Genomic DNA, 57671 nt, shown 5'->3' with positions numbered 1-57671 from the left:
CTCTTCGAGATAGGTTCACTAAAAGAGAAAAACGATGAAGGTAAGTTCGAGGCAGTAAATGAAACAAAGTGGAATAAAACATTAGGTTTAGACAAAGATGGTGCTAAAGGGGTTAACACTTATTTAGGCTCACTTATTGTTGAACAAGTTGCTTCTCAACAACAGACAGTATAGCCAAGTGAAATAAAAGAGGTAGATTAAGTCTGCCTCTTTGTTTTTTTTGATTTTTAGTGTTACGCGCATAACTGCATGGATGTTGCGATTCTCAAGGCAACGTATCTGTTTAGATGCATGGCTAATGCTGAAACAAAAATTCCAGTGTTCCCTTTCTTGTCATCCCAGTGCTTGACACATATAGCCTTTCTTATAATAGTCCGAATGCGATAAGATATGTGTTTATGGCTATAGCAGGCCAGTAGCATATTACGGTCTGTTCGGATTATTGTAAAAAGAGCTATAACTGTACAAACATTCATTTTTGAAGGTAAATTGCACAACAGATAATGTCATTCCAGTGCTCCCTTTCTTGTCATCCAAGTAGCTGACACTGGGATGGCTTTGTTGCATCACACTTTATGAGATGGTGATTTATGGTAAATTCATGTAACTATCTCAAATTTAGCCATACCAATATCAGTGAATTTATTAAGCAAATAGCATTTAGTTCTTTTTCTCGATTTATCTCAGATTTATTCCTAAAACTATAGCTCTTTTTACAATAATCCGAACAGACCGTAATATGCTACTGGCCTGCTATAGCCATAAACACATATCTTATCGCATTCGGACTATTATAAGAAAGGCTATAAGAGGTTGTCCGGAAACAAGTAAAAGGCTATAATATCTGAAATTTTAGTACGTGGTAAAGATGAGAAAAAAGTATCCAACAGATCTAAGCGAAAGGGAATGGGCAAGAATAGAAAAACACTTCAGAGTATCATACAAGAAAGGAGGAAGGCCGCAAAAGTATAGCAAAAAAGAAATATTAGAAGCAATTTTCTATGTATTGCGTACAGGGTGTCAATGGCGGTATTTACCAAATGATTTTCCGCTATGGAAGACTGTGTATGAGCAGTTCAGGCAATGGAAGAAGCAGGGAATTTTTGAGAAAATGAATTATGAAATTACAAAATATAGTAGAAGAAAAATAGGAAGGAATGAGCAGCCGAGTGCCTGTATAGTAGATAGTCAATCTGTAAAGACTACAGAAAAGGGGGGATCAAAGGCTATGATGGAAGTAAAAAAGTAAAGGGTAGAAAAAGGCATATAATTACAGACACTCAGGGTTTTATACTAGGTTGTTACGTAGGCGCTGCTAACGAAAATGATAGAGATGGTATTAAAATAGCATTAAACAATATGAGAACAAAATATACTAAAGTTAAAAAAATGTGGGCTGACATGGGATACCAAGGAAGAAATTTAAAGAATCACATAAAGGAAGAATATGACATAGATATTGAAATTGTTAAAAGGCCTCCATGTAGATTTTGGGTGCACAAAGATACGCCACCTGAGCTACTACCAACAAGAGAACAAGGGTTTAAAGTACAGCCAAGAAGATGGGTTGTAGAAAGGACTTTTGCTTGGGTTAATAGGAATAGAAGGCTATCGAAGGAGTATGATTTACTCACAACATCCACTGAGAATTTCATATACCTAGCTATGAGTAGGGTTATGTTAAAGAGGGAATATGCTTGAATTTACTAGTTTCCCGACAACCTCTAACTAATGATTCTCTTGATAGCCAAAGATATACAGGAATATGCATTCCAACACCAACTGATGGTTGGGTAGGTGAAAATAATCATCAGACTGGTTTATCAGGTGATTTGCCAGACGTGAGTAATAATCCACAAATTTTTGAAAGTACTGATTCAGTACAGCTAGATAATATTGTTTTTAGCAATCTAATTCAGCTTTCCTTGATTAGTCAAGAGCATAATTCTACCTGCAATGATCATGTAATTTGTGATTCAGGTCACAATTCTGACGATGAGGATCAGATTCCAGAGGACTTTCCTTCAAGGAAACGAGTACGATCGATTGAAATTGATCAGTTTGAACCGTTGTACAAGAAGAGGAAAATAGAAGCACAAAATAATCAAAAATATACAGAAAATGTATGTAATCCAACAAATGGTGGTTTGTTAGGTGAAAGTGATAATCCACAAACTTTTGAAAGCGATCCTTTACAGCATGGTAGTAATGGTTTAGGTTATAACTTCAATGGTTATAGTCAAGCAACTTATAGTAAATTAAGTGCTTCAGATCAAGAAGAGGGTCAAGGCTATTCTTTAGGTGGTTCTTGTGAAAATAAAGAAAATTTGACAAAGGGCGCTGGTGGTAGTAATCAGACTTTTGAAGGTGAACAGAAAAGCTCAGAATTTCCGAAAGTTGACAATTGGTCAGATAGTGATGGGAACTCAGAAGATAGTTCGGACTCAAAAAAGGGTTCGTACTATAGTTCAGGTAATCTTGATTCAATGGAGTTAACAGATGATTTGGATTCAGAAAATGATCGGGACCTAGAAGATGATAATCCTTTTCTAAAAGACTCACTTTTTATGAAACTAAAAATGTCGTTAACTCAAAGTAAACAGGATCTGATTGATAAATGCTGTGGGGAGGTGAGAGGTATAACAGAACAAAATGAACAAAAAGATATAAAAAATACTCCAGAAAGTATTAAGTGCATAGTAGCTAAATACTTAGAAAAAGAAGTAATGTTAAATTTAAAATGTAGTTGTTGTAACAAAACTGTAACAAATACAGTATTTGAAGAAATAAAAGATCTTACTAGTGGTAGTCATATAAGTAACAGAAGTAACACTTTTGTATTTGATAACTTTCCCTATCAAAGTAAAGATAAAAACTGTAACAAAGAAAGTAAAGGTCAAAACTGTAATAAAGAAAGTAAAGATCAAAACTGTAACAAAAAAAATGAAGTGTCCGAAGAGGACATTATCAAAAGCATTGTTAGTAATTTATTGTTAGAAGGTGGGAAAGTAAAACGCCATAATTTTTTCGATGGGAATGAGTTTGAGCAGATAGTTACTTGTAATGGATTTGATGATGGTCTTTCTGAGAAATGTAAGGAAATTGAAAGCAAGCTAAAAGGTTTAGCATATGAAAGTATTGTAAACAAAAGCAAGCAGACTCAAAATGTATTAGGAGTAGACAAGGATAATAGATATTTTTGTATAGAGTACTCGCAAGATAGTATTGTTGAAGTTGCAGAAATCCTAAACAATGAAAAAGCCAAAGACTTAAATTTAAGAGTTGGCATACTCAAAATTGGAGAAAGTATAGTAAGAGTTGAAAATGTAGAAGAAATAGGGGGAAAAAGAAATTACATGGATGTCTCAAAAGGTGGTATTGAAATGTCTTTTACTACTGAGGTAGGAGAGATAAGTATTTATCTAAGTCCTAGTGAGAAAGGCAGCAATAAAATAAAAGTGGAGATTGATGGGGAAAACAGAGCAAGGCTTAATGAGTTAAAAAATAGGGGAAAAAGTTTAGGGGAAAACTGTCTTTTAGGAGGAAAAAGTGTTGAGGAAGCTATAGAGCATGAAAGTTTTGAAAGATATGGCAGTGTACCTAACACTGCTATGAAGGAACCTAGCTTAGGTTGCGTTGCTAACATAGCAAGGGGGGGATAAGCTTGCAGAGATAAAATGATGGGCCAAATTGGCAGTATTTCGCTTTTGTAATGTACTTCAAGATGGTAGTATGCAAGCTAGATAGAACTTAATTGACAGACAAGAATTAACTGATGGAAAAATTGACATAATCAAACAATCACAGAATAAACTAGTGAATTTTTTGAAAAGTATATAAAATTCAAGTTTAAGTAAATAGCATGGCACTTAGACTCATTCCAGACAACCTCGATATCAAGTTTAGTAAATATAGGGATTTGACTGCATTAATTAGCATTATTCTTATCATCTTTTCAATATTCACTGTTGTGCTGCGTGGAGTGAACTTAGGCATAGACTTTGCAGGCGGAATTTTGATAGAGATAAAATCTTCAGATGAGAATCACTCTATTCTCGATGCATTAAAAGAAAATGGTTTTACAGTGCAGAGTTCAAAAGCGGGTGATAATTTAGTCATGCGTTTTAAAGATGAAGGAGATGAAGATAAAATCAAAAAGATAAAAAGCATACTAGAAGAAAAGCTGGGGAGCTCAATAAGCTATCGTAAAATAGACTATGTTGGCCCACAAATAAGCTCAACACAAATATTTGAAGGAATGTTATCCATGTTGATCGCGATTGTTGGAATATTTTTTTACGTTTGGTTTAGATTTAATTGGCAATGTGGATTCAGTGGAATAACAGCACTGATTCATGACGTGATTTTAACTGTTGGTTTTATTAGCCTAACTGGCATTGAGTTTAATATTTCATCAGTTGCAGCTCTCCTTACTGTCATTGGTTATTCAATCAATAACTCAGTAATTATATATGATCGGATTCGAGAGTATCGCAGGAGTGGTAAAAGTGGGCGGATGAGTGAGGTAGTAGATGCAAGTATCAACGCTACATTATTTCGCACTATATTAACTTCTGGTACAACCCTTCTTGCTGCTCTTCCTTTGGTATTAATCTGCACAGATGCAGTGAGAGACTTCAGCTTGATCATTTTTTTTGGTATTTTGATTGGCACTTGTTCTGCAATATTTATTTCTGCTCCTATATTGACCTACAGAGCTTTGATAAGTAGATTGTAGAAGTGTTTAGTCGCGGTATAATATCAACTTATTATCTCTTATAGTGAAATGAAAATACCTTAAAAAGCTCATTCCAAGTAGTGAATGAGACATAGAATGAGTGTTAACGCTTGCCTGTACATCATTAATCAAAAAATTTCCTATTTTAACTTGAGGTATTTGAACCACTCCAGCTTTTATTTGACCTTTCGCAGTTTCATATATTTTAAAATCCTGAACATTTTGTAAGTTAATACCAACATGTAATGCGTCTTTTTGTGATAGAACAATATCGGTTGCTCCAGTATCAAGCAAAAACGTTATATTGCGATCATTGACTTGAGCCTGAATATAAAAGTGTCCATCATATGACTTCGTAAATTCAATACTTCCACTATTCTGACCGCTATTTTGAATTCTTCCTTTATATGGTAAAAAAGTACTGAGAAATCTGTCGCTTAGTTTGTCCCTTTGTGAATCAATAAGCATTGCAGTAGTGGCTATTATTAGCAACCAAATGACTAGATTTTTCACCGCGTTCATATTGTTAAAATTTGAAGCTATTAAAATAAATTTTAAAGATCAGCGTTAAAAGTTATTATTAAAAATAAGTAAATTTCATTGTTTTAGTACAATATTTAGTATACACTTTAAGAAGATATGTTTGATTTAATTTCATGTCAGAAGCAAAAAGTTTAATTTTGGCAGCTATCCTTTCCATGTTAATCATGGTGTCTTGGCGTATTATTTATGATAATTTTTTTAGTACAAACCAAAACCAGCCATTGATTGAAAATATTGAACATATCGAATCTTTTAACGACCTTGCTCCTATAATATACCAAAATCGTTCTGAAATTATTAATTCTACTCGAGAACAGAGGGTTAGTTTAACCAATAACATGATTAAAGGATCAATTTCTCTGAAAGGTGCAAGGTTTGATGACTTAATTTTAACTAATTACCACTTAGAACCGAGTTCTTCTTCTCCACAAGTGGTGTTACTGTCACCTGCAGAATCAAAAGATGTATATTTTGCAGAATTTGGGTGGCTCGATCCGAGTAACAAGATTAAAGTTCCAGATTCTAAAGCAGTCTGGCGAGCAGATAAACTTAATCAAAAAGAGGTCAATTTATCTTGGGACAATGAGAATGGCATTTTATTTAGAATGAAAATTAACCTCGACGATAATTACATGTTTAAAGTTGAGCAAGTTGTTGAAAATAATACAAAGGATAATGTAGTTTTGGTTCCTTATGGTAAAATTAACCGTAAACGTGACAGTATCAACGAATCTTATTGGATATCCCATGAAGGAGTACTGGGTGCATTTGATAATAAACTAGAGGAGTGGACATATAAGGATATTTCCAAAAAACATTTAATAAAAGCAAGCACGAGTGAAAAAAATTGGTTTGGTTTTGCTGATAAATACTGGCTCACAGCCATCATACCTGAAAAATCTGATAAAATAAATGTAAGCATTAAACACACAAACGTTAATAATACTGATAAATTCCAAGTAGATTTTGTCAAACCTTACAAGAGCATACTTCCTGGTGCAAGCGTTTCTAATGTGAATTATTTTTTTGCTGGAGCAAAAAAGTTGAATTTACTGGATTCTTATAAGGACACTCTCAATATACCCCTGTTTGATAAAGCTGTAGATTTTGGTGTTCTTTACTTTATAACTAAACCAGTGTTTTTACTGCTTGAATATTTTAACTTCGTTTTAAAAAATTTTGGCTTAGCAATATTATTGCTGACTTTAGTAATCAAACTTTTGATGCTTTCCTTATTTAATAGATCATATATTTCGATGTTTAAGGTAAAAAGCCTGCAGCCTGAATTAACTCGTATAAAAGAGTTGTATAAAAATGACAGCTTAAAGCAGCATAAAGAGACAATTGCATTGTTTAAGAGAAACAACGTAAATCCAATGTCGAGCATTTTTCCCATGCTAATACAAATACCGGTATTTTTTGCTCTATATAAAGTATTATTTGTTACTATAGAGATGAGGCATGCTCCTTTTTTTTTATGGATTAAGGATCTTTCAGCTCCTGACCCAACGAACATCTTTACATTATTTGGGTTGTTTAATTATAACTTTCCTATTTCTATAGGCATTTTACCTATAATTTTCGGTGCCACCATGATAATTCAGCAGAAGCTAAGTGAGAAAGATCAAACCAGTAAAGATGATATTCAAGTAAATGTTATGAAGTTTTTACCTTACATTTCTGTCTTTATTTTTTCTTCTTTTCCTGCCGGCCTGGTAATATATTGGATATTTAGTAATATTATAACTCTAATTCAACAGTCATTAATAAAGTTGTTTTTAACAAAAAAAGTGGTAGTAAATGTCGAGAATACTAATAGTTAATTCGATTTATTATACTGAAATAGCGAACCTTTTGCTTGAAGGTGCAATTGATAAATTAAAAGGCAGTAATGCCAGTTACGATGTAGTTGAGGTTCCTGGTACATTTGAGATACCAGCTACAATTCTTTTTGCAGTCAAGAGTGGGCATACTAATTATGATGGTTATTTAGCTCTTGGGTGCGTAATTCGCGGTGAAACCGATCATTATCAATATGTTTGTAAAGGAGTAATTGAAGGCTTAAATGAGGTTGTTATGCATTATGCAATACCCCTTGGTATGGGTGTAATTACCGCTGACAGCAAAGATAAAGCACTAGTTAGAGCTGATAAAAACAAAAAGAACGTTGGTGGCCATGCAGCCTCAACTGTTTTGCGTATGATAGATTTACACAATAAATTAAAATAATGGAGGAAAAACCAGTAGATAAAAAGTGGCGCATAAAAAGAAGCACGGCAAGATTTCTTGCTGTACAAATTGCTTATTCAAATATTTTCGTAGGTTACAACAAAAGCACTTTTAAACTGGAAAATTGTGAGCTTAAGGACTACATAAATAAGTTGAAAGATATATTTGAATGTGAAGAATTTGAACATCAGTTCTTAGAAAACTTGTTATATAAGGTTATAAAAAGCAGTGAAGAATATGATAAAATAATAGAGTCTTATTTACACCCAAGTTGGTCCCTTTCACGGTTAAATCTTATAAGCTTATCTATTCTGCGTGTTGCAATATGTGAGTTAGCTAATTGTGATACGCCAGTTCCAGTTGTCATTAATGAATATACTAACATTGCATCTGATTTACTTGATAAACCAAGCGAAATTGGTTTTATTAATGGGTTATTGGATAAGGCAAAAGATGCAGTTAAATTAAATAAAAATCCTTAGCAATTATAGCCAGCAAGCACAAGGTGTCATCCGAGTAGCTGCTGTATGAACATTGTCTACCAGATCCCAGTGCTTGACACTGGAATGGCTTTGTTGCATAGCAACTGAAAAAATCTGGTGGCTACTGACAAAATTCATTATAAAATAGCCATTTAACCTTGAAAGAAAAAATATGCCACAAAAAATGAGGGTCAGTAACCATAGCGAATATAACAAATTTCTAGAAAAAAGAGGAAATATTTTTCATTATATCAACGAAGCCATAGAAAAGTGGTACGAGAATGGTCCAAAAATACCAGGTGGCAACAATATTTATAGCGATAAAATTGTAATTTTGGTGCACATAATAACTTGTTTATTTAGAATAGGCCTGAGGCAAACAGTTGGGTTTATAGCAGGATACCTTGAGCAAATTGGGAAAAATTTGCAAGTTATCAGCTATTCACAATCATCAAGAAGGTTTAAGAAACTCAATATTAAGATCAATGATTGCAGAAAATAATATGGAAGATATCGAAATTGCTATAGACAGTACAGGAATTAGTATATACAACAACACTCCTGGTCATAGCAAAGAAAATAGCGAAGATAGAAAGTATCGCAGCTATGAACAGACAAGAAAATTGCATGTAATGTTGAATACAAACAGCAAAAAAGCCATAGCTGTAAAATACAGTAACGGCTGATCACTATGGAGCTTGTGATTTGCTAAAAGAAGTCGATTTTCAGTATGTCATAAAAGTATAGCTCTTTCCACAGAAGTCCGGATATGATAAGATTAAGGATAGATGGCGATAAGGAGGTTGGATGCCGGCAGCATATAGTTATGATTTAAGAAAAAAAGCAATGGAAGCACTAGACGAAGGGGAAAGCAGAGAAGCAGTGGCAGCAAGATTTAAAATTGGACGAACTACTTTGTGGGAGTGGCAGCAAAGAAAAAAAGAAACAGGCGACTTTCAGTCAAAAAAACTCGGTAATGGAGGTTACAATCAGAAAATTATCGACTGGAATAAGTTTATCGAATTTGCTAAAAAACACGGTAGAAAAACTCTGTCGGAAATGGCTAAACTTTGGGGCAACGTTAGTATCCAAACGATCCACCGAGCTCTCAGAAAAATTGGATTTACGCGCAAAAAAAGACATATGGATACAAGGAAAGGAACGAAGAAAAACGTGCTGAATTCTTAAAAATTATAGCAACAAAAGAACCAGAAAACTTAGTGTATATAGATGAGTCTGGGATTGATAACACGGAGGACTATCCATATGGGTATTGCCAGAAAGGACAGCGATTTTATGCCCTAAAATCTGGAAAAAAAACTCAACGAATCAGCATGGTTGCAGCCTTAAGTAGAAGAAAGATAGTTGCTCCATTAACATTTGAAGGCCACTGTAATATGGATATTTTTAATGGATGGTTTGAGCAATTTTTGGCACCGATCTTAGAACCTGGACAAACTGTCATTCTTGATAATGCTACTTTTCATAAGTCTGATAAGCTTATCAAGCTCGCTAAAGGAGTCGGTGCAGAAATTTTGTATCTGCCGCCTTATTCTCCAGATTTTAACAAAATTGAGCATCATTGGTTTGCTATAAAAAACAGAGCCAGGAAAAACATTCCTCTATTCGAATCCTTTCGTCGTGCTGTTGATTCTGCCTTCCTATGACCTATTCGGACTATTATGAGAAATGCTATAAGAGGTTGTCCGGAAACAAGTAAAAGGCTATAATATCTGAAATTTTAGTACGGGGTAAAGATGAGAAAAAAGTATCCAACAGATCTAAGCGAAAGGGAATGGGCAAGAATAGAAAAACACTTCAGAGTATCATACAAGAAAGGAGGAAGGCCGCAAAAGTATAGCAAAAAAGAAATATTAGAAGCAATTTTCTATGTATTGCGTACAGGGTGTCAATGGCGGTATTTACCAAATGATTTTCCGCTATGGAAGACTGTGTATGAGCAGTTCAGGCAATGGAAGAAGCAGGGAATTTTTGAGAAAATGAATTATGAAATTACAAAATATAGTAGAAGAAAAATAGGAAGGAATGAGCAGCCGAGTGCCTGTATAGTAGATAGTCAATCTGTAAAGACTACAGAAAAGGGGGGATCAAAGGCTATGATGGAAGTAAAAAAGTAAAGGGTAGAAAAAGGCATATAATTACAGACACTCAGGGTTTTATACTAGGTTGTTACGTAGGCGCTGCTAACGAAAATGATAGAGATGGTATTAAAATAGCATTAAACAATATGAGAACAAAATATACTAAAGTTAAAAAAATGTGGGCTGACATGGGATACCAAGGAAGAAATTTAAAGAATCACATAAAGGAAGAATATGACATAGATATTGAAATTGTTAAAAGGCCTCCATGTAGATTTTGGGTGCACAAAGATACGCCACCTGAGCTACTACCAACAAGAGAACAAGGGTTTAAAGTACAGCCAAGAAGATGGGTTGTAGAAAGGACTTTTGCTTGGGTTAATAGGAATAGAAGGCTATCGAAGGAGTATGATTTACTCACAACATCCACTGAGAATTTCATATACCTAGCTATGAGTAGGGTTATGTTAAAGAGGGAATATGCTTGAATTTACTAGTTTCCGGACAACCTCTAATTGTACTGCTGTATAAGTTGTCCGGTCATCCTCATCATCGGAACTAATACCTGAATCATGGCCATCACCCTCTTCAATCTTTTGAGTTTCTATATCGTGTTCATTTATTTCGCTCGACGAATCATAGTTGGAAGGGTTATACTGTTGATTAGGACGTTTAAAAATTTGACGCCAATCGCTGTAAGGCTCCTAAAATCGAAAGGAGTGCGTATAACTTTTTCCTTGCCTGATACCCCACCATTCATATTGTATAACCATTACTCACTAATCCCTTAGTGAATATCGTAATATATAGGTCTGTCAATAAAAAAATATAACTTTCTTTGGTTCTAACCTTTGCAAATCAGTATCTATAGCTCGGTAATTTCTCATACGTTGCACTCTGGACCTAGGAGCGTTGTTAATAAAATCCACGACAGCTAGACAATCCTTGCTCGTCCACTAAAAGGAAAAGCAGCAAGGAGCGAACCAAAAGCGATAAGAAAGGATCCAAGCCAGATTATAGACATTCCAGGTTTATAGTGCACTTTGGCTGCGATTTTGCTCTTACTCTTATCAATCTCTCCAATTACAACATAAATATCAGAAAGCAAATTGTGGTAGATACTGCTTTCAACATTTTTCTGACCTTCCGCAAGGTAAAATCTATATTCAGGAGTTACTTCACCTAATATCTTATTATTCAGCAAATTCCTGATATCCATTGTACCCCTCACTGCATGGAAATTTTTTTCTTTTATTAGCTCAATATTGCGTAAAGTAACTTTAAATTTATTGACTGTTATGCTATCCCCTATTTTTAAGTAATTTTCTTTTTTCTCCTGCCAACCAACTGAATAAGCTATACCAAGCACTAGAATTGCCACTCCAGCATGAGCAAGCATCATTGCATAGTAGGACTTAGAAACTCTTCTTGCTAATAAAATTGATTCACCAAATGCTACCTTAAATAAACGAATTCTTTTACTGTATGCTTCTAAAACAAAGATTAATAATGCTATGGAGATAGTAATTGATAGCACAATTATTAGCTCCATGTGAAAGATAAACGGCAAAATAGCTGCAGCACTGCAGAATGAAAATCTATATTCACGGAATATTGGCAATAGACTATTTCCCTGCCAACTGCAGTATTGCCCGATCATGGTGAGCACTAGAATAGCTAGTGCAATAGAGTTAAATAAAGAATTGTAATATGGTGCTCCAACTGAAATTAATTCACCGGTTAAATACTCAAGCACTGTAGGGTATAAAGTGCCAACGAACACGATGAAAAAGGCAGTGATGAATAATAAATTGTTCATCAGTATCATCGTAAAGCGTGAAAAGAATCTTCTACCCTCTGTCACTTGAGTAGCAAGTTTCTTTCTGGATTCCAGTGTCAAGCATTGGAATGACATCGCAGGCGTGTGATTTTTTCTCGTAAATACTACAAATATTACTAAGCTACTGACTGTAATTACACCAAGTAGAGCTAATATATATAGTCCATATCTTGGGTCATCTGCAAACGTGTGCACTGAGGTAAGTATTCCTGAGCGGACTAGAAATGTTCCAGTCACACTCAATATAAAAGTTGTAAGCGTAAGTAAAATAGCAAAGTTCCTTAAAACATTGAAATTCCGTACCACGAGCAACAAATGTGTCAGCGCTACTGCAATTAGCCACGGCATCAAAGAAACGTTTTCCACTGGATCCCAAAACCAAAATCCACCCCACCCAAGTTCGCGATATGCCCACCAGCTACCCAAGCTGATGCCCAAAGTGAGCAGCGACCAAGAAATAAGTACCCAAGGCCTGACAATTTTAGCCCAAACATTTCCTTCAGTATTTAAAATTAATCCAGCTATAGAGAGCGAAAAAGGAACGCTAAATCCAAGGTACCCCCAATATAATATCGGTGGATGAATAGCAAGGCCTATATCCTGCAATATCGGATTAAAACCCAATCCATCTGTTTCAATGCCTGGCATTTTAGTGAAGGGGCTGGATTCAATTAAAGTGAACAGCAAAAAACAAAAGCAAATCAGCCCATGAGTGATAAGAGATATTTTTTTTAATTTACTACCATTAGTTCGTTCTGGTGTCATTCCAGTGCTTGACACTGGAATCCAGTTTTTATTACACTGCCATTTGATGTACTCATTTGCAATTAAATTGTCTGGATCCCAGTGTCTGGGCACTGGGATGACAGAAGAAGAGACTGGGATGACAGAGGGGGAAACTGGGATGACAGAAGGTATATAAATATCCATTAGTAATAAATACATGACAAGCACTAAGGTCCAAAGCAACATGGACCCTTCTTTGTTTCCCCAAACACCACAAATCTTGTAGATCAAAGGTTTTGTTGTGTGTGAGTGGTAGTATACGTTTTCAAGTGAAAAATCATTTGTAATGTGGCAGTAGATCAAAATAGCCATTGACGCTGATACACAAAAAAATATGGCAGTGGTAATAAACCGACAAGAACTAAGCGGTAAAAACAAATATGTCAAAGACAATAAGCAGGCTAGCAATAGCAATATATTCCCAAGTTCAGGCATAAAAAATTATAGTTTTTATATAAACAATATTACTGATGACAAGTTAGAAGTTAAAGTGTTAATTGATGCTAGCATAATGCTCCCGTAGTTAGCTGTGCTAGTATTAATTAAAAATTAAATATTAAATCTTTATACTTTTATAGATAGCGTTAATATTGAGGTAACATTGTGGGTACAACTAAGATTAGTAAATTTCCATTCAATATAAAAGGTAAAGTGGCAAAACAACATGCCGAACCAATAATCGAAAAAAATCTCTATACTATTTTAGGATTCAAAGATATAGAAGATTTTGAAAATAAGACAAGTAAACTTGTTAATAAAAAAGTTTGGCAATCATTTGTTGACTGCTTTGCAAAAGAAATAGATTATGCAGCAACCGAAGAAGTTGTAAAAAACATCGTTTGTAACATTGCAAAGAGTGATCAAGGTAATGCTTTTACCAAAACTGAACATCTCATATTAAATGAAAAGCAAGATAATAAAAAGAGAGAAAAAGCGATTAGAAAAGCTATTAGTATTTTGAGAAAAATCAATCCAGAAAAAGCCTTTAATGAACTTTCAGTAATAAAAAAACAAGCTGAAGATTTTTTACAAACCGATTTTTGTAAAGCACAGAGTAAATCACTTCAAGGATTTGCTCCCTCTGGTGGACAGCTCTTTGCGGAAACTCTGAAATATATAGAAACACTAGAAAGATTATCCGAAGTAAAAAAAGAAGGGCTAGTTAGAGATTTCTTGTTAAATCATGTTAGTTTATTGAATAAAAAGTATCCTAAATCACAAGGTATAGCTCTTTCCACAGAAGTCCGGATATGATAAGATTAAGGATAGATGGCGATAAGGAGGTTGGATGCCGGCAGCATATAGTTATGATTTAAGAAAAAAAGCAATGGAAGCACTAGACGAAGGGGAAAGCAGAGAAGCAGTGGCAGCAAGATTTAAAATTGGACGAACTACTTTGTGGGAGTGGCAGCAAAGAAAAAAAGAAACAGGCGACTTTCAGTCAAAAAAACTCGGTAATGGAGGTTACAATCAGAAAATTATCGACTGGAATAAGTTTATCGAATTTGCTAAAAAACACGGTAGAAAAACTCTGTCGGAAATGGCTAAACTTTGGGGCAACGTTAGTATCCAAACGATCCACCGAGCTCTCAGAAAAATTGGATTTACGCGCAAAAAAAGACATATGGATACAAGGAAAGGAACGAAGAAAAACGTGCTGAATTCTTAAAAATTATAGCAACAAAAGAACCAGAAAACTTAGTGTATATAGATGAGTCTGGGATTGATAACACGGAGGACTATCCATATGGGTATTGCCAGAAAGGACAGCGATTTTATGCCCTAAAATCTGGAAAAAAAACTCAACGAATCAGCATGGTTGCAGCCTTAAGTAGAAGAAAGATAGTTGCTCCATTAACATTTGAAGGCCACTGTAATATGGATATTTTTAATGGATGGTTTGAGCAATTTTTGGCACCGATCTTAGAACCTGGACAAACTGTCATTCTTGATAATGCTACTTTTCATAAGTCTGATAAGCTTATCAAGCTCGCTAAAGGAGTCGGTGCAGAAATTTTGTATCTGCCGCCTTATTCTCCAGATTTTAACAAAATTGAGCATCATTGGTTTGCTATAAAAAACAGAGCCAGGAAAAACATTCCTCTATTCGAATCCTTTCGTCGTGCTGTTGATTCTGCCTTCCTATGACCTATTCGGACTATTATGAGAAATGCTATAAGAGGTTGTCGGGAAACTAGTAAATTCAAGCATATTCCCTCTTTAACATAACCCTACTCATAGCTAGGTATATGAAATTCTCAGTGGATGTTGTGAGTAAATCATACTCCTTCGATAGCCTTCTATTCCTATTAACCCAAGCAAAAGTCCTTTCTACAACCCATCTTCTTGGCTGTACTTTAAACCCTTGTTCTCTTGTTGGTAGTAGCTCAGGTGGCGTATCTTTGTGCACCCAAAATCTACATGGAGGCCTTTTAACAATTTCAATATCTATGTCATATTCTTCCTTTATGTGATTCTTTAAATTTCTTCCTTGGTATCCCATGTCAGCCCACATTTTTTTAACTTTAGTATATTTTGTTCTCATATTGTTTAATGCTATTTTAATACCATCTCTATCATTTTCGTTAGCAGCGCCTACGTAACAACCTAGTATAAAACCCTGAGTGTCTGTAATTATATGCCTTTTTCTACCCTTTACTTTTTTACTTCCATCATAGCCTTTGATCCCCCCTTTTCTGTAGTCTTTACAGATTGACTATCTACTATACAGGCACTCGGCTGCTCATTCCTTCCTATTTTTCTTCTACTATATTTTGTAATTTCATAATTCATTTTCTCAAAAATTCCCTGCTTCTTCCATTGCCTGAACTGCTCATACACAGTCTTCCATAGCGGAAAATCATTTGGTAAATACCGCCATTGACACCCTGTACGCAATACATAGAAAATTGCTTCTAATATTTCTTTTTTGCTATACTTTTGCGGCCTTCCTCCTTTCTTGTATGATACTCTGAAGTGTTTTTCTATTCTTGCCCATTCCCTTTCGCTTAGATCTGTTGGATACTTTTTTCTCATCTTTACCCCGTACTAAAATTTCAGATATTATAGCCTTTTACTTGTTTCCGGACAACCTCTAAAAGGGAAGATGCTATAACAATACTATCAAGTGATGAGTTGAAGAATTTTTACAATAAAGGTGTAAAAGAAGGAATGTTACAACCAATGGCATCTTACAAAGGATGCAGAAACCTGTATGACAAAATGAACCAGATAAAAAATGAATCCAAAAGTATAATTAAAAGAGAAGAACGGGAAGAAAATTTAAAGAAAATAGATAAGTCGATAATCAGCGCAATTAATGACATAAAAAAACATAGAGAAGCAATCCTTAACTGTAAAGACTTTCAAAATTCTTACATAAAAGAGAAAAAAGAACATCCATTTAGAGGCAACGCATGTCAAAAAATGATTGATATATATCAAGAGAGAATTGTTGGATATCAGGAGAAAATTCGTCAAAACTTAAACCAAATAAAAGCGATATTAAAAAGTGCGCCGCAAGAAATGGATGATGTGGAAGAATTCGAGGAAATAATTGATGATATACATGAAGCAAAGCAGTGTGATGAAATTTTTGATTCAGCTTTAATTTGTTTATCGAACATACAGAATGAGCTAGATATTCAGCTGGAAAATCCTTCAACAGAACTCAGAGCTTCACACATTAACGTTAAAACTGAGCTAACTAGGTTATAAGAACCAAATCTTTAGGATAATGAAAGCACTTTAATTCAAGACAGCTCTTAGTCTGTGTTTTAATTTGGTTGTGTTTTATTAAAAAAACTTTAGATTTATTTTATAATCGATACTCAAATATAATGACTCAAACTTGGGATTTGTTGCAAACAGGGCAAAAGGAAGGCTATAAAATTGCGTATACTAATGCTCGTATTATCGACCCGGAAACTAAACTTGATATAAAAGGTTCATTATTGACTGAAGGGGATAAAATTGTTGACTTTGGTGAATCATTATTTTCAACAAGTGGAGTTGATGAAACAATAGACTGTAAAGGGCTTGTTCTAATGCCAGGCCTTATTGACATTCACGTACATTTTCGTGAACCAGGCCAGGAACATAAAGAAACTATATATACAGGCAGCAAATCTGCAGCTGCGGGGGGAGTTACAACTGTAGTTTGTCAGCCAAACACTGTTCCAGCAATTGATAGCGTTATTTTGGCTAAATATTTGAAATATAGAGCACTTGAAACTTCACATGTAAACGTTGAATTTTACGCTAAAATCACCACTTCGGAAGAACACCTGACTGAAATGGCACTTTTAAAGGAAGCAGGTGCGGTTGGGTTCACCGATGATGGCATGCCAGTTATGAACCCAATGATTATGAGACAGGCGCTGCTTTATTCAAGTATGCTGAATGTTCCTATTGCTCAACATGCAGAAGATTTAAATTTATCTGCTGGTGGCGCAATCAACGAAGGTAAAATTTCTGAAGAATTGGGAGTAAAGGGGATCTTGAGTGCGTCAGAATCGGTTATGGTAAATCGTGATATACTGCTAATGAAGGATATGGAAAATGTGCACTACCATATTCTACATGTCTCTTCAAAAGATTCACTTGATGCTATTAAACGTGCAAAAGATTTGGGATTAAATGTTACGTGCGAAGTAACCCCTCATCACTTCACTTTGACTGAAGATATAGTAAAACAACATGGAGCAATTGCAAAAATGAATCCGCCGCTTCGCACTGAAGAAGATCGTTTAGCTATGGTTGAAGGTTTAAAGACAGGTGTGATTGATTGCATTGCAACTGATCACGCTCCGCATGATCGTAGTTCTAAAGATCTACCACTTGAAAATGCTGCATTTGGTATTGTTGGTCTTGAAACAATGCTGCCCCTTTCACTTGAACTCTATCACAGTGGGCAAATGGGTCTACTTGATGTGCTTGCAAAATTGACATATAAGCCTGCAGATATAATACACATACCACGTGGTCGTATACAAAAAAACCTTGCTGCAGACTTAATTTTAGTTGACCTCAATCATGAATGGGAAATTAAAACTGACAACTTTGCTAGTAAATCAAAGAATTCTCCTTTCGATGGTCGCAAAGTAAAAGGACACGTAGTACGTACTGTTGTGTCCGGCAAAACTATATACTCGCAGAAGAGTTAGTTATCATATCTTATCTATTCCAATTTGTTATCACCAGAATGGGCTAAGTGCACCTAAATTTAAATTAAGAAATCTTACACTGTCTCCGAATAAACACATCCTCTTATCTTTCCCTAATCTGTAAAGTTATTTTGTCTATCAATCTGATTCCAAAACAGCAAAATTATTGTATAATGTTACTTTGAAGTTTTATTTTCAATGCACAAGTTTGCAATACTTTTTTCTATACTGCTTGCAATAGTTGCTTACTACCTAAACAATGAAATCATATTTGAAATAGCAAAGCTATTTAGTGATATCTTTATCAGCTTGCTCAAATTAATAAGCTTACCTCTGGTTTTTTTATCCATAGTTTCCACAATTTCCGGGCTCAAAGACTCAATTGAAATCAAAGTCTTAGTTAAGAAAACACTATTTTATACTCTGCTTACAACTATTATAGCTGCGTTTGTTGCATTATCGTTTTATTTGTTAATAGATCCAGCAAGAAAAAATTTCATAAGTAATACAATAGGGAGTATTAACAGCAATAACCACAGTTATTTTTCATATTTAAAATCACTCATTCCTTCTAATTTTGTGCAAGTTTTTCTTGAAAATAATATGATTGGTAGCATATTAATCGCTTTTTTGATGGGTGGAGCTATTGTTTCACTTTCAAAAGAAAAGCAGGATATATTATATCAAGTATTCTCTGCACTTTTTGATACGCTACTTAAAATTGCTCAAGGGTTATTAAAATTTATTCCGCTTGCTGTTTGGTCTTTTATTACATGTTTTTTGCATGAATTAAAAGGCGGTAGTGAGTTCTACAATCTTTTATGGTATTTTGTTTGCATAATGTCTGCAAATTTTGTGCAGGCATTTCTGATTTTACCGCTATTTATGTGGTATAAAGGCATATCACCAATTCAAACGCTGAAAGGGGTTATGCCAGCACTCACACTTGCGTTTTTTTCTAAATCATCCAGTGCAACATTGCCAACAACTATAGAATGTGTGCAGAACAAGCTAAAGGTGCCAAAGAAATTATCGTCTTTTATTTTACCAATATGCACAACAATTAACATGAATGCATGTGCTGCATTTATACTAATCACTGTAATGTTTGTTGCAGAAATGAACGGATACGTATTTTCCTTAAGCGAAATGTTGATATGGATTTTTTTAGCTACAGGGGCTGCAATTGGTAACGCTGGAGTGCCGATGGGGTGCTATTTTATGGCAACCAGTTATCTCATGTCGATGAATGTTCCTCTGCATATTATGGGACTGATTTTGCCTATTTATACAATCATCGATATGTTTGAAACTGCAATAAATGTGTGGTCTGATGTTTGTATCACTCAGATAATTAATAAAGAATGTAATAGTGAAACTTAAAAAATGATATTAGACGAAAATAACCTAATAATAAAAGAATTTAAAGAAGCAGAAGCAATTTTGCATGGGCATTTTGTTTTATCATCCGGGCTGCATAGTGACACATACATACAGTGTGCGAAGATTTTTGAAAATCCAAGCAGAGCCATGAAAGTTTGCGCATTATTAGCAGATAAAATAAAAAAAGAATTAAATAGCTCCATAGATTTAATATTATCTCCTGCAATTGGTGGAATAATTGTGGGTTATGAGATTGGCAGGCAGCTTGGAATAAAGACAATGTTTTGCGAGCGCGTTAATGGTAAGTTTGAATTACGCCGTGGATTTAAGATCAAAAAGGGTGAGAAAATATTGCTCATTGAAGATGTAATAACCACAGGTAAATCTTCACTTGAAGCAGTGGAATGTGCAGAAGGGGAAGGAGGTAAAGTTGTTGCTGAAGCTTCTTTGATAAAGAGAAATAGTGAAACGAAACTGCCTTTTCCTGTCATATCTTTGATTGAACTGAACATCAAAAACTACAGCGAGGAAGAACTTCCAAGTGAATTAAAACAACTACCCATAACAAAACCTGGGAGTAGGGAATATTTAACAAAGTAATCCTATAATATCTTGGAAACACAGCATTTATACACAGCTTTAGTTATTTACTCCAAGTGTATTTTATGTATACTTATTACTAAATTAATTTTGAAATGATAGAAAATGAACGAATTTAAATCGATCCGAAATATAGCAATAATCGCACACGTTGACCACGGTAAAACTACTTTACTTGATAACATGTTAAAACAAAGTGGCACATTCCGCGAGAATCAAGAAGTTCAAGAACGAGTGATGGATAGTGGTGATCAAGAGCGTGAACGCGGAATTACAATACTTGCAAAATGTACATCAATAATGTGGGGCGATGAAAAGATCAATATTATTGACACGCCAGGGCACGCGGACTTTGGTGGGGAAGTGGAAAGGGTATTGTGCATGGCAGATGGTGTGTTGCTGCTGGTTGACGCTGCAGAAGGTCCCATGCCACAAACAAAATTTGTGCTCTCAAAAGCACTAAAAGCAAATTTGAAGCCAATTGTGATAATCAATAAGGTCGACCGACCAGATAGCAGAATTGATGAAGTATTAAATGAAATATATGAGTTATTTTTTAACCTTGATGCAACCAACGAGCAGCTAGATTTTCCAGTGTTGTATGCTTCAGGTAGAAATGGCTGGTGTGCTAAGGAGCTTTCTGATGAAAGAAAAGATTTAAGCCCATTATTTTCAACGGTTATAGATTATATAAAACCTTCTGTTTATAATCAAAATGCACCTTTTGCTATGTTGGTCACTCTACTTGAGTCTGATAAGTTTCTTGGCAGAATATTGACAGGAAAGGTTTATCAGGGCATTGCAAAAGTCAATTCAGATCTTAAGGTGCTTGACCTCGATGGCAAAGTAATTGAACGAGGAAGATTAACTAAGTTGCTCTCATTTTCTGGCTTGAAACGCATTCCAGTAGAACAAGCTGTGGCAGGAGACATAATTGCAATTGCAGGGCTTGAGGAAGCTTCAGTTTCAGACACTATAGCAGCACCAGAGGTTACAACTGCAGTAAGCTCAACTCCAGTTGATCCGCCGACAATGGCGATTACTCTGAGTGTTAATGATTCACCTTTTGCTGGGCAAGAAGGTACAAAGCTTACCTCAACTGCTATAAAGGATCGCTTATACGCGGAGGCAGAAACAAATGTTGCAATTACTGTGACTTTAGCACCAAGCGGTGAAGCATTTGAAGTAGGTGGGCGTGGTGAGTTACAGCTTGGAGTGTTAATTGAAAATATGAGGAGAGAAGGTTTTGAGCTTTCGGTATCACGCCCTCGCGTGTTATTTAAAGAAGAAGGCGGTAAAAAACTTGAACCTATAGAGGAAGTAGTAATTGATGTAGATGATGAATATAGTGGAATCATCATGGAAAAACTCAGCTTCCGTAAAGGTGAAGTAACTGACATGAGACCTTCTGGTAATGGCAGGACAAGATTAACGTTTTTAGTGCCATCAAGAGGATTAATCGGTTATCAAGGAGAGTTTTTAACTGATTCTCGTGGCACAGGCATAATTAACCGTTTATTTCACAGTTATGCTCCACATAGAGGTCCAATTTCTGGAAGGCGCAATGGAGTTTTAATTTCTACAGATAAGGGTGAGGCTGTGGCATATGCAATTTTCAATTTGCAAGACAGGGGAATTATGTTTATTAAGCCACAGGATAAGGTATATTGTGGCATGGTTGTCGGCCAGCATAGCCGTGACAATGATTTGGAGATAAATGTGTTAAAGGGTAAGCAATTAACAAACGTAAGAGCTTCAGGTAGTGATGAAGCTATAAAGCTCACTCCACCAAAGATAATGACACTGGAGGATATGATAGCGTATATAGATGATGATGAATTGGTGGAAGTAACTCCAAAATCTATACGTTTACGCAAGAAATTCCTTGATCCAAATGAACGTAAGCGTGCAGGAAGGGCAAAGAATAAGGAGTAATCAGAGGTTGAACATTTGCGAAAAATAGTGTATAATTATTCGTCTCCTAATTGTATTTAATTATGGCCTTTTCGAAATTTCTCGATCCAAAAAACAATTTCGCGTTCAAGAGAATATTTGGCACTGAGAAAAATAAAGATATTCTCATTCACTTTCTCAATGATATATTGGGCTTCGCTGGCAAAGATGAAATAGAAGAAATAGAATTTCTCAGCACTATCATGGATGCTGAGATTGCCTCTAAAAAACAAAGTATTGTTGATGTTTTCTGTACTGATTCTGCTGGAACCCAGCTAATTATTGAAATGGTGCGACCTGAAAGTCTTCGGTCATATTGTTTAAAAGGAGAGGAATTCCTTCAGAAAGAAACTAAAAGAGTTCTAAAACTTATTAAACCAGATGTTTTGCCATCTGAGTCTATGCATCAGTGCGAATCGGGTAACCGGTTGGTGCCAAGCGATGCGGACAATGAACCTCCTCTTGAAAAAGAAGATGCTCAATCGTGAAAGGAGCATAAACTACAAGCATCATGTGGTTGGAGAGCTAGGCTTAGTGGTATGGTGAACGTAAGTGAAGCTTCATAAGTATCGTAACGATTAAAGAGCTAAAGATGCTGATAAGCTCCGACCAAAAGGTAATGTGACATTTTTCATTTCTGGATGTACGCAAATCACCGGTATAGAGAAGTCACCTAACCCACTGTTGTATGACAGAAGGAACAGGGTAAGCCTGTATTTCCGCCTATATGGCAAGCAAACCGCAAGGAACGCTGATGAAAATGCAGGTAAAGGATAATGGAGAAAGCGAATGCCATTTTGTAACGAAATGTATAGAATTTGTAACATTAATTCGCGTGAAAACGAGCAGATTTCCATTTGGTCCCTCGTGACAAGAAACTTTGTTAACCACTTGAGGTAGAGAAGCAGATGACCTTACCCACAGAAATGATGAAGAAATTAGGAATATTTTTTACAAAAAGGACAATACTAACAAAAGAACTTTATTCTATTTAAAATATAAAGTTACAATAAATTTTCCTGTCATCTCCAAATAAATTACATTAACTTAGTATTGTATATTGTTAATAACTTAAATAATACAACCATTTTCAGCAACAAAAACCAAAGGTCTTGAGATACAAGATATAGCCTTTCTTATAATAGTCCGAATGCGATAAGATATGTGTTTATGGCTATAGCAGGCCAGTAGCATATTACGGTCTGTTCGGATTATTGTAAAAAGAGCTATATTTGTATGGTTACTATGATAGTTCCTTTTTTAAGAAAGTTTTAAATTTCATACCTAACAATAAACAACTTTAGGTTTAAATTTATGAAATCAGTTGTTATATACATCAGCAAATACGAATTTAACTGGTGTTATGGACTTAAATAAATTTACCGAAAAAGCAAAAAGTCTAATTCAAAGTGCTCAAATGAAAGCGTTGGGAGCTGGGCATCAGATTTTTATGCCTGAGCATTTACTAAAAGTGATGCTTGAAGATGAATCAGGTTTAGTTCAGGATTTGATAAACGCTTGTGGTGGAAGTGTGCAAAGTATTTCTGATGCTGTGGATAGCGCAATAAAAAAGTTGCCAGTAATTGAAGGTCCAGGAAGTGGTGGCCTTCAACTTTCAAGAGAAATAGCAAAAGTTTTTGAAGATTCAATTGGTATTGCAAAGAGAAATAAAGATTCATTTGTTGCTGTCGAGCGTTTACTGCAGGGCCTCACTGCACAAAAAGATGATACTGTAGGCAAAATTCTGGCAGAGAATGGTGTGACTCCACAAAAACTGAACTCAGTTGTTGCAGAAATGAGAAAGGGCAGCAGTGCGGACTCGCCAAACAGTGAGGAAAAATTAAACGCGGCAAAGAAATATACAAAAGATGTTACAGAGCTTGCTATGCAAGGAAAGCTTGATCCTGTAATTGGTCGTGATGAAGAGATCAGAAGAACTATGCAGGTATCACTGAGGCGGACAAAAAATAATCCAGTGCTGATCGGTGAACCTGGTGTTGGAAAAACTGCAATAGTTGAGGGGCTTGCAAATAGAATTGTTGCAAACGATGTACCACTTGGTTTGCATGATGCAAAGGTCTTAGCTTTGGATCTTGGTGCATTAATCGCTGGAACAAAGTTTAGAGGAGAATTTGAAGAAAGGTTAAAAGCAGTTATTAATGAGCTTTCGAAAGCGGAGGGAAAAGTTATCTTGTTTATAGATGAGCTTCATACTTTAGTTGGAGCAGGAGCAACAAGTGGTGCAATGGATGCCTCGAATCTGCTGAAGCCTGCTCTTGCGCGTGGAGAAATTCGCTGTATAGGAGCCACAACTTTAGATGAATATCGTCAGCATATAGAAAAAGATCCTGCGCTTGCAAGGCGTTTCCAGCCTGTGTTTATTTCTCAACCAACTGAAACTGATACCATTTCAATACTCAGGGGTTTGAAGGAAAGATATGAGGTGCATCATGGTATAAGAATTACAGACGGTGCAATAATTGCTGCTGCAACGTTGTCCAATAGATATATAACAGATAGGTTTTTACCTGATAAAGCAATTGATTTGATTGATGAAGCAGCAAGTAGGGTGAGAATTGAAATGGATAGCAAGCCTGAAGTTATTGATGAACTTGAGAGAAAGGTTATACAGCTAAAGATTGAAGCAGAGGCTTTAAAAAAAGAAAGTGATGAAAATTCTAAACAGCGTTTAAAAAAGATAAATGAGAAGGTTGAAAACCTAAATAGCAAATTTGCTGACTTGAACAGCAAATGGCAGATGGAAAAGAATAAAATAGCTAGAATACAAGAAACAGCCGAAAAATTAGATAACGCTAGAAAAGAGCTGGAATTGGCTCAGCGGAGTGGAAATTTAGGAAAAGCAGGAGAGCTGATGTATGGTGTGATCCCTCAGCTTGAGAATGAATTAAAAAATCAGGAAAAGGTTACTGGTAGTTTCTTAAAGAAAGAAGTGACTGGAGATGATATTGCAAACATTGTTTCAAAGTGGACAGGAATTCCAGTTGATAACATGATGCACAGTGAAAAGGAAAAACTTCTTAACATGGAGAATGAAATAGGAAGAAGAGTAATAGGGCAGAAAGATGCAATAGAAGCGATAAGTAATGCAGTTAGGCGCTCCCGCTCTGGGGTGCAAGATACTAATCGACCTTTTGGTTCATTCTTATTCTTAGGCCCAACCGGGGTTGGTAAAACCGAACTTGCGAAAGCCTTAGCTGAATTTCTGTTTGACGATCAATCAGCGCTTCTGCGTTTTGATATGTCAGAATATATGGAAAAACATTCTGTTTCAAAGCTAATTGGCGCGCCTCCAGGGTATGTTGGCTATGAACAAGGTGGCAGATTAACTGAAGCGGTAAGAAGAAGGCCATATCAGGTTATTCTGTTTGATGAAATCGAGAAAGCAAATCCAGATATATTTAATCTATTGCTGCAAATCTTGGATGAGGGTAGACTCACTGATAGTCATGGTAAATTAATTGATTTTCGCAACACCATACTGATTTTAACTTCTAACCTTGGCGCTGAGATAATGCTAAAAGGGAATGTTGATTCTGTAAGAAATGAAGTGATGCAAATAGTTAAATCAGCATTTCGTCCAGAATTTTTAAACAGGCTGGATGAAATTATTATATTCCACAGTTTAACCAGAGATGACATCTATAAAATTATAGATGTTCAATTTTCTTATTTACAAAAAACACTTGCTAAGCGTAAACTGAGTATAAGTTTGTTGCAGGAAGCTAAAGAACTAATAGCACAAACTGGCTATGACCCTGAATATGGAGCAAGGCCCTTAAAAAGGGTTATACAAGAGTGTATTCAAAATAATTTAGCTAAATTAGTTTTATCAGGGGAAGTAGTAGAAAATGATGAGCTAATAGTGTACGCTCTTGATAATGAAATCTTAGTTAAAAAGGTTTAAGTTCACTGTGTATTTTTGTTAAAAAAAATGTGTATAGATCATAATGTTGACACTGAGTCTTTATTTAAGTTAGCTGATCAAGAAAATCAGCAAGATAAAGAAAAAATTAAAAAATTTATTAAGTATTTTTATAGTTTTGTTTATAAAAGCGACCTAAAAGCCAATGATAAGTTTTTGCTATATATTGTAAACGATGCTTACAATTTTGTTTCTCAAAAAGAGAAAGATGAAAGTAAGTTAGTAGTAAGCAATATAGATGATATACCAGGAATAGAAGGCGATTTTACCACGATTAAGATAACAAACGATGATATGCCATTTTTGGTTGACTCCGTTATTGCAACTATTAAGTCGCACGATTTAACCATATGCTATTACAGCAACAGCATAATTAACATTAAAAGAAAAGATGGCCTAATAGACGAGATTTACTCTTTGGAAGAAAGCAATGGAGTCAAAGAGTCAGTCATATATGTAATTATCAAAGGTATAAGTGACAGCTTTGTTGATACATTAAAAGAATCTCTACAGAAAACGCTGAAAGCGGTTAATTGCGTTGTGAAAGATTGGCACTTAATGCTCAAGAAACTTGATGAGGCAAGTCTTTCTGTCATCCCAGCTGGGATCCAGGAAAAGGACACGTGGATTCCAGTGTCACGCACTGGAATGACACCAGACCGAAATCAAGAGCAAAAAGATTTTCTAGTTTGGTTAAAGAATAATAACTTCGTATTTCTAGGTTATCAAGAATATATTGCTGGTAAAGATGAAAAACTCGTCTGTGACAGCAAAAAGGACCTTGGCCTGATGAGAGTAGGTCAAAGTACGTTGATTCCTTCTGCAAACCTTGATTCCCTATACATATTGAGATCAGATCTAATCTCAATAGTCCATCGGCGTACATACATGAATTGTATAGGAGTAAAAGAATTTGATGACCAGGGTAATGTGGTAAAGGAACGGCGTTTTTTCGGGCTATTTACTTCTGTAGCGGAGGTCCAAGATATTAGAACTATTCCAATAATAAGAGATAAAGTTAAAGTTATAGAAAAAAATGCAGGGTTTGTAACCGGGGGCCACAATAACAAAGCTCTAATTTATATTTTACAAGTATTCTCATGTGATGAATTGTTCCAGTCTAATGAGGAAGAATTATTTCAAATTTGTACTTCTATTATGTCCCTTGCAATAAGACCAAGAGTCAAGTTATGCTTAAGAAGTAAGGGAGCGTTTACTAGTTGTATAGTGCTGATACCGATGCGTTATGCTAGCTCCAGGCTAATGCTCAAGATAAGCAATATATTGAAGGATGAGATAAATGCAGAAAGTTCAGATATTTATAACCACCACATTATAAACGAATATGACTTAATGAAATTGCACGTGGTGCTAAAGGCTAAAAACGCTAGTGTTCCTGATGATGAAGTTTTGCGTATCGAAAACAAATTAAGGAACATTACGGAAAAATGGGAAGATCGTTTTATAGACAATTTATATAATACTTTTAGCACTGTTGAGGATATATTCATCCGTTATTGCAAGGCATTTCCAATAAGCTATCAAGAGAGTTTCGAACCTCATGACGCATATTACGATATGAAAAAATTGGAGATAGTGAGGAAAAAAAGAGTTAGCGAGGTCGATTTAAGACTTACTCGTGACAATCTTAATTATCAATTAAAGGTTTACACTTCGAGCAATGGAGGTCTTGAATTATCGAAGATATTAAGAATTACTAAGAATTTGGGAGCTAAGATTCTATCTCATAATGGCTATTACATAGAAATTAACGGCGGAATATGGATACACCATTTTGTGTTGTCAAGAGTCGATGAATTAATAGACAACATTACTCTAAAAGAGCAATTTGAAATAACACTTGCGAAAGTGTTTAGCAAGGAAATTAAAAATGACTATTTCAATAGTTTGATCATTATTGCTGGGCTCAAGTGGAAAGAAGTGCTTCTGGTTAGAGCGTTAAGTGCTTACCTAAAGCAGACGTCATTTAACTACAATCCAGAATATATCCAAAAGGTAGTCTCAGAGCATCCAAAAATAGTAAAGTATTTGATACAACTATTTCATGCAAGATTTGATCCTAACATAGACATTGATAGAGCAGAAACTGCGGACATTGTCAGAGAAAAAATTGAGGAACTTCTAAAAGAGATCAGCAATGTTTCACATGATTACGTTTTGCGCTCGATATTTAACTTGATAATGGCTATTTTAAGGACCAGTTATTATCAAGACGATAAACCATATTTATCTACAAAATTTGACTCAAGTAAAATAAATGGTTTACCTGATCCTCGTCCGTATCGTGAATTGTATATTTATTCAAACCTTTTTGAGGGAATACATCTAAGAGGAGGGAAATTAGCCCGTGGTGGCTTAAGGTGGTCGGATAGGACGGAAGATTTTCGCACTGAAGTTTTGGGGCTCATGAAAGCTCAGATGACAAAAAATGCGGTTATTGTCCCTGTTGGTGCAAAGGGTGGGTTTGTAATAAAGCAAGCTTATAAAGATAAGAATATTTTAAGAGAGAAAAGTGTTGAGTGCTATAAGAGTTTTATCAGAGGAATGCTTGATATTACTGATAACGTGGTTGATGGTAAAATAATTCCACCAGAGAATGTGATTAGGTATGATGAAGATGATCCATATCTCGTGGTTGCTGCTGATAAAGGAACTGCTTCATTTTCTGATTATGCCAACCAGATAGCCTCTGAATATAACTTTTGGCTTGGCGATGCATTTGCATCTGGTGGATCAGTAGGTTACGACCATAAGAAAATGGGTATTACAGCAAGAGGTGCATGGATTGCAGCACAAAGGCATTTTTGGAAAATGAATAAGGATATTTACCAGGATGCAACTGTTATTGGAATTGGAGATATGGCTGGCGATCTATTTGGAAACGGTATGCTGCTTTCAAAAAATATACATTTAATCGGCGCATTTAACCATATGCATATTTTTGTTGACCCAAATCCTGATGCAGAAAAGAGTTTCACAGAACGTAAACGTCTCTTTAAGTTACCATTTTCAACCTGGATGGATTATAACAAAGATTTGATCTCTCAGGGTGGCGGGGTATTTGAGCGTAGCAGCAAGCAAGTAAATCTTTCTCAAGAAATGAAAAAATGCTTTGATATAACAGAAGATATGCTACCTCCAAGTGATTTGATTAGATATCTGTTGAAAGCAAAAGTGGACTTCATATGGAATGGAGGAATTGGCACGTTTGTTAAGGCAAAGAGTGAAAATCATAGCATGGTCGGTGACAAAGCAAACGATGAGCTGAGAGTAAATGGTAAGGATATTAGAGCTTCTATGTTTATAGAGGGTGGAAATCTTGGTTGTACACAGCTTGGAAGAATAGAATATGCTGAAAGAGGTGGATATATCAATGCAGATTTTGTTGATAATTCAGCCGGAGTGATATGTTCAGACCTTGAAGTTAACATTAAGATTGCATTTGTTTCAGCTATGAAAGCAGGGGGTATTTCTTTAGGAAAAAGGAATGAAATACTGGCAAGTATGGTGGATGAAGTTGCATCCAAAGTGCTTGAGAACCACAACAAAATTGAAACAAAAGCATTACTTCTTGAGTGTTTGCAAGCTAAAGAGAGATTGGAGCAGCACCACAGGTTACTGCTCAGTTTAGAAAAATCTGGGCTGTTAAACCGAAGCGTAGAATTTCTTCCAACTGAAGAAGAGATAGCAAGGATGTTAACTGGTGCAGAAGGTTTCAGTTCTCCTCAGCTCTCTGTTCTAATGTCTTATGCTAGAACAGCAATAAAAAATGAAATTATACATTCCGATCTGTCTGAAAAAGATCTTATATCTCATGACTACTTGCTAGGTTATTTTCCTAAAAAGATGGTAACAAAGTTTAAGGATTTCATATTAAAACACCAACTTCGTAGAGAAATTATCTCTACTTGCATTGCAAATGATGTAGTGAATAGAATGGGCTGTATATTCATCAATAATTTGGCTGAGAACACTGGAATTAAGATACAAGAAGCGGTTAACATATATATTGTTGTTAACCACCTGTATGATTTAAACAGCCTGTGGCAGAAAATTGATGAATTGGATGGAAAAATTGATGTTAACTCATACTTACAAATAGTGAGGAACGTGCAGAAATTTATTGGCAGAGTATCGTTTTGGTTAGTAAAAAATCTTAGCTTTGTAGAATTGGATGATGTTACAAAATTTAAAGATGCAATTGAAACTTTAGGCCATGATGTTTTAGATGAACACCTGTTAAAGGTCTATAATCATGGATACACTTCTTTAGTGGAACTTAATATAGATAAAGATCTAGCAAAAAAAATTGCTGACCTGTGCGTTCTTACTTATGCACTGGATATTATATCTGTTGCTGAACAGACATCTTTGTCCATTCTTGATGCTGGTAAAATATACTTTGAGTTAAAGTCGCTGTTAAGATTCGATCTGATTAGAACAATTGCCATCAAGATGAAAAGCCGCTCTTCTTATTGGGATCGCAGCTTAGTTAATGATTTATTGGACGATTTAAGCAATTACCATCACAAGCTAACTGTTAAAGTCATAAAAGCTACTGATAACCCCGAAGATAAGGTTCAAACCTGGGCTTGTAATGATAAGGACTACATAGAACGTTATAATAGTTTTTTAGATGAGATGGTTGCTTCTAAACTTGATTTAAGCAAATTAATATTTATAATCAGAAGGATTAAAGTACTTGCTTCATAGGAAAATGTTCAATATAGGTCTTTTAGAAATTTTAGTTGTAGCTTTAGTGAGCATAATTGTTCTTGATAAAAATAAGGTACCTGTATTTATTGATTTTATTAAGACTATATATAGGTATTTTATAATTGTAAAGTTAAAAGCTAGGAGGTTATTGAAGGATGCCGGAATTGAAGACTTATATAAAGAATGTAATGCTGAGAAAGTAAATTACATAATTGGTAAAAATGGTAAGCTTTATCCTACTTATGATATAGATAATACATCTAAAGATAATGACAGCAAAGATTCTGGTAGTAGATGATGTACTATCTAATGTCAAGCTTTTAGAAGCTCGACTAAAAGCAGAGTACTATACGGTTATCGTAGCTCATGATGGTGAAGAAGCTATAGATTTAGTAGCAAAGCAGCAGCCTGATATTATATTACTTGATATCATGATGCCAAAGATGAATGGCTTTGAAGTTTGTAAGGAGCTAAAAAATGATCCCTTGACAACCCATATTCCAATAATTATGGTAACTGCGCTGCATGATACTCATGATAGAGTGCAAGGTATTAATGCTGGCGCGGATGATTTTCTGACTAAACCAATAAACGAAACTGCTTTATCTGCACGAATTAAGTCTCTCACACGCTTAAAGATGATTATCGATGAATTGCGTTTGAGAGGAGAAACTAACGCTGAGATTGGTGGAGTCGCAGGAAACAGTATTATGGATTATTCCAATCAGATTTTTGATGCTAACATACTTGTTATAGATGAGGATGTTCATCAAGCAGAGCAGATATATAATATATTAAAGCAACGCTTTAGGTCAATTAAAATACTGAGTGATCCAATGGAAGCATTGAAGGTTGGTATTGAGAATGGTTACGACCTGATCATTTCTGATATGCAATTTTCAAAAACTGACGGCTTGCGTTTGTGTTCTGAGTTTCGTAGTAAGGTGGAAACACGTTATACACCAATTCTGATTCTTTCTGAGGATTATGATAAAAACAATTTAGTAAAAGCACTTGATGTAGGTGCTAATGATTATTTAACAGTACCTTTGGATGAGGGTGAGCTAATAGCAAGGGTTAATTCGCAAGTAAAACGCAAAAGATATCAAGATGCCTTGAGAATGAATTTATTTAATAATGCGGAAATGTCTATAAAGGACCCATTAACTAACTGTTATAATAGAAGATATTTTGATGCACACTTAAGAAACATTGTTAAGGACTCTGTGGAAAAGGATAGAAGGTTGTCTCTTATGATACTTGATATAGACTATTTTAAGATAGTGAATGACAGTTTTGGGCATAGTGCTGGAGATGAACTTTTAAAGCAAATACAGAAAAGAATTTCTGAAAATATCAGAGTGACAGATTTACTAGCTAGGTTTGGTGGTGAGGAGTTTGTTGTTGTAATGCCAGATACCAATGTATCAGATGCGTATACTGTTGCGGAGAGAATACGAAAAATTATTGCTAAAAAACCTTTTATACTTGCGGATAAAAATACAACCCACGATGTAACTGTGAGCATTGGAATTGCAGAAATGCAAGAATCTGACCTTGACAATATTAAAGAATTTATAGTACGTGCCGACAAATATTTATATAAAGCAAAAAACAGTGGTAGAAATAGAGTGGTTACTGGCTATAGCTAAAGTGGCTTAAGTTTGCCGACAACCGTCATTCCGCTACTAGTTAGCGGAATCTATGCTGAGATACCGCGAATGAATCGCGGTATGACGGTTCGCGGCAGCATGACGATAAGGTTTATACCTTGTCATTCCAGTGCTTGACACTGGAATCCAGTTTTCCATATAATCTCATCGAAAACGTTGTAACCACTTTCCATGCTAGTTTGCTTGTTCACAAGCAAACTTTTCTGGATCCCAGTGTCTGGGCACTGGGATGACATCATAGGGGCGCTGGGATGACACCCTGACAACCGTCGTCCCGCTGCTTGTTAGCTGGATCTATGCTAAGAGATACCGTGAATAAATCACGGTATGACGGTTCGCGGTGGCATGACGATAAGTTCTTCATCCCGCTACTTGTTAGCTGGATCTATGCTAAGAGATACCGCGAATGAATCGCGGTATGACGTAGGACTGCTAAAATTAAAGCGACAACATGAGGTTTCTCAGCTCTGGAAATTTCACGTTTAACTGCAAAAATAGATACTTATTTAAAAAATATCCTGTGACTTTCAGTCCTAACTGAAATTCTTGGAATGAGTAGCTGTTTTGTAGGTTATTATTGTATACATCATGTAACATTTGTGGAAAAGGTAGGAGTTTATCTGCATAATAATCTCCTACTTTTTTTGACACTGCTCTACCAGTTTTTGGAGAAATAAATTGTAAATTTTCCTTAACACCTGTTACAGCGCATTTGGATAAGTCTAACTTGAATCCCAATTGCGTAAGAAGCAGAAGCTCTAAGTTAAGATAATGGCTTTGCCAAGACTGATTGTTGTGTTTAATTACATCGATGAAATATCGAAAATTGTCATACAGCATGGCACAGGGTTCACTTTCTGGAAGCACTTTTTCTAAAATAGAGGAGAAAGAAACAATAGTAATGCTTTTTAACCTATCTTGAAAGAAATGATGGAATGGAGATTCGATTAATTCGCACTTAAAAAAACCTAGATTTTCAGGTAACTTAGCACTCCATTCTGCATGTAATAGATTACTTATCTGAAACTTATAATTGCTATTGTTTGTTAGCTTAGTTAATCCCCTGCGCTTTCCATGATTTTTTGTAAACAGAGAAAGAATTAAGTTTTTATCGCCGTATTTTTTAGCAGCTATAATGATGCCTTCATCTTTCCATCTCATTTAGAGTGTATTGACCGTATGATATATAGGATAGTGCACCTAGAGCGTGTAATCCATAAAAATCACTTACTCCGTTACTGTTTGCTTCCAAAGTTTCAAGGCTATGAGAGAGTAAGTTATTGGCTGCCACTCTTCTTCCTGAGCCTGATGCATTTCATACTGAGCTTTTGGTTTGCTAAATAATTGTTTGAATGATTTTAGTAACATTACTTTTCCTCGTCTGAAATTTTGGATAATTCAGCTTCTAATTCTTCTATCGTCGGTAAAGCTGTTTTTATGTTCTCTGGTAGATTTTCAGTTATTCGATATTCTGCTAGCCCTATTGGCTTGTTCATGTCTCGGAGTGTATATTTAGCAAGTACATCGTCTTTAGATTTACATAAGATTAACCCTATAGAAGGTTGATCTGTCGAGTGCTTCAGTAAATCATCAACTGCAGAAAGATAAAAATTCATTTTACCAGCATATTCCGGCTTAAAATCCTTATCTTTTAGTTCAATCACTACGAAGCAACGTAACTTTAAATGATAGAATAATAAATCAATATAAAAGTCTTTATTACCAACATCTAAATGAAATTGTCTACCAACAAATGCAAATCCTTCACCGAGTTCTAACAGAAATTTTTCCATATGCCCTACGAGTCCTTTTTCTACTTCTCTTTCATGAGCATCCTTACCTATACTTAAAAAATCAAAAATATACGGATCTTTTAATGTGTAATGTGCTAGATCGGATTGTGGAGATGGTAATTTTTCTTTAAAATTAGTTATTGCTTTTCCTTGACGTTTATGTAGTCCAAGTTCTATCTGCATCACCATAATGTTACGTGACCAGCCATGTTCAATAGCTTTTTTTACATAAAATAATCTTATTTCATGACTTTCTATTTTTTCCAAAAGAGTGATATTGTGATACCAAGTTAATTGTGCAAGAGGCTCCTGCACAAATTCAACATCAGGATATTCTTCGGCAAACTTACGCATATACTTCAGATTTCTCATGCTAAAGCCTTTCATTTCTGGAAATGTACTTCTCAAATCCTTACTTAATTGATCAATTACCTTAGCTCCCCAGGTATGTTCTTTTTGGCGTTTTAGGATCTCTGTACCAATATGGTGGTAAAGCAAAATAAGCTTACTATTTACTGCAAGTGCTGCTTTATAACGGTTTGTTGCAATATGATCCTTCAATTGCTCTAAAAATTCTGTATATTCTTTTGCTATAATTTTTGTCATACGGTTCCTTTTAATCCATTATACAATTCCTTTGTCTGTCGAGAAGACAATCTTCCGCTTGCCTTCAGCTTTGAAGGGATTCCTTATTGACTTCAAACTCGTCCATCAACTAAAATATATTGACTTTACGTGCAATATTAGCTTTAAACCAGTAAAACAAGCTGCTTAACATATGCGTTTTTTCTATTCGAATTATATTCTTTTTTTGTCTTTATGTTGTTTTTTGCTTTTTTCGTTATCTTCAACAAAAGCCCAAACGAATGATACGTTAGCTGTTCCTATACCACAAAGGAAAAAAGAAATAGTTGAGCACACTGTTGTAGCACAACCGAGGCAAATTATCGAAATGCAAGAAGAAGTCATTATTAACGAGGGTAAAGAATTCATTCCAATTCCAAAAAGAAAAAAAAGTGTAGAGAAAAAACTAAGAAGGGATGTTAGAGGGGCAAAAAATGAAATAGGAAACGAAAAAAGCGTTGAGAGCAAAAAGGATGAATTAGTTGTAACAGAAATTATTAACTCTATAAGAGACAAGCTCACAAAATGCTGGAGCATTCCTGAAAGCATAGCTTACAAAGAAAATTTTAATATAAAAATTAACTTATTGTTATCCAGTCAAGGCGAGATAATTATGGCGGATGTAGCAGACAGTGATTCCTATCGAAATAATCCACTTTTCAGGTCGATAGCAGATAATGCAATGCGTGCAGTATATAAATGTAGCCCATTGACCGGCTTGCCTACTCAGCACCACCACATTTGGCGTGAAGTAACACTAGATTTTATTCTATAGCTAAAGTAATTCTATAATTTAATAAGCCCACTGTATCCGTTCAGGATAGCAGCAAGGTAGTATAACCATAGAGTAAAAGTGAGTTTACAACAAATGGTGTCATCCCAGTGCTTGACACTGGGATGGCTTTGTTGCATCGCTACTTATGAAAGGCTAACTATAGTTAGGATTATAAGCAACCTATTGAAAATCTTGTTTTTTTGCAATCAATCTGATCAAATTTAAGAATAGTAATTTGTTATTTATATTAATAAATTTAATTCTATTGAAAATAGCTAAAGCATTGAAATTCTTGAATTTTAGCCGGATTGGTAAATGGTAGTGAAATTTCTTTTACTCAAATTTAGGTATTCATTGACCGTTCTTGTTATAAATACCAGAATAATAAGCTACTGATATTCCCTATCTTTTTTATCTTTAATCCATCATAGCTAGCGATGCAACAAAGCCCACTGGGATCCAGTTTTCTTTACAAATTCACCAAAAGTGCTTCATTCTATAACGCAAAACCCATACTTACCAAACCCAATGCATTACTTGCAATTAAGTTTCCTGGATCCAAGTAGTCTGGGCACTGCCGTCATAAAGGAACTAGTGTCAGCTACTTTCATGACACCCTTCTGGTAGGCCCAAATCGCAATGTTCGTACAGTTATGGAATGAACCGCGGTATGACGTAGGAAGATCTGAGCAAACTTTCAATCAGAAACAGCCAAAGATCTCTCTAAGATGTCAGTTTCTTTTGTATCTTCAACTTTACCGTCCTGGTCGAATGAAATTTGCAGAGACTTACTACTATACTTCCTTTTTCCTAAAAAATTGGCTTGTTTAATTTTATATGAGACATAGTACCAAACATTGTCATCGAACTTTGATACTAATGTTGGTGATCCTAAAGTGTGAACCACTTTTTCTTTATCGTCACCTACTTTTATCTTGCTCCACAATTCAACACTAATGCCAGGAGCTCCGTGATTGTGAATAGTGTGAGTGCAGCTCACTGTAAATAATAAAATAAAAGATATTAATACTCGCATTTCTGTTGATAAATTACTTGAAGCTATAATACACTAATAAATTATCTGCCGTCAAATTTCAAAAAAGTTAAATTGACTGATTCTCAATATCACTTAATATAATATTTACTTTAGAAAATAATAGGTGTCTTATGTCATTGTTAGAAGCAGATCCAATATACAAACCTTTTAATTACCCTTGGGCGTATGATGCGTGGCTGCAGCAACAAAGAATCCATTGGATACCTGAAGAAGTTCCGCTCGCTGATGACGTGAAGGATTGGAAAACTAAACTTTCAAGTGTAGAAAAAAATCTACTAACCCAGATCTTTAGATTTTTTACTCAGGCAGACATTGAAGTAAATAACTGCTACATGAGGCATTATTCAAATATATTTAAGCCAACAGAAATATGCATGATGCTTGCAAGCTTTTCCAATATGGAAACCATACACATTGCAGCTTATTCTTATCTTTTAGACACAATTGGCATGCCAGAAAGTGAGTATCAAGCATTTTTAAAGTATGATGCTATGAGAAAGAAATATGAATATATGTTGGAATTCGAGGAAAGCAAAAAACACGATAAAAAACATGTAGCTAAAACTCTAGCAGTGTTTGGTGCATTCACTGAAGGGTTGCAGTTATTTGCATCATTTGCAATTTTGCTCAATTTCCAACGTTTTGGAAAAATGAAAGGAATGGGGCAGATAATCGCCTGGTCAGCCCGTGATGAAACTTTGCACACCAATTCAATTATCATGTTATTTAATACATTTATTAAAGAGAATAATGAAATTTGGGACAACGAGTTTAAAGAGGAATTATATTCTGCATGTCGCACCATCGTTGAACTTGAGGACGAATTCATAAAGCTTGCCTTTGATTTAGGAGATGTTGAAGGACTATCCGCAGAAGAAGTGCGCAATTACATACGCTACGTAGCAAACAGACGGTTAATGCAATTAGGTCTTGAGTCCATATATGATGTCAATGATAATCCTATTCCGTGGCTTGATGAAATACTAAATGGCGTTGAACATACGAATTTCTTTGAAAATAGAGTAACAGAGTATAGCCGCGCAGCAACTCAAGGCACGTGGGAAGAAGCTTTTACTGAAAATGACACGAATAATAAGTGAATGCTAATTTCACTCTTTTTTGTCATTCCACTTTCATTACACCATTTGCTGTGCAGTTTAGACAGTTTTGCTTTACTTAACAACTAACTTACCATATATATGTCCATAGGACATTGGTATATAAGAACGTGCTACAACTATTAATCTTACTCACGGTCATCACTTCAGCTGCATTCTTTGGTCATTTAGCTCCAATGGAAGTAAAAACCTTCTTGTACTCAACGAGCCTTAGTATAAAAGAGGTTTTGCTATTTATAATGCCTTTTATTATTTTTGCGTTAATCTTTAGCAGTGTTAACAATCTTAAGCAGTCAGCTATAAAGTTCATATTGTTACTTATTATAATGATCTTCTTATCGAATCTGGCTTCAAGTTTAATAGCTTATTCTGTTGGGCATTTTATCATACAAAACACTTATTCAATACAAGATATAACGTATGAAGAAACAATTGTTCCCTTATGGTCGTTTAGACTGCCTGCATTGCTTTCTAATTTTTATGCCCTTGCTTGTGGATTTGTGTCCAGCATAGTAGTGTCCACACTGCTACCCAAAAAAAGCAGAGAGCTTTCGAACAAAATGTTAGATTTAACTCTCTTTATTTTGAAGACGTTTTTGACGCCGATTATTCCAATATTTGTACTTGGGCTTGCTTTAAAAATGCAGCATGATCAAGTTTTATCTATAATATTTAAGGATTACTCAATAATTTTCATTATTATAGCATCTGCAACCTACCTTTATGTTTTCCTCTTATATGGAGCAGCAAATTCATTCAAGATCACAAGCTGGATAGCTAGTATAGGCAATATGATACCGGCATTTATTACTGCAATGAGCACAATGTCTAGTAATGCAACTATGCCGCTTACTCTTGAAGGAAGCAAAAAAAATGTAAAGCAACCTGACATAGCATCGTCTGTTGTGCCAATAACTGCTAGCTTTCATTTAGTAGGTGATTGCTTTTTTATTATAATATTATCAATGATAATTGCCTCCGGTTATTCATTGTGCACAACAGACTATGTAACTTTCCTTCTCTATTTTTTGTTATTTAAGTTTGCTATCGTGGCAGTTCCGGCAGGAGGAATTATGGTAATGCTACCTATTCTTGAGAAATACCTCAAATTTTCTCCAGAAATGCTTTCGTTAATCACAGCACTGTATATAGTGTTTGATCCAATAATCACTTCAGCAAACGTTATGGGTAATGGTGCCTTTGCTATAATGTTTACAAAACTCTATGATAAGCTTAAGTAATGTCTATTTTAGCGATTGATACTGTAGGTATTGGTAGTTCAATAGCAATAGTTGATTATGATGGTAACTGTTTTGTAGAGCACAATTCCGCCAGCAACAATCATGCAGAATCATTTTTTCAAATTCTGAATACTTTGTTTGATAAGCACAACTATAATTATGATAAAATAGATCATTTAGTGGTAGTAGTTGGACCAGGAAGTTTCACTGGAATTAGAGTTGGTATATCAGCTGCACAAGGTATAAATCTTGCTACAAATAAGCCATTATACGGAGTTAGTGCGCTGGAAGTTCAAGCCTACGCAATATCTTTGCTTTGTACGAATAACAAAAAAAATATCAGAGCTATAGTCAAAAATGCTCAAGGGTTTTATACGCAGTTATTTGATTTCAATTTATTGCCACTATCTGCACCTGGATCCCAGTGTCACGCTACAAGCAGTACACATATGGATTGCAATTTAAATGCTAGCCATGCAGGGCTATTAGTCCGTTATAGATTAGAGAACAAGCAAAAATTAAATGAAGTTGAAGCTCTATATTTAAATGAGCCTCAGTATATGAAATCATTATAGACTATTCTTTCGCGTACATGCAATGTTACTAAGCTTGTGCATCTGGTTTACTATCTCTTGAGCTACTTCTTTTATACTCATATCTGAATTTTCTATCTCTATGGCACTTGGTGGTATAAATAAATCGTCAGTCCTAAATTTCTCTACAATGCTATTTAGATTAATCACCTTCCTATTTTTTCTTTGCCTTTTTAATGCAATACGCTTTTGTAATGTCGGTAGATCACACCTAAGTACCACAGGAAGGATTTCTGTGTTCATTTTTTTACTAAGCCTTACTATTGAATCATACATCCTCATGTTCTGGTCATTATTTTCCATCAACTCATCAATAAATATGTAATTTTTTGAGTGAATCGGATAATTTTCTATTACCTGAAGCATAATTTGCATAATGCCATATATTCTATCTTGAACTTCTTTAGGTATTTGATCACGTTCAAAGACACCATCGTATATAGAGCAAGCTTGAACATTGTTATAGAACTTACTATTTACAATTAATGCGTTTATCATATTAGATAATTCTATTGCTGTGGAAAGTTTACCACTTCCCGAAAGACCAGAGAGATATATGAAAAATCCTGCTGGCTGTTTTTTTGTGTTAATATTTACCATATTATTTTCAATCTTGAAACTTACATTTATAATAACATAAAAATGAAGCTTTAAAACATATGAAATATTATATAGAAAATTATTTTTGTAGTTAAGATATTATGTAATTTAAAAACATAAATTCTGTATATAAACTCTATAATAACGATAACTATTTTTAAGCAAGCTACAACACAAAAGTGTTTGGTATTCAGAAAGCAAGACAGAGTGGCATAGACTTATTAGTTTACTACAAGTCTCTTTTCGCGTATAAACCTTCAGAAGATTCTAACAGAGGATTGTGTTGTTAACAAAGAGCAGAGTAAAAAGGGATCTAGTCTATGCCTATCATATTTTGTCCTACCTTAAGTTCGATGATCATACATATACTCACCTTTCAGTGCGTTCTGAAGATCAAAAGTCGTTTTATATTTATCCGTTTGGTATGCGTTTTGATGAAGTAGATGAACGTTCGTTAATGAAAGTATCATTTGATGGAGATGTAATTGAAGGCAAAGAATATCAATATAATAGAACTGGCTATATAATTCATGGTTTTGTTTATCAAGCAAGGAAAGATATTCAAGCAATTTTTCACTTGCATACACCTTCTATTGTAGCGGTTTCTTCTCTCAAAGATGGGCTGCTTCCTATAAGTCAATGGGCACTGCACTTTTACAATAAAATCTCTTACCATAATTATAATTCCCTAGCACTTAGCGATACAGAAGGAAAGAGGTTAATAGCTGATCTGAAAGAAAATTTTGTCATGTTAATGCGTAATCATGGATCTATAACGTGTGGTCGGACTATACAAGAAGCAATGTTTTACTCGTATCATTTAGAACAAGCGTGCAAAACTCAATGTTTAACGTTAGCAATGAATAAGGAGTTATCAATTCCAAGTGAAGAAATTTGCTCAAAAGCTGTAAAGGATCTCCTATCTTTTGAAAGCAATCTTGGTGAGAGGGATTGGCACGCATGGGTTAGACTAATTAAAAGTAAGTTGTAAGAGACTTTCGCACTACTATCTGTCATCCAAGTAGTGACCTTACCCAGAAAAAGTAGAGAGAAAGTTAAGACGTTTTTGGAGTAAAATAAAACGTTTTTTCAAAATATGACAAATAGAAGAGAATATACAGCAGAATTCAAATTAGAAGCTGTTAAGCTGGTTAAAGAAACAGGTCAAGCAAGTACAAAAATAGCAAAAGATCTAGGTATAGATGGCAGTATGTTAAGTAAGAAAATATGATGGAAAAATGTCTGGAGCATACGCATTTCCAGGCAAAGGCTCCTTATGACAAAGAAAGATTTGATCTAAAAAAAGAGCTAATAAGAGAAAGAGACATCTTAAAAAAAGCCCTGGGCAAAGAAAAAGAGTAAAGTATTCTTTTATATAGAAATTGCTATAAAACACAGGAACTATGTAGGGTTTTGTACTGGTGGTATGGGTTGCTAAGGAAAAAAGCAGTAAAGAATTAGCAAAAGAAGGGCTTCTAGCAGATATTCAAAAAATACATCAAGCTTCTAAATGCAGATATGGAGCCCCTAAAATTCACGCTGAATTAAAAGCTTTAGGCAAAAATTAAAACAGTACAAAGTGTTATGCAAGAAAATGGCATTAAAGCCAAGTTTAGACGAAGGTTCAAAAATAAAAAACAGCAAATAAGCAACCGAGTTGTGGCTCCGAACACATTGGATCAAAATTTTACTACTGATCAGCCAAATAAAGTTTGGGATTACCTACATAAAAACTAAAGAAGGTTGTTGGCGGCAATAATTGACCTATATTCACGCATGGTGGTTAATGAGTAACATGATAATTAGTTATAGATTCTTTATTGATGGCCGTTGATAAACGCAAACCCGATAAAAATCTGCTGTTACATAGCGATCAAGGGTCACAGTATACCTCTCAAAATTACCAATTTCTATTGAATACAAAAAACATCATTTCCAGCATGAGCCATAAGGGCTGTTGTTACGATAACTCTGTTGCAGAAAAGTTCACTTAAAAGGGAGCTGCTTATTGATACTTCTCGCTCAACAAACCAGAACTGCCATATTTGAATACATAGAAATCTTTTGTAACAAATAACGTAGACATTCTACTATTAACTATTGCATTCCTGCACAATTTATTCTCATGATAAAAACGTCTTAACTTTCTCTCTACTTTTTCTGGGTAAGGTCACCTCTTTAGGTGCTCCTTTTTTCTTTCTTATACACACAAAAATCATATAGAATTGTAAATACAGCTTTTTTATTCTGATGCTTTTCAATTCTATAGCTCTGGTTGTCTCTCTATTACTATTTTTCTACATTATCGTAAAAAAACTGAGCGAAAAGAAAGCAAACCTTGAGGGTAATTTATGTAAATTAGAGCAAGAACTTCAAGAAACAAAGCAAACTTTGCTTACGAAGAATGAAGAAATAGTTGATTTAAGGGTCAAAAAAGCAGAACTTGAAGTAACTCTGCAAAAAGAACGTGAGGAAAAGAAAAAGGAAATAGAATTACTAACAAAAGCAGAGGAGAGATTAACAAACACTTTTAAAGCGCTCTCTCTTGATGCTTTGCAGACAAATAACAATAATTTTCTGAACTTAGCAAAGGAAGTAATCGATAGTAAATTAAAAGAAACGGAAAGCGATTTCAAAAAAAGACAAGCAACGATCAACGAAGTTGTAACTCCAATAAAAGAAAAATTAGAAAAATTTGATAATGAAATACGCGAGCTGGAAAAAGAGAGGGTAGGGGCCTATGAAGGTTTAAAGGAGCAAATTGGAGCGCTGATGAACCAAACTTCCAGCCTTGCTAATGCCTTGAGAAAGCCTCACATCAGAGGAAAGTGGGGTGAAATGCAACTCAAAAGGGTGGTAGAAATGGCGGGAATGATTGAATATTGCGATTTTTTTACTCAGCCGTCAGTGGTTGATAAAAACGAGGATAATTTATTGCGTCCTGATTTAATAATCAAAATGCCATCTGGAAAGCAAATAATAATAGATGCTAAAGTGCCGCTTGATTCTTACATGGATGCTATATCACAAAATGATTTGCAAATACAAAAGGAGAAATTAAAGAATCATTCCCTGGCAATAAAAAAACACATAAATGATTTGGGTAAAAAAGAGTATTGGAATCAATTTGAAAATACGCCAGAACTTGTGGTGCTTTTCTTAACAGGGGAGGGGGTTTTTAGCGCAGCACTGGAATATGAGCCTGCTTTGATAGAGATTGGAGTGGAAAAAAAAGTGATCATTGCAACACCGATCACTCTAATTGCGTTGCTGAGAGCAATAGCGTATGGATGGAAGCAAGAGATGATAGCTGAAAACGCAAAGAAAATCAGTGAACTAGGTCATATTTTATATGAGCGCATTTGCACAATGGGTGAAAACTTTGATAATTTGCGCAGGAGCTTAAAAAGTGCTGTTGATCATTATAATAAAACTGCTGGCTCTCTTGAAGCAAGGGTGTTTCCTGCTGCTCGAGAATTCAATAAGCTTGGTATACATGCAAAAAATAAAAGTTTAAGTGCTGCAAAGGAATTAGAGTCTTTACCACGCAGTTTACATACTGAGGAGCTGAAAGTAGATTAGGCATCTTAACAGGGAATGTTCAAAAAAGTGTGTCAAACCAAAAAAAAAGTAATAAATTGATATAAAAAAAATGGAGGTTTGACAATGAGTCAGAAAGTAGTAAACAGAACTACCGGTTTGGTAGATTACAAAGAACTGGAAGCAAATATACTGTCATCAATAAGGGAAGGCAGACCATTAACAGGAAGGGATGGAGCATTTACACCATTTATAAAAAAGCTGCTGGAGGCAAGTTTGGAAGGTGAAATAGAAAATCACTTATTAGCTGAAAGTGAAGAGAGGGTTTGGTTGGAAGAAGTGGAGTAGCGAATGGATATACAAAACGCTGGGTCTATATTCAGACTATAGAATAAGGTATTACAAACCGAAAGCATCACCAGCACAATATGTTATAAACTTTGGTAAAGAATCTGCTAGGAAAGCGTAGTGCGGATGCTGCGTTTGACGAGGCGGGAGCTGGAAACGTTAACATGGGAATTTGGATTGAGGCCTATTGTGAAAACAATGGATCAGCCACCAAACCCTAAAGTAGGCGCGCCAGTTCTTGACCCTACATATTTTTTTGAAGGTTAAATCCAGCTTAGGGTCGAGAAACTTAGATAAAGCCATAGCCAAAGTGTTTAAAAATATTAATATAGCTCTTTCCACAGAAGTCCGGATATGATAAGATTAAGGATAGATGGCGATAAGGAGGTTGGATGCCGGCAGCATATAGTTATGATTTAAGAAAAAAAGCAATGGAAGCACTAGACGAAGGGGAAAGCAGAGAAGCAGTGGCAGCAAGATTTAAAATTGGACGAACTACTTTGTGGGAGTGGCAGCAAAGAAAAAAAGAAACAGGCGACTTTCAGTCAAAAAAACTCGGTAATGGAGGTTACAATCAGAAAATTATCGACTGGAATAAGTTTATCGAATTTGCTAAAAAACACGGTAGAAAAACTCTGTCGGAAATGGCTAAACTTTGGGGCAACGTTAGTATCCAAACGATCCACCGAGCTCTCAGAAAAATTGGATTTACGCGCAAAAAAAGACATATGGATACAAGGAAAGGAACGAAGAAAAACGTGCTGAATTCTTAAAAATTATAGCAACAAAAGAACCAGAAAACTTAGTGTATATAGATGAGTCTGGGATTGATAACACGGAGGACTATCCATATGGGTATTGCCAGAAAGGACAGCGATTTTATGCCCTAAAATCTGGAAAAAAAACTCAACGAATCAGCATGGTTGCAGCCTTAAGTAGAAGAAAGATAGTTGCTCCATTAACATTTGAAGGCCACTGTAATATGGATATTTTTAATGGATGGTTTGAGCAATTTTTGGCACCGATCTTAGAACCTGGACAAACTGTCATTCTTGATAATGCTACTTTTCATAAGTCTGATAAGCTTATCAAGCTCGCTAAAGGAGTCGGTGCAGAAATTTTGTATCTGCCGCCTTATTCTCCAGATTTTAACAAAATTGAGCATCATTGGTTTGCTATAAAAAACAGAGCCAGGAAAAACATTCCTCTATTCGAATCCTTTCGTCGTGCTGTTGATTCTGCCTTCCTATGACCTATTCGGACTATTATGAGAAATGCTATAATTATACACACAATTATTCAACCATATTTTTGAAGATAGCTATGCCGCCGCGGTATCTCTTAGCCGCTAACAAGTAGCGGGATGACGATTGTTGGTAAATCTAAGTCAGTTTAGCTATAGGCAGCAATTTTCTGTATTTATTTTAAATTGAAGGAAGCTCAAATGAAAGATCATGTTTTGCTAAAAATCACAGAATGCAGTCTAACAGTGAACGGTTACGCTTTTGATCAAAAATGTTGTATAGTACACAATCAATTTTTCTGGATCCAAGTAGTCAAGGCACTGCCTTTGTGTTTGAGGCAAAATCGGCTATAACACTTAACATACTGCCTTTGCAAACAAATGTTCGTACAGTTATGTGTCAGCTACTTGCATGACGCCATTGCCTGAACGGGTACCAATGATTACCTATCAATCTCACCAAAAACTATATCGAGTGAGCCAATAATTGCTGCAACGTCAGCAAGCATGTGTCCTTTTGCCATAAAGTCTAAGGCTTGTAAATGCGCAAAGCCAGGTGCTCTTATTCGGCACCTATAAGGTCTATTGGTACCATCTGAAACTATATACACTCCAAACTCACCTTTTGGTGCCTCAACAACTGCGTAAGCCTCACCTTCTGGTACGTGATATCCTTCTGAATAGAGCTTAAAATGGTGAATCAGAGCTTCCATAGATTTTTTCATCTCTGCTCTTGACGGTGGAGAAATTTTTCTATCTTCAGTTTTTATTTGCCCTTCAGGCATTTTCTCTATGCACTGCTTCACCAAACTGATAGATTGCCTAATCTCTGCCATTCTAACTAGATAACGGTCATAACAGTCGCCATTTTGGCCGATCGGTATATCAAAATCTAGTTGATCATATATCTCATATGGCTGGCTTTTTCGCAAATCCCAAGCAAGCCCAGCAGCGCGCAACATTGGGCCACTAAAGCCCCAATCAAGTGCCTGTTTAATTGATATTTCACTAATTCCTACAGTGCGTTGCTTCCATATCCTATTTTCTGTTAAAAGTTCATCAACATCGTCTATATATTTTGGAAATTGCTCTATAAACTTTGCAATATCCTCAATCAAATCTTCTGGAACATCTGCTGCAATTCCACCTGGCCTGATGTAAGCTGCATGAAACCTTGCACCTGAAGCTCTTTCGTAAAATTCCAGTATTTTTTCTCTTTCTTCAAAGAGCCATAAAAGAGGGGTCATTGCTCCAACATCAAGTGCTTGAGAAGAAACGTTCAGTAAATGATTTAGTATTCTCGTCAGTTCACAAAACAAGACACGTAAATACTTTGCCCTAATTGGCACTTCACATTGCAACAATTTCTCCACACAAAGTGAATATGCATGCTCTTGTGACATTGGTGATACGTAATCAAGGCGATCAAAATAAGGCAAAGCTTGAAGATACGTTTTATGTTCTATTAATTTTTCAGTACCGCGGTGCAAAAGCCCAATATGGGGATCTGCCCTCTCGATCACTTCACCATCCATCTCTAAAACAAGACGCAACACTCCATGTGCAGCTGGGTGCTGAGGTCCAAAATTTAACATCATTGTCTTTAGATCGGGCATGTCCAGTAGTTTAAGATATTAAAATTGTATAGGCTAAAGTGCGCTCAAAGTCAATAAACTTCTTGCATAGGCTACAACTATCATTCAATAGAAACAAAAACTTTTACAATGGCTAATAAGTGTTGGTAAAACCAAGTCACTTTAGCTATAGAATGACAAAAAAGGTTTGCATTAGCCAAATTTTTAGTTGAAGTAGCATAAGAGGTTAAAGGAAAAGCTTTGTGTTAATGGATTCATTTCAGGTATAGTATAGATAATACCACAATACTTATAAAATGGATCATGTTGTTAATGCGTATAATAGACTTGACACTCCTATAGTCAGGGGAGAAGGGGCATATCTTTTTGATAAAGATGGTAAAAAATATTTAGATTTTGCTGCAGGTATTTCTACAACTTCTTTAGGGCATTGTCATCCATACATTACAGATAAGCTGAAAGAGCAATCGAGCTCATTATGGCACTGCTCTAACATTTTCACTATTCCCGAGCAAGAAAGGCTTGCCGAGCGTTTAACAACCCTTACTTTTGCAGATAAAGTTTTTTTCTGCTCAAGTGGGCTTGAAGCAACAGAAGCTGCAATTAAGTTTATTCGTCGTTACTTTTATTCAAAAGGGCAAGCAAAACGTAATCGTATTATTACAATTGAAGGAGGCTTTCATGGCCGCAGTATTGCTGCAATTTCTGCTGGAGGCAATGAAAAATCACGCGAAGGTTTTGCTCCGCTCCTTTCTGGTTTTGATAAAGTGCCAAGAAATGACATTAAAGCATTAGAAGAAAAAATCAACAATGAAATAGCTGCTGTATTTTTAGAGCCCATACAAAGCGAAGGTGGAGTATATCCACTAGACGTAGAATATCTTCAAAAAGTAAGGGAAATAACAAAAGCTCAAGGAATAATTTTGTGCTTTGATGAAGTGCAGTGCGGATATGGACGCATCGGTTCTTTATTTCATTATCAAAATGTCGGCATTGAACCTGATATGCTAACCTGTGCGAAGGCTATGGGTAACGGTTTTCCTGTAGCTGCATGTTTAGTGAAAGATTATATAGCAGAAGCAATTACTCCAGGAACTCATGGATCAACCTATGGTGGCAATCCACTTGCCATGACTGTTGGTAATGCAGTGCTCGATATAATGCTAAAAGAAGGCTTTTTTGATCATGTTAAAAGAATTAGTAAATATTTAAAAGAAAAGCTGTTGCTTTTAGCTAAAGAATTTCCTGAGATGATTTTAGAAGTTCGTGGAGAAGGGTTACTAATGGGAATAGAACTAGCAACTCTTGTAGCTGATAAAATTATTAGTCGATCTCTTGATAAAGGTTTAATAATAACTAGGGTTTTAAACAACAAAGTAGTAAGGGTAACCCCACCACTTATCATTGAGGATGAGCATGTGAACGCAGCGTGTAATATGCTTTATGATTTGTTTTTTAAGATTAAAGGTATATAAAATTCGGCAATATAAATTCAGGCTTGCAAATGCCTCTCATAACATGTAAAATTAATTTTATTTTTTATCACAATAACATCGTACTTTAATGGATTGGTTATTGGTCTTAGTATCATCAGCAATTTTTGTTTTGTTAGTTTTATCGTTTTTGTTCTCAGGAGCAGAAATAGGCTTAACCTCAATTAGCCGTTCTCGAGTTAATAAGCTAAAGCTAGACGGTAACAAAAAAGCCAGGGTAATAGATCGCTTATTAAATAGGAAAGAATTGACAATAGGAACGGTATTGCTCGGCAATACAATTATTAATATTACTTGCTCTGCTTTATTTACAGCAATATTTATCAATCTTTTTGGAAATGAGGGCATTCTCCTATCAACAATTATAATGACATTTTGTATTTTATTGTTCTGCGAAGTTCTACCAAAAACTTATGCTATTCAAAATCCTGAAAAATTTGCATCATTTTCTGCTTATTTTGTATTGTTTTTTGTAAAGATTTTTTCTCCATTGACACTAGGTATTCAATTTATTGTTAACCTCATCCTAAAATTATGTGGGCTGCATAAAGATAAGGAAGTGATATCTGCAGCGGATGCAATGCGTAATATGATTACTCTTCACCGCAGTGAAGGAACTATGTTGCAACAGGATTTAGATATGCTAAGCAGCATACTTGATTTGGCTGAGACAGAGATATCACAAATTATGACCCATAGAAGAAACCTATTTTCTCTTGATATAGATCGGAATAAAGAAGAGTTAATAAGAGAGATTTTAACCAGCAGTCACAGTAGAGTACCTTTATGGCAGAAGGAACCAGATAACATTGTAGGTGTAATTCACGTGAAAGCTCTAATAAATGCTTTGCGTGAAAAGAATAATAAAGCGGAAGAAGTTGACATTACCCAAGTTATGTCAAGGCCTTGGTTCATACCAGAAAGTACACCGCTCAGCGTGCAACTTCACAACTTCCGTAAGAACAGGAAACACCTTGCATTTGTTATTGATGAGTATGGAGCACTGCAGGGAATTGTAACTCTTGAGGATATACTGGAAGAAATAGTTGGAGAAATTTCGGATGAACATGATTTGATTACGGAGAATTTTATAAAGAAAATATCTGATAATATGTATCACATAGAAGGAAAATCTACTATTAGGGACATTAACAGGCAGTTATACTGGAATCTCCCTGATGAAGAAGCTACAACTCTAGCAGGTATGATTGTGAATGAAATAGAGCGCATTCCTGACGAAGGCGAGGAGTTTTCCATGTATGGTTTTCGCTTTAAGATTTTAAAAAAAGATAAAAATATTATTACTGTTGTTGAAGTACAAGTAAAAATTGGTAATATTAGTGGCAGCAATTAATTAGTGGAGTTTCATGGAAGATACAGTAAAAATAACGGCTGAAGAGTTGAAGGGTTACATAGAGAGAATCGAAAAACTTGAACAAGAAAAGAGGGATGTGCAAGATCACATTCGTGATGTATATGCAAAAGCCGCAGATGAAGGTTGGGATATAAAAGTGATGAAACAAATTATTAGGCTGAGGAAGATGGATGATGATGACAGAGAGGAACAAGAAATATTGCTTGATACCTATAAACGTGCATTGGGAATGAGCTACGAAGAAGAGTTAAGTGAATAGCAGAATTGTAATTGGAATAAGTGGAGCATCTGGTTCTATTTACGGTGTGCGTATTTTAGAAGCGTTGAAAGACGTCGATTATGAAACTCATTTAGTGATAAGTCGTGCTGGGAAAGTAACTTTAGCTCACGAGATTAAAGAAAAACTTGAAGATATTACATCACTTGCAGATTTTTACTATTCTGAAGAAAAGATTGGAGAAAAAATAGCAAGCGGCTCATTTAAAACCTCAGGGATGATTGTAGCACCATGCTCTATGAAGACAATGTCTGAAATCGCATCAGGTGTTACTTCCAATCTATTGACAAGGGCTGCAGATGTAACGCTAAAAGAAAGAAGAAAGTTAGTTCTTATGGTGCGAGAGTCACCACTGCATCTTGGGCATTTACAAAATATGTTAAAATTAACGGAGATGGGAGCAATTATTGCTCCACCAGTGCCTGCTTTTTATATTAAACCGAAATCGTTGGATGATATTATTAATCATTCTGTTGGCAAAGTATTGGATTTATTTGATATCAAATTACCCGACTTTAAGGAGTGGCAAGGAAGTGACAATTATTATTGATGGTAAAAAAATAGCAAACGACCTATGTGAGAGGCTATCACAAAAAATTGATATTTTAAAGAGAGAGTATAACATTTTTCCTTGCCTGAAAGTAATTCTCATGGGTAGCAATCCAGCAAGTCAGGTTTATGTTCGCAACAAACAGAAAAAAGCAGAATCAATAGGCATAAGTTCTGAGACCATTGTTTTGCCTAATAATATTTTAGAAGATGAATTAATTGAAAAAATCAATGAATTAAATGAAGATCCATCTGTGCATGGCATTTTAGTGCAATTGCCTTTACCAAATCATATTAGTGCAAGCAGAGTAATTAACACAGTAAGTGTTGAAAAAGATGTAGATGGCTTTCATGATGAAAACGTTGGCAAATTAGTTAAAGGTGAAAAAAACTGCCTTATACCTTGCACTCCTAAAGGTTCTTTGCATTTAATTAAGTCAATTGAAGAGAACCTTTCCGGTAAAAACGCAGTGGTAATTGGTAGGTCAAATATCGTGGGCAAGCCAATGTTTTACCTGCTATTGCAAGAAAACTGCACTGTCACCATCTTGCATTCACAAAGCAAGGATTTAGCTGAATATTGCTCTAAAGCGGATATAGTAGTTGCAGCAGTCGGAAAGCCAAATTTTGTTCAAGCAGACTGGATAAAGAAAGGTGCAATAGTGATCGATGTTGGCATAAATAGCGTTAACGTAGGAAAGCTTGTAGGTGATGTTGACTTTGAAGGAATAAAAGGGAAAGCCAAAGCTATGACCCCAGTACCCGGGGGCGTTGGCCCAATGACCATTGCATTTCTAATGATGAACACTGTTATTGCTGCTTGCTTGCAAAAGGGAGTTGATGCTTCTGATTTCATTAGTTGAGGTATGAAGAGGAAAGCTATATGAAGATAGAATGTACCATATCACAATTAATAAAAAATTGAGATTTTTGAAATTCCTCAGTAGTCAAATTTATTAAATATTTAGGATCATCATCTATTCTTTTTTCTCTACAAGTATAGCTAAAGTGGCTTAGGTTTACCTACAATTTGAAAAACAACAAATTCGTCATTCCGCTACTCGTTAGCGGAATCTATGCTGAGATACCGCGGCGGTATGACGTAGGGAAACCTTTCTTGGGTTAGCTATAGTTAGTGGAATTGCAAAGTTTCTAGGCATAAAAAGCTTTGAACCTAATATATGAGCCAAACTTGATTTTCCAACCGTAGATACACCTGTAATAAAAATAATAGTCTTCATTTTGTGAATTTATAGCATTTCTCATAATAGTCCGAATAGGTCATAGGAAGGCAGAATCAACAGCACGACGAAAGGATTCGAATAGAGGAATGTTTTTCCTGGCTCTGTTTTTTATAGCAAACCAATGATGCTCAATTTTGTTAAAATCTGGAGAATAAGGCGGCAGATACAAAATTTCTGCACCGACTCCTTTAGCGAGCTTGATAAGCTTATCAGACTTATGAAAAGTAGCATTATCAAGAATGACAGTTTGTCCAGGTTCTAAGATCGGTGCCAAAAATTGCTCAAACCATCCATTAAAAATATCCATATTACAGTGGCCTTCAAATGTTAATGGAGCAACTATCTTTCTTCTACTTAAGGCTGCAACCATGCTGATTCGTTGAGTTTTTTTTCCAGATTTTAGGGCATAAAATCGCTGTCCTTTCTGGCAATACCCATATGGATAGTCCTCCGTGTTATCAATCCCAGACTCATCTATATACACTAAGTTTTCTGGTTCTTTTGTTGCTATAATTTTTAAGAATTCAGCACGTTTTTCTTCGTTCCTTTCCTTGTATCCATATGTCTTTTTTTGCGCGTAAATCCAATTTTTCTGAGAGCTCGGTGGATCGTTTGGATACTAACGTTGCCCCAAAGTTTAGCCATTTCCGACAGAGTTTTTCTACCGTGTTTTTTAGCAAATTCGATAAACTTATTCCAGTCGATAATTTTCTGATTGTAACCTCCATTACCGAGTTTTTTTGACTGAAAGTCGCCTGTTTCTTTTTTTCTTTGCTGCCACTCCCACAAAGTAGTTCGTCCAATTTTAAATCTTGCTGCCACTGCTTCTCTGCTTTCCCCTTCGTCTAGTGCTTCCATTGCTTTTTTTCTTAAATCATAACTATATGCTGCCGGCATCCAACCTCCTTATCGCCATCTATCCTTAATCTTATCATATCCGGACTTCTGTGGAAAGAGCTATACTTGCTATATGAACTATCGGAGAAATTTTTTTATAGTTTATAGTATCTGACCTTACCCAGAAAAAGTGGAGAGAAAGTTTGGAATGTTTTTCACAAAGAGAATGATGAATCAAAATGCTCAGGAATGCAATAGTTAGAGGTTGTCCGGAAACAAGTAAAAGGCTATAATATCTGAAATTTTAGTACGGGGTAAAGATGAGAAAAAAGTATCCAACAGATCTAAGCGAAAGGGAATGGGCAAGAATAGAAAAACACTTCAGAGTATCATACAAGAAAGGAGGAAGGCCGCAAAAGTATAGCAAAAAAGAAATATTAGAAGCAATTTTCTATGTATTGCGTACAGGGTGTCAATGGCGGTATTTACCAAATGATTTTCCGCTATGGAAGACTGTGTATGAGCAGTTCAGGCAATGGAAGAAGCAGGGAATTTTTGAGAAAATGAATTATGAAATTACAAAATATAGTAGAAGAAAAATAGGAAGGAATGAGCAGCCGAGTGCCTGTATAGTAGATAGTCAATCTGTAAAGACTACAGAAAAGGGGGGATCAAAGGCTATGATGGAAGTAAAAAAGTAAAGGGTAGAAAAAGGCATATAATTACAGACACTCAGGGTTTTATACTAGGTTGTTACGTAGGCGCTGCTAACGAAAATGATAGAGATGGTATTAAAATAGCATTAAACAATATGAGAACAAAATATACTAAAGTTAAAAAAATGTGGGCTGACATGGGATACCAAGGAAGAAATTTAAAGAATCACATAAAGGAAGAATATGACATAGATATTGAAATTGTTAAAAGGCCTCCATGTAGATTTTGGGCGCACAAAGATACGCCACCTGAGCTACTACCAACAAGAGAACAAGGGTTTAAAGTACAGCCAAGAAGATGGGTTGTAGAAAGGACTTTTGCTTGGGTTAATAGGAATAGAAGGCTATCGAAGGAGTATGATTTACTCACAACATCCACTGAGAATTTCATATACCTAGCTATGAGTAGGGTTATGTTAAAGAGGGAATATGCTTGAATTTACTAGTTTCCCGACAACCTCTTATAGTAGATTTTTGGCAGGTTTACGCTTGTTAACGGCCATTAATAAAGAGTCCATAACCAATTGTTTATTTATTGAACTGCTCATTGACCAGCCAACTACCATGCGTGAATATAGATCGATTATTGTTGCCAAATATAGCCATCCTTCTTTGGTTTTTATATAAGTAATCCCATACTTTATTTGGTTGATCGACAATAAAGTTTTGGTCTAATATATTGGGAGCTACTGTCCGTTTGTTGTTTCTTAATTTTAAATTTTCTTCTCAATATAGCCTGAATACCATTTTTCTGCATAATACTTTGCACTGTTTTTAAGTTGCAACTTTTACCCAAAGCCTTCAATTCAGCATGAATTTTAGGAGCTCCATATCTACATTTAGAAACTTGATATATTTTTTGAATAGCTGCGAGTAGCTCTTTATTTGCTGATTCTCTACTGCTTATTTTTCTTGTGGTCCACTTATAGTAGCCACTAGCAGAAAATCCTACATAATTCCTGTACTTTATAGCAGTTATAGCCTTTCTTATAATAGTCCGAATGCGATAAGATATGTGTTTATGGCTATAGCAGGCCAGTAGCATATTACGGTCTGTTCGGATTATTGTAAAAAGAGCTATACTATGCTCTTTTATAAAAAAATATTTTACTCTTTTTGACTGGCCAGGGCTTTTTTTTAAATGTCTCTTTCCCTTGTTACTCTTGCTTTGTAAATCAAACCTCTCTTTGTCGTAAGGAGCCATGTTACCTCTACCTGGAAACGCATTTGCCGCTGACTTTTTTTCGTTATATTTCTTCATCCATTTTCCTAATACACTATCCCTTATTCCTAGATCTCTTGCTACTTTTGCAACTGGTTGACCTACCTTTCTTTGTTCATTTGCCAGCTTAACAGCTTCCAATTTGAATTCTGCCGTATATTCTCTTACCATTTCTAATCCTCCAAAATTTTATTTTACCCGAAAAAACTCCTTTCTTTCTCTCCACTTTTTCTGGGTAAGGTCAATATACCAGTGCCGAAAATAGTTGACAAAGATTGTGTATACTTATTACAATTGTTTGGGTACCAGAAGTTTTTACGGCAACAAAGTATGCACTAACTATAAGTAAGGAAGACTTTAAGCAGGCAATAAAAAAAATGAAGTAACGTTTAAAAGAGATTGAAGGAGAGAAGAAAAAGGTAAAAGGGAATACGGCAGAAAATGAATCTTATTACAAATAGCATAAAGGGCTTTTATTCTAGTGTTAAATCGGACCTAGATTGGCAAGCCAAACGTAGTCTTATTAGAACATTAGTAAAAGAAGTCAACATTGATCTTGATAAAGTAGATGTAGTATTTAAGATCAAAGAACTTGAAAACCCCGCCCAGAATGGACAAAATCAAAAGATGGTACATTGTCTAAGGGGTCTGGGCACTGGGATGACATCTTTTTTCTTGGTACAAATTACTCTTATGTCTCAATATTTGTACAGTTGTGTTATCGGCTGTTTGATGTTTACAACGCAGAAAGTTCATACGGTTGTAAGTCAAGCGGTAGGATGACAAGATTTTGCAAGGGTATTTTTTTTATAGGAGATTAATATGGAAATTTTTCTTGATAGCGTTGATTTAAATGAAATTAAAGGACTAAAGGAGTTCATTGACGGCATAACAACTAATCCTTCTTTAATAGCAAAGTCCGGGCGTAAAGATAAATACGAGGATTTAGTGCGTGAAATATGCTCTATTATAAAAGGGCCTGTTAGTGTTGAAGTTGTTGCAGATAGCCATGAAGAGATGATCACAGAAGGTCTGAATTTAGCAAAAATTGCTGATAATGTTGTGATCAAATTACCTCTTACACATGAAGGATTAATTTCTTGTAAAAAGTTATGGACAGAGCATAAAATACCTGTTAACATCACATTATGTTTTTCTCCTGGACAAGCACTGCTTGCCGCTAAGGTCGGTGCTTGTTTTATTTCCCCCTTTGTTGGTCGCCTTGATGATATAAGCTATGATGGCTTATCGCTAATAGAAGATATATGTACTATATATTCTAATTACGGTTTTGATACTAAAGTTCTTGTTGCATCAGTGAGAAGCCCAGCGCATGTAATAGAAGCTGCAAGGCTTGGTGCTGATTCAATTACTGTGCCAGCAAAAGTACTTAGACAATTAATTAATCACCCACTTACTGACCAAGGGCTAGCAATATTTGAAAAAGACTGGGGTGTAAAATAATAGACGGTTACAAATGAACATAAAAATTGGCGTATCCGTTCAGGCAATGGCGTCAACTTAAGAGCCTTCATTAGCAAACTCTCCTAAAGACATGATGGCGTTTGCTACCTTATTGCGGCTGCCCTGGTCGAATTTTAACTTTATAGCTAACCCAAGAAAGGTTTCCCTACATCATACCGCCGCGGCGCTAACGAGTAGCGGAATGACGAATTTGTTGTTTTTCAAATTGTAGGTAAACCTAAAGCTATGGAAAAAAAGAAGAACCAGTTTCTTAGTTCTTCATTGACATAATCCACTCCATATGCCATAATAAAATTTTATATCTTGGAGAAGGAAATGACATTAAGGTTAATACTACAAGAAGTCAACAGTAGTCCAGACCTGAGTGCAGAAAATGTAGTTGAGAAAATCAAAGATGAACTACAGCAGAAGCTTCCAGATATCTACAGTGAGTGGGAAAGTAACCAGTTTGATATAAATCACACATTTGAAGTACTTAATTGTGGTTTATTACTTATAGCAGCTAAAAATGGTTGTGGAAAAGTAGTAAAACACCTAATAAAAAGCGGGGCTAATGTTAATGTACAAGATGTATGGAAAAAAACCTCTTTACATTATTCTGCTCAGTATGGGTATACGCAAGTAGTAGAAGTTTTGCTAGAAGAGGGAGCAGACGTTAATGCACAAGATGAAGATAAAGAGATTCCTTTACATGTAGCTGCTGGCAAAAGAGATATAGAAATAGTGCAAATGTTATTGGAGAAAGTGGCAAATGTTAATCTACAGGATAAATCTGGAGGAACTGCTTTGCACTATGCTACATGTAATGCTAACATATGTACTCCTATGAAGGATGATAGTGCAGCAAAGATAGCGGGACTTTTATTACAAAGAGGAGTAGATGTTAATATAAAAGACGAGGATGGAAAAACTCCTTTGCATTATGCTATTGGTTATGAACTTATACAAACAATAGAAATGCTATTAAAAAAAGGTGCAGATGCTAATATAAAAGACAAGGATGGAAGGGCACCTTTATACTATGCTACTCTTAATTATAGTTACCGTAATATAAGGTTAGGAGGAAAACTGCTACTAGATTGTGACACAACTTTACTAGGTAATTTTTATGAACCTTACAAACCTAGTCCAAGGATGGCAAAACTCCTGCTAAATTATGGTGCAAATCCATCATGCATCCATAGACCTAAAGCTATAACAGCAGGAATTACTGTGGGTGTTATATCTGCTGTTGTAGTTCCACTAGTACTTGCCTATGCCACTGCATTACCTGCACTAGCAATAATTGGAATTACTGTAGCATCTGTACTGATAGTTGGTGGTATTACCTATGGAGTTGCATATAAGTCATCAGAGCATTCATTAAACAGTAAGCTAAGTGAGGTTAGCTGCAGTAATGTTGATGGAAATAAACAAACTGTATAACCATAATTATTAGTTCACCACAGTAACCGCACCATGGCAGTGTTTGTATTTCTTTCCGGAGTTGCAAGGACATTTGTCATTTCTTGAGACTTTGGGAAGTCTGCTATTTCTAGCAGAATGTAACCTATTGCCTATCTCTTGGTTGTCTGCCAACTTAAAGTGTGCTAAGCGGTGAATGGTGAGTTCCTTCCATTTTTCAAGCATTGACTCAAACATCAAGAAAGCTTCGCGTTTAAATTCATTCAGTGGATCTTTCTGCCCCATAGCACGTAAGCTTATGCTTTGTCTTAGGCTCTCTAGAACTGAAAGGTGTTCCCTCCATAAATGATCAAGTGTCATTATCATCA

Annotated in this window: 58 protein-coding genes and 3 pseudogenes (2 of these 61 only partly in view); 45 read left to right on the top strand and 16 right to left on the bottom strand. The window is 35.5% G+C overall.

The genetic code is table 11. From position 1 onward, the window contains the following. Nucleotides 1-174: the 3' end of a hypothetical protein gene (locus AAGD90_RS04730; protein ID WP_182282568.1), read on the top strand. Its footprint begins 480 nt before the window's first position; 174 of the gene's 654 nt are visible here — the last part of the coding sequence; its start codon lies off the left edge, out of view; the stop codon is at nt 172-174. Between the two features lie 59 nt (nt 175-233). On the opposite strand, the gene AAGD90_RS04725 is transcribed toward AAGD90_RS04730, so the two are convergent. Next, nucleotides 234-422 (bottom strand): hypothetical protein, encoded by a 189-nt coding sequence (locus AAGD90_RS04725; RefSeq protein ID WP_341821740.1) that lies wholly within the window; start codon nt 420-422, stop codon nt 234-236. 446 nt (nt 423-868) lie between these two features. Between AAGD90_RS04725 and AAGD90_RS04720 the strand changes: the two genes are divergently transcribed. The 3 genes from AAGD90_RS04720 (at nt 869) to secF (ending at nt 4738) form a co-directional block, all read left to right on the top strand. Beyond that, nucleotides 869-1701, top strand: a protein-coding gene (locus AAGD90_RS04720; protein ID WP_341821644.1) for an IS5-like element ISWpi1 family transposase whose coding sequence is annotated in 2 segments (ribosomal slippage) — nt 869-1238 and nt 1238-1701 — 834 coding nt in all. Because the reading frame shifts where the segments join, the coding sequence is not laid out codon by codon here. After that, the gene (locus AAGD90_RS04715) at nt 1698-3662 is read left to right on the top strand and encodes a hypothetical protein (RefSeq protein ID WP_341821739.1); all 1965 of its coding nucleotides are present in this window, start codon (nt 1698-1700) and stop codon (nt 3660-3662) included. Before AAGD90_RS04720 ends, AAGD90_RS04715 begins: the two co-directional genes overlap by 4 nt. 200 nt (nt 3663-3862) lie before the next feature. Then, entirely contained in the window at nt 3863-4738 is an 876-nt protein-coding gene (gene secF, locus AAGD90_RS04710) for a protein translocase subunit SecF (RefSeq protein WP_010082185.1), read from the top strand. A gap of 6 nt (nt 4739-4744) precedes the next feature. Here secF and AAGD90_RS04705 read toward each other — a convergent pair whose 3' ends face one another. Then, entirely contained in the window at nt 4745-5260 is a 516-nt protein-coding gene (locus AAGD90_RS04705) for a TIGR02281 family clan AA aspartic protease (protein ID WP_006279648.1), read from the bottom strand. Between the two features lie 134 nt (nt 5261-5394). On the opposite strand from AAGD90_RS04705, the gene yidC reads away from it, so the two are divergent. The 7 genes from yidC to AAGD90_RS04670 all read left to right on the top strand — a co-directional run bounded on the left by yidC (nt 5395) and on the right by AAGD90_RS04670 (nt 10582). Continuing rightward, on the top strand, nt 5395-7104 hold the full coding sequence (gene yidC, locus AAGD90_RS04700; RefSeq protein WP_341821738.1) for a membrane protein insertase YidC: 1710 nt from the start codon (nt 5395-5397) through the stop codon (nt 7102-7104). After that, the gene (locus AAGD90_RS04695; protein ID WP_006279647.1) at nt 7082-7510 is read left to right on the top strand and encodes a 6,7-dimethyl-8-ribityllumazine synthase; all 429 of its coding nucleotides are present in this window, start codon (nt 7082-7084) and stop codon (nt 7508-7510) included. The genes yidC and AAGD90_RS04695 overlap by 23 nt, the downstream gene beginning before the upstream one ends. Further along, nucleotides 7510-7992: a transcription antitermination factor NusB gene (gene nusB / locus AAGD90_RS04690; RefSeq protein WP_007549265.1), complete on the top strand. Its 483-nt coding sequence runs from the start codon at nt 7510-7512 to the stop codon at nt 7990-7992. The genes AAGD90_RS04695 and nusB overlap by 1 nt, the downstream gene beginning before the upstream one ends. Nucleotides 7993-8164: 172 nt before the next feature. Beyond that, nucleotides 8165-8494: a transposase gene (locus AAGD90_RS04685; protein WP_264329437.1), complete on the top strand. Its 330-nt coding sequence runs from the start codon at nt 8165-8167 to the stop codon at nt 8492-8494. Then, complete coding sequence (locus AAGD90_RS04680) at nt 8478-8678, top strand: hypothetical protein (protein WP_010082383.1); 201 nt, start codon at nt 8478-8480, stop codon at nt 8676-8678. The genes AAGD90_RS04685 and AAGD90_RS04680 overlap by 17 nt, the downstream gene beginning before the upstream one ends. Before the next feature lie 121 nt (nt 8679-8799). Continuing rightward, nucleotides 8800-9659, top strand: a protein-coding gene (locus AAGD90_RS04675; RefSeq protein ID WP_156518142.1) for an IS630 family transposase whose coding sequence is annotated in 2 segments (ribosomal slippage) — nt 8800-9124 and nt 9124-9659 — 861 coding nt in all. Because the reading frame shifts where the segments join, the coding sequence is not laid out codon by codon here. Between the two features lie 90 nt (nt 9660-9749). Further along, nucleotides 9750-10582, top strand: a protein-coding gene (locus tag AAGD90_RS04670) for an IS5-like element ISWpi1 family transposase (RefSeq protein ID WP_341821644.1) whose coding sequence is annotated in 2 segments (ribosomal slippage) — nt 9750-10119 and nt 10119-10582 — 834 coding nt in all. Because the reading frame shifts where the segments join, the coding sequence is not laid out codon by codon here. A 446-nt stretch (nt 10583-11028) separates the two neighbouring features. Here AAGD90_RS04670 and AAGD90_RS04665 read toward each other — a convergent pair. Further along, nucleotides 11029-13032, bottom strand: a complete 2004-nt coding sequence (locus tag AAGD90_RS04665; protein WP_341821736.1) for a heme lyase CcmF/NrfE family subunit — start codon at nt 13030-13032, stop codon at nt 11029-11031. A gap of 22 nt (nt 13033-13054) precedes the next feature. Here AAGD90_RS04665 and AAGD90_RS04660 point away from each other — a divergent pair, with 22 nt between their 5' ends. The 3 genes from AAGD90_RS04660 to AAGD90_RS04650 all read left to right on the top strand — a co-directional run bounded on the left by AAGD90_RS04660 (nt 13055) and on the right by AAGD90_RS04650 (nt 14868). Beyond that, nucleotides 13055-13243, top strand: coding sequence for a hypothetical protein (locus tag AAGD90_RS04660; protein WP_022626229.1), 189 nt, complete (start codon nt 13055-13057; stop codon nt 13241-13243). An 80-nt stretch (nt 13244-13323) separates the two neighbouring features. Further along, a complete protein-coding gene (locus tag AAGD90_RS04655) occupies nt 13324-13974 on the top strand; it encodes a hypothetical protein (protein WP_341821735.1) in 651 nt (216 codons plus the stop codon). Nucleotides 13975-14008: 34 nt separating this feature from the next. Beyond that, nucleotides 14009-14868, top strand: a protein-coding gene (locus AAGD90_RS04650) for an IS630 family transposase (protein WP_156518142.1) whose coding sequence is annotated in 2 segments (ribosomal slippage) — nt 14009-14333 and nt 14333-14868 — 861 coding nt in all. Because the reading frame shifts where the segments join, the coding sequence is not laid out codon by codon here. A 55-nt stretch (nt 14869-14923) separates the two neighbouring features. On the opposite strand, the pseudogene AAGD90_RS04645 reads toward AAGD90_RS04650, so the two are convergent. Then, nucleotides 14924-15756, bottom strand: a pseudogene (locus tag AAGD90_RS04645) (IS5 family transposase). Nucleotides 15757-15903: 147 nt separating this feature from the next. Between AAGD90_RS04645 and AAGD90_RS04640 the strand changes: the two are divergent. The 6 genes and pseudogenes from AAGD90_RS04640 to AAGD90_RS04615 form a co-directional block, all read left to right on the top strand. Beyond that, a complete protein-coding gene (locus AAGD90_RS04640; protein ID WP_341821734.1) occupies nt 15904-16437 on the top strand; it encodes a hypothetical protein in 534 nt (177 codons plus the stop codon). A 122-nt stretch (nt 16438-16559) separates the two neighbouring features. Beyond that, complete coding sequence (locus AAGD90_RS04635; RefSeq protein ID WP_022626228.1) at nt 16560-17885, top strand: dihydroorotase; 1326 nt, start codon at nt 16560-16562, stop codon at nt 17883-17885. Between the two features lie 198 nt (nt 17886-18083). Continuing rightward, nucleotides 18084-19268 (top strand): dicarboxylate/amino acid:cation symporter, encoded by a 1185-nt coding sequence (locus AAGD90_RS04630; protein WP_010082165.1) that lies wholly within the window; start codon nt 18084-18086, stop codon nt 19266-19268. A 3-nt stretch (nt 19269-19271) separates the two neighbouring features. Next, on the top strand, nt 19272-19868 hold the full coding sequence (pyrE, locus tag AAGD90_RS04625; protein WP_006279657.1) for an orotate phosphoribosyltransferase: 597 nt from the start codon (nt 19272-19274) through the stop codon (nt 19866-19868). Between the two features lie 105 nt (nt 19869-19973). Next, a complete protein-coding gene (gene typA, locus AAGD90_RS04620; protein ID WP_010962447.1) occupies nt 19974-21803 on the top strand; it encodes a translational GTPase TypA in 1830 nt (609 codons plus the stop codon). Between the two features lie 62 nt (nt 21804-21865). Continuing rightward, a pseudogene (locus AAGD90_RS04615) lies at nt 21866-22111 on the top strand (PD-(D/E)XK nuclease family transposase); the annotation flags it as partial. Between the two features lie 781 nt (nt 22112-22892). Here AAGD90_RS04615 and AAGD90_RS04610 read toward each other — a convergent pair. After that, on the bottom strand, nt 22893-23015 hold the full coding sequence (locus AAGD90_RS04610) for a hypothetical protein (RefSeq protein WP_341821733.1): 123 nt from the start codon (nt 23013-23015) through the stop codon (nt 22893-22895). A 169-nt stretch (nt 23016-23184) separates the two neighbouring features. Between AAGD90_RS04610 and clpB the strand changes: the two genes are divergently transcribed. From clpB to AAGD90_RS04590, 4 genes are read left to right on the top strand one after another with little or no spacing between them, the layout of a single operon-like run. Further along, nucleotides 23185-25746: an ATP-dependent chaperone ClpB gene (gene clpB / locus AAGD90_RS04605; RefSeq protein WP_341821732.1), complete on the top strand. Its 2562-nt coding sequence runs from the start codon at nt 23185-23187 to the stop codon at nt 25744-25746. A gap of 27 nt (nt 25747-25773) precedes the next feature. Then, entirely contained in the window at nt 25774-30498 is a 4725-nt protein-coding gene (locus tag AAGD90_RS04600) for an NAD-glutamate dehydrogenase (RefSeq protein WP_341821731.1), read from the top strand. Nucleotides 30499-30502: 4 nt separating this feature from the next. Continuing rightward, complete coding sequence (locus AAGD90_RS04595) at nt 30503-30799, top strand: hypothetical protein (protein ID WP_341821730.1); 297 nt, start codon at nt 30503-30505, stop codon at nt 30797-30799. Beyond that, on the top strand, nt 30771-32153 hold the full coding sequence (locus AAGD90_RS04590; protein ID WP_341821729.1) for a PleD family two-component system response regulator: 1383 nt from the start codon (nt 30771-30773) through the stop codon (nt 32151-32153). Before AAGD90_RS04595 ends, AAGD90_RS04590 begins: the two co-directional genes overlap by 29 nt. A 122-nt stretch (nt 32154-32275) precedes the next feature. Here AAGD90_RS04590 and AAGD90_RS04585 read toward each other — a convergent pair whose 3' ends face one another. From AAGD90_RS04585 to AAGD90_RS04570, 4 genes are all read right to left on the bottom strand, one after another. Continuing rightward, the gene (locus tag AAGD90_RS04585) at nt 32276-32410 is read right to left on the bottom strand and encodes a hypothetical protein (protein ID WP_264374152.1); all 135 of its coding nucleotides are present in this window, start codon (nt 32408-32410) and stop codon (nt 32276-32278) included. Nucleotides 32411-32612: 202 nt separating this feature from the next. Continuing rightward, on the bottom strand, nt 32613-33335 hold the full coding sequence (gene recO / locus AAGD90_RS04580) for a DNA repair protein RecO (protein ID WP_010082260.1): 723 nt from the start codon (nt 33333-33335) through the stop codon (nt 32613-32615). A 66-nt stretch (nt 33336-33401) separates the two neighbouring features. Next, on the bottom strand, nt 33402-33542 hold the full coding sequence (locus tag AAGD90_RS04575; RefSeq protein WP_007548500.1) for a hypothetical protein: 141 nt from the start codon (nt 33540-33542) through the stop codon (nt 33402-33404). After that, complete coding sequence (locus AAGD90_RS04570; protein ID WP_038199734.1) at nt 33542-34573, bottom strand: YhcG family protein; 1032 nt, start codon at nt 34571-34573, stop codon at nt 33542-33544. The genes AAGD90_RS04575 and AAGD90_RS04570 overlap by 1 nt, the downstream gene beginning before the upstream one ends. A gap of 172 nt (nt 34574-34745) precedes the next feature. Between AAGD90_RS04570 and AAGD90_RS04565 the strand changes: the two genes are divergently transcribed. Beyond that, nucleotides 34746-35366 (top strand): hypothetical protein, encoded by a 621-nt coding sequence (locus AAGD90_RS04565; RefSeq protein ID WP_022626225.1) that lies wholly within the window; start codon nt 34746-34748, stop codon nt 35364-35366. Nucleotides 35367-36063: 697 nt separating this feature from the next. Here AAGD90_RS04565 and AAGD90_RS04560 read toward each other — a convergent pair. Beyond that, nucleotides 36064-36402, bottom strand: a complete 339-nt coding sequence (locus tag AAGD90_RS04560; RefSeq protein ID WP_006279908.1) for an outer membrane protein assembly factor BamE — start codon at nt 36400-36402, stop codon at nt 36064-36066. 131 nt (nt 36403-36533) lie between these two features. On the opposite strand from AAGD90_RS04560, the gene AAGD90_RS04555 reads away from it, so the two are divergent. From AAGD90_RS04555 to tsaB, 3 genes are all read left to right on the top strand, one after another. Then, nucleotides 36534-37523 (top strand): ribonucleotide-diphosphate reductase subunit beta, encoded by a 990-nt coding sequence (locus tag AAGD90_RS04555; protein WP_006280119.1) that lies wholly within the window; start codon nt 36534-36536, stop codon nt 37521-37523. Between the two features lie 128 nt (nt 37524-37651). Next, on the top strand, nt 37652-38782 hold the full coding sequence (locus AAGD90_RS04550; RefSeq protein WP_341821728.1) for a cation:dicarboxylate symporter family transporter: 1131 nt from the start codon (nt 37652-37654) through the stop codon (nt 38780-38782). Further along, a complete protein-coding gene (gene tsaB / locus AAGD90_RS04545; RefSeq protein ID WP_010962437.1) occupies nt 38782-39357 on the top strand; it encodes a tRNA (adenosine(37)-N6)-threonylcarbamoyltransferase complex dimerization subunit type 1 TsaB in 576 nt (191 codons plus the stop codon). The genes AAGD90_RS04550 and tsaB overlap by 1 nt, the downstream gene beginning before the upstream one ends. Here the strand turns inward: tsaB and AAGD90_RS04540 are convergent. Continuing rightward, complete coding sequence (locus AAGD90_RS04540) at nt 39352-39975, bottom strand: AAA family ATPase (RefSeq protein WP_010082279.1); 624 nt, start codon at nt 39973-39975, stop codon at nt 39352-39354. The two genes, tsaB and AAGD90_RS04540, sit on opposite strands and share 6 nt — an antisense overlap. A 280-nt stretch (nt 39976-40255) precedes the next feature. On the opposite strand from AAGD90_RS04540, the gene AAGD90_RS04535 reads away from it, so the two are divergent. The 9 genes and pseudogenes from AAGD90_RS04535 (at nt 40256) to AAGD90_RS04500 (ending at nt 45115) form a co-directional block, all read left to right on the top strand. Then, entirely contained in the window at nt 40256-40966 is a 711-nt protein-coding gene (locus tag AAGD90_RS04535) for a class II aldolase/adducin family protein (RefSeq protein ID WP_265042993.1), read from the top strand. Between the two features lie 105 nt (nt 40967-41071). Continuing rightward, entirely contained in the window at nt 41072-41206 is a 135-nt protein-coding gene (locus AAGD90_RS04530; protein WP_007548354.1) for an IS3 family transposase, read from the top strand. Further along, a complete protein-coding gene (locus tag AAGD90_RS04525) occupies nt 41206-41337 on the top strand; it encodes a hypothetical protein (protein ID WP_255322265.1) in 132 nt (43 codons plus the stop codon). Before AAGD90_RS04530 ends, AAGD90_RS04525 begins: the two co-directional genes overlap by 1 nt. Nucleotides 41338-41396: 59 nt before the next feature. Beyond that, the gene (locus tag AAGD90_RS04520; protein ID WP_080717648.1) at nt 41397-41543 is read left to right on the top strand and encodes an IS3 family transposase; all 147 of its coding nucleotides are present in this window, start codon (nt 41397-41399) and stop codon (nt 41541-41543) included. A 16-nt stretch (nt 41544-41559) separates the two neighbouring features. Then, nucleotides 41560-41712, top strand: coding sequence for a transposase (locus AAGD90_RS04515; RefSeq protein ID WP_022626429.1), 153 nt, complete (start codon nt 41560-41562; stop codon nt 41710-41712). An 86-nt stretch (nt 41713-41798) separates the two neighbouring features. Then, nucleotides 41799-41969, top strand: a complete 171-nt coding sequence (locus tag AAGD90_RS07235; protein WP_080717647.1) for a DDE-type integrase/transposase/recombinase — start codon at nt 41799-41801, stop codon at nt 41967-41969. A gap of 256 nt (nt 41970-42225) precedes the next feature. After that, nucleotides 42226-43557 carry a DNA recombination protein RmuC gene (gene rmuC / locus AAGD90_RS04510; RefSeq protein WP_038199773.1) on the top strand — a complete coding sequence of 444 codons (1332 nt, stop codon included), beginning with the start codon at nt 42226-42228 and terminating at the stop codon, nt 43555-43557. Between the two features lie 84 nt (nt 43558-43641). Continuing rightward, nucleotides 43642-43836: pseudogene (locus tag AAGD90_RS04505) on the top strand (IS256 family transposase); the annotation flags it as partial. Nucleotides 43837-44255: 419 nt separating this feature from the next. Then, a protein-coding gene (locus AAGD90_RS04500) for an IS630 family transposase (protein WP_156518142.1) occupies nt 44256-45115 on the top strand; the annotation gives its coding sequence in 2 pieces (ribosomal slippage) (nt 44256-44580 and nt 44580-45115; 861 coding nt in all). A gap of 434 nt (nt 45116-45549) precedes the next feature. On the opposite strand, the gene AAGD90_RS04495 is transcribed toward AAGD90_RS04500, so the two are convergent. Beyond that, the gene (locus AAGD90_RS04495) at nt 45550-46722 is read right to left on the bottom strand and encodes an NADH-quinone oxidoreductase subunit D (RefSeq protein WP_010962676.1); all 1173 of its coding nucleotides are present in this window, start codon (nt 46720-46722) and stop codon (nt 45550-45552) included. A 275-nt stretch (nt 46723-46997) separates the two neighbouring features. On the opposite strand from AAGD90_RS04495, the gene AAGD90_RS04490 reads away from it, so the two are divergent. From AAGD90_RS04490 to folD, 5 genes are all read left to right on the top strand, one after another. Then, nucleotides 46998-48176 (top strand): aspartate aminotransferase family protein, encoded by a 1179-nt coding sequence (locus AAGD90_RS04490; protein WP_006280246.1) that lies wholly within the window; start codon nt 46998-47000, stop codon nt 48174-48176. 88 nt (nt 48177-48264) lie between these two features. Next, nucleotides 48265-49548: an HlyC/CorC family transporter gene (locus tag AAGD90_RS04485; RefSeq protein ID WP_010962674.1), complete on the top strand. Its 1284-nt coding sequence runs from the start codon at nt 48265-48267 to the stop codon at nt 49546-49548. A gap of 13 nt (nt 49549-49561) precedes the next feature. Then, entirely contained in the window at nt 49562-49828 is a 267-nt protein-coding gene (locus tag AAGD90_RS04480) for a DUF2312 domain-containing protein (protein ID WP_010082293.1), read from the top strand. Beyond that, the gene (locus tag AAGD90_RS04475; RefSeq protein WP_010082294.1) at nt 49821-50396 is read left to right on the top strand and encodes a UbiX family flavin prenyltransferase; all 576 of its coding nucleotides are present in this window, start codon (nt 49821-49823) and stop codon (nt 50394-50396) included. The genes AAGD90_RS04480 and AAGD90_RS04475 overlap by 8 nt, the downstream gene beginning before the upstream one ends. Continuing rightward, nucleotides 50380-51258: a bifunctional methylenetetrahydrofolate dehydrogenase/methenyltetrahydrofolate cyclohydrolase FolD gene (gene folD, locus AAGD90_RS04470; protein ID WP_209472766.1), complete on the top strand. Its 879-nt coding sequence runs from the start codon at nt 50380-50382 to the stop codon at nt 51256-51258. Before AAGD90_RS04475 ends, folD begins: the two co-directional genes overlap by 17 nt. A gap of 418 nt (nt 51259-51676) precedes the next feature. Here folD and AAGD90_RS04465 read toward each other — a convergent pair. Further along, nucleotides 51677-52536, bottom strand: a protein-coding gene (locus AAGD90_RS04465) for an IS630 family transposase (RefSeq protein ID WP_156518142.1) whose coding sequence is annotated in 2 segments (ribosomal slippage) — nt 51677-52212 and nt 52212-52536 — 861 coding nt in all. Because the reading frame shifts where the segments join, the coding sequence is not laid out codon by codon here. A 260-nt stretch (nt 52537-52796) separates the two neighbouring features. On the opposite strand from AAGD90_RS04465, the gene AAGD90_RS04460 reads away from it, so the two are divergent. After that, nucleotides 52797-53629 (top strand): IS5-like element ISWpi1 family transposase gene (locus AAGD90_RS04460; RefSeq protein ID WP_341821727.1). Its coding sequence is split into 2 segments (ribosomal slippage): nt 52797-53166 and nt 53166-53629, totalling 834 coding nucleotides; the frame shifts between segments, so codons are not numbered across the junction. Nucleotides 53630-53653: 24 nt separating this feature from the next. On the opposite strand, the gene AAGD90_RS07230 is transcribed toward AAGD90_RS04460, so the two are convergent. After that, on the bottom strand, nt 53654-53788 hold the full coding sequence (locus AAGD90_RS07230) for a DDE-type integrase/transposase/recombinase (protein WP_410529970.1): 135 nt from the start codon (nt 53786-53788) through the stop codon (nt 53654-53656). Between the two features lie 44 nt (nt 53789-53832). After that, nucleotides 53833-54585, bottom strand: coding sequence for an IS3 family transposase (locus AAGD90_RS04455; protein WP_341821725.1), 753 nt, complete (start codon nt 54583-54585; stop codon nt 53833-53835). Between the two features lie 651 nt (nt 54586-55236). Here AAGD90_RS04455 and fsa point away from each other — a divergent pair. Further along, the gene (gene fsa, locus AAGD90_RS04450; RefSeq protein ID WP_007552982.1) at nt 55237-55878 is read left to right on the top strand and encodes a fructose-6-phosphate aldolase; all 642 of its coding nucleotides are present in this window, start codon (nt 55237-55239) and stop codon (nt 55876-55878) included. A gap of 336 nt (nt 55879-56214) precedes the next feature. Beyond that, nucleotides 56215-57324 (top strand): ankyrin repeat domain-containing protein, encoded by a 1110-nt coding sequence (locus AAGD90_RS04445; RefSeq protein ID WP_209472768.1) that lies wholly within the window; start codon nt 56215-56217, stop codon nt 57322-57324. 9 nt (nt 57325-57333) lie between these two features. Here AAGD90_RS04445 and secA read toward each other — a convergent pair whose 3' ends face one another. Beyond that, on the bottom strand, nt 57334-57671 hold the final stretch of the coding sequence (secA, locus tag AAGD90_RS04440) for a preprotein translocase subunit SecA (RefSeq protein ID WP_244663065.1). It continues 2323 nt past the right edge of the window; only the last 338 of its 2661 coding nucleotides appear in the window; its start codon lies beyond the right edge, outside the window; the stop codon is at nt 57334-57336.

The organism is Wolbachia endosymbiont (group A) of Ischnus inquisitorius (genome assembly GCF_964026985.1).
GTDB lineage: Bacteria > Pseudomonadota > Alphaproteobacteria > Rickettsiales > Anaplasmataceae > Wolbachia > Wolbachia pipientis.
This window is presented reverse-complemented; position numbering and strand designations above follow the sequence as displayed.

Coding starts and splice junctions, on each gene's coding strand:
- AAGD90_RS04725 (WP_341821740.1), bottom strand. CDS start 422: ATGCTACTGGCCTGCTATAGCCATAAACACATATCTTATCGCATTCGG.
- secF (WP_010082185.1), top strand. CDS start 3,863: ATGGCACTTAGACTCATTCCAGACAACCTCGATATCAAGTTTAGTAAA.
- AAGD90_RS04705 (WP_006279648.1), bottom strand. CDS start 5,260: ATGAACGCGGTGAAAAATCTAGTCATTTGGTTGCTAATAATAGCCACT.
- yidC (WP_341821738.1), top strand. CDS start 5,395: ATGTCAGAAGCAAAAAGTTTAATTTTGGCAGCTATCCTTTCCATGTTA.
- AAGD90_RS04695 (WP_006279647.1), top strand. CDS start 7,082: ATGTCGAGAATACTAATAGTTAATTCGATTTATTATACTGAAATAGCG.
- nusB (WP_007549265.1), top strand. CDS start 7,510: ATGGAGGAAAAACCAGTAGATAAAAAGTGGCGCATAAAAAGAAGCACG.
- AAGD90_RS04685 (WP_264329437.1), top strand. CDS start 8,165: ATGCCACAAAAAATGAGGGTCAGTAACCATAGCGAATATAACAAATTT.
- AAGD90_RS04680 (WP_010082383.1), top strand. CDS start 8,478: ATGATTGCAGAAAATAATATGGAAGATATCGAAATTGCTATAGACAGT.
- AAGD90_RS04665 (WP_341821736.1), bottom strand. CDS start 13,032: ATGGCTATTTTGATCTACTGCCACATTACAAATGATTTTTCACTTGAA.
- AAGD90_RS04660 (WP_022626229.1), top strand. CDS start 13,055: ATGGCAGTGGTAATAAACCGACAAGAACTAAGCGGTAAAAACAAATAT.
- AAGD90_RS04640 (WP_341821734.1), top strand. CDS start 15,904: ATGGCATCTTACAAAGGATGCAGAAACCTGTATGACAAAATGAACCAG.
- AAGD90_RS04635 (WP_022626228.1), top strand. CDS start 16,560: ATGACTCAAACTTGGGATTTGTTGCAAACAGGGCAAAAGGAAGGCTAT.
- AAGD90_RS04630 (WP_010082165.1), top strand. CDS start 18,084: ATGCACAAGTTTGCAATACTTTTTTCTATACTGCTTGCAATAGTTGCT.
- pyrE (WP_006279657.1), top strand. CDS start 19,272: ATGATATTAGACGAAAATAACCTAATAATAAAAGAATTTAAAGAAGCA.
- typA (WP_010962447.1), top strand. CDS start 19,974: ATGAACGAATTTAAATCGATCCGAAATATAGCAATAATCGCACACGTT.
- AAGD90_RS04610 (WP_341821733.1), bottom strand. CDS start 23,015: ATGCTACTGGCCTGCTATAGCCATAAACACATATCTTATCGCATTCGG.
- clpB (WP_341821732.1), top strand. CDS start 23,185: ATGGACTTAAATAAATTTACCGAAAAAGCAAAAAGTCTAATTCAAAGT.
- AAGD90_RS04600 (WP_341821731.1), top strand. CDS start 25,774: ATGTGTATAGATCATAATGTTGACACTGAGTCTTTATTTAAGTTAGCT.
- AAGD90_RS04595 (WP_341821730.1), top strand. CDS start 30,503: ATGTTCAATATAGGTCTTTTAGAAATTTTAGTTGTAGCTTTAGTGAGC.
- AAGD90_RS04590 (WP_341821729.1), top strand. CDS start 30,771: ATGACAGCAAAGATTCTGGTAGTAGATGATGTACTATCTAATGTCAAG.
- AAGD90_RS04585 (WP_264374152.1), bottom strand. CDS start 32,410: ATGTCATCCCAGTGCCCAGACACTGGGATCCAGAAAAGTTTGCTTGTG.
- recO (WP_010082260.1), bottom strand. CDS start 33,335: ATGAGATGGAAAGATGAAGGCATCATTATAGCTGCTAAAAAATACGGC.
- AAGD90_RS04575 (WP_007548500.1), bottom strand. CDS start 33,542: ATGTTACTAAAATCATTCAAACAATTATTTAGCAAACCAAAAGCTCAG.
- AAGD90_RS04570 (WP_038199734.1), bottom strand. CDS start 34,573: ATGACAAAAATTATAGCAAAAGAATATACAGAATTTTTAGAGCAATTG.
- AAGD90_RS04565 (WP_022626225.1), top strand. CDS start 34,746: ATGCGTTTTTTCTATTCGAATTATATTCTTTTTTTGTCTTTATGTTGT.
- AAGD90_RS04560 (WP_006279908.1), bottom strand. CDS start 36,402: ATGCGAGTATTAATATCTTTTATTTTATTATTTACAGTGAGCTGCACT.
- AAGD90_RS04555 (WP_006280119.1), top strand. CDS start 36,534: ATGTCATTGTTAGAAGCAGATCCAATATACAAACCTTTTAATTACCCT.
- tsaB (WP_010962437.1), top strand. CDS start 38,782: ATGTCTATTTTAGCGATTGATACTGTAGGTATTGGTAGTTCAATAGCA.
- AAGD90_RS04540 (WP_010082279.1), bottom strand. CDS start 39,975: ATGGTAAATATTAACACAAAAAAACAGCCAGCAGGATTTTTCATATAT.
- AAGD90_RS04530 (WP_007548354.1), top strand. CDS start 41,072: ATGACAAATAGAAGAGAATATACAGCAGAATTCAAATTAGAAGCTGTT.
- AAGD90_RS04525 (WP_255322265.1), top strand. CDS start 41,206: ATGGAAAAATGTCTGGAGCATACGCATTTCCAGGCAAAGGCTCCTTAT.
- AAGD90_RS04515 (WP_022626429.1), top strand. CDS start 41,560: ATGCAAGAAAATGGCATTAAAGCCAAGTTTAGACGAAGGTTCAAAAAT.
- AAGD90_RS07235 (WP_080717647.1), top strand. CDS start 41,799: ATGGCCGTTGATAAACGCAAACCCGATAAAAATCTGCTGTTACATAGC.
- rmuC (WP_038199773.1), top strand. CDS start 42,226: ATGCTTTTCAATTCTATAGCTCTGGTTGTCTCTCTATTACTATTTTTC.
- AAGD90_RS04495 (WP_010962676.1), bottom strand. CDS start 46,722: ATGCCCGATCTAAAGACAATGATGTTAAATTTTGGACCTCAGCACCCA.
- AAGD90_RS04490 (WP_006280246.1), top strand. CDS start 46,998: ATGGATCATGTTGTTAATGCGTATAATAGACTTGACACTCCTATAGTC.
- AAGD90_RS04485 (WP_010962674.1), top strand. CDS start 48,265: ATGGATTGGTTATTGGTCTTAGTATCATCAGCAATTTTTGTTTTGTTA.
- AAGD90_RS04480 (WP_010082293.1), top strand. CDS start 49,562: ATGGAAGATACAGTAAAAATAACGGCTGAAGAGTTGAAGGGTTACATA.
- AAGD90_RS04455 (WP_341821725.1), bottom strand. CDS start 54,585: ATGGTAAGAGAATATACGGCAGAATTCAAATTGGAAGCTGTTAAGCTG.
- fsa (WP_007552982.1), top strand. CDS start 55,237: ATGGAAATTTTTCTTGATAGCGTTGATTTAAATGAAATTAAAGGACTA.
- AAGD90_RS04445 (WP_209472768.1), top strand. CDS start 56,215: ATGACATTAAGGTTAATACTACAAGAAGTCAACAGTAGTCCAGACCTG.